Consider the following 57,671-nt stretch of genomic DNA (forward strand, 5'->3'; position numbering starts at 1 on the left):
CACAATGCGCTCTGCCGCAAATTCCGGACCGCGAGCGCGGAGGAGCGTTTGGGCGTATTGACCGCACACCCGGACCTTGCCGGAAAGCTGGCAGCGGCTGGACGCCTCACCGCAGAAAGCAGCAGCGAACAAGCAGGAGCGGGTTTGGACATGCTCACCGACGACGAGCGGGAGACCTTTACCAAGCTCAATTCCGACTACGTCGCCAAACACGGTTTCCCATTCATCATCGCTGTCCGTGATCACAGCAAGGCATCCATCCTGGCTGCCTTTCACGAGCGGATCGGCAATGACCGTGAAACGGAATTTGCTGAGGCTTGCCGACAGGTTGAGCGGATCGCGGAATTCCGCCTGATGGATGTTCTGCCATGACCCATGTTCTGACGCCCGCGCCACTGACAGCTGAGGCCTTTTCTGCCTATGGCGATGTGATCGAGGTTTCCGGTGAGCCGGACAAGATCATCAATCAAGGCATGTGCGGGCGTCATCATGATCTGGCAAAGGTTGATTTTGGCAACGGCCGCGCCGGGATCAGCCTCTTTGACGCAAAGGCTCGGACCTTTCCCTACACGGTCGACATGGTCGAGCGGCACCCGGACGGCAGTCAGGCATTTGTTCCACTGGACTGTGTTCCGATGCTGGTGATTGTCGCCGAAGACCAAGACGGCGCGCCGGTCAATTTGAAAGCCTTTGTCACCCAGCCGGGGCAATCCATCAACCTTCACCGAGGCACGTGGCACGGAGTCCTTGCCCCAATCGAAAAACCGGGCCGCTATATCGTCGTCGACCGGATCGGGGATGGCGCGAACCTGGAAGAACACTGGTTCGATACGCCCTGGATCGTTGAAGCGGTTTGACCTACCGGGCCGCCATGATGCGCGCCATGTCGATCATCCGGCAGGAAAAGCCCCATTCATTGTCGTACCAGCCGAAAATGCGGACCTGACGGTCCCCAACAGCAAGCGTTTCCGGCAGAGCAACAACCAGAGACTCCGGCCGGGCACGCATATCGGTCGAGACGACATGATCGTTCGTAAAACCGACGATTGAACTGCTGTCAAAGATCTTCTGGAGCTGCGCGTTGACGTCGTCTTCTGGCGGCTCTTTCAACGTGAGCGTAACGTCTATTGCCGAGACACTGATCGCGGGAACTCGCACGGCAGCCCCGCTGACTTTGCCGTCCAGCTGCGGCAGAACAACGCCCAAGAGCTTGGTCGCACTGGTGGTCGTCGGAACCATAGACACACCGCCTGCCCGGCTGCGCTCCAGCGGCCCACGCGGCGCATCCACCATCGGCTGACTGCCGGTGTAACAGTGCACCGTCGTCATGTGGCCGGTTTCGATGCCGATCGCATCATCAATTCCGCGCAAGAGCGGAGCCAAGGCGTTTGTTGTGCAAGACCCATTGGACACAATCGTGTGGCTGCCGAGCTGGTCTTCATTCGCCCCGAGCACCAGGGTCACATCTGCGGCAGCAGACGGCCCGGAGATAAGCACATTGCTGGCGCCGGCCTTGAGGCCCCGGGATGCAACATCTCTGGTATCCGCCCGCCCTGTGCATTCCAAAACCACATCCACACCTGACAGGTCGAACCCGGAAATATCCGGCGCACACGTGAACGGGATTTTACGCCCGTCCACGATCAGGCTGTCGTCCGTGCGCTCAACGGATCCCGGATAAGGACCAAAGACGCTGTCGTACTTGAAGAGGTACGCGCAGGTCTCGAGCGCGGCGATGTCATTGATCTGCACCACATCAATGGAGCGACCAGCTGGCAACCGCAGTATTTGGCGCAAGACAGTCCGGCCAATACGGCCGAACCCGTTGATGACGATCCGCATGTTACATGTCCGCTATGATGAAGAGCAGCCGGAACACCCGGCAAAGCCGGGGTTGTCACAGCCCGGCAGGTGAAGCTGGACCGCGGTCTTATTGTTATCAATCCATGGCTGCCTGTCTCGAAAAACATTGTCCTTAGAGACAATTATGGGAAAAGCGAGCCACTATCGCCCCTATTCCCATTCTGTCTGGCGAAGCTGCTTAGAGCGCCATGTGCCGATTGACGTCCTTGTAAAGAAGGTACCGGAACGGTCCCGGGCCGCCGGCATAACAGGCCTGAGGGCAAAAGGCCCGGAGCCACATATAGTCACCGGCCTCCACTTCGACCCAATCCTGATTAAGCCGGTAAACCGCCTTGCCTTCGAGCACATAAAGCCCGTGCTCCATCACATGGGTCTCGGCAAAGGGAATAACCGCCCCCGGCTGGAAGGTGACGATGTTGACATGCATGTCGTGCCGCAAGTCCTTGGGATCGACGAAGCGGGTCGTTGCCCACTTGCCGTCCGTGCCCGGCATTTCAATCGGCGCGACATCGTCTTCATGGGTCACAAAAGCCTCGGGAAAATCCAGACCTTCGACAGCTTCATAGGATTTGCGTACCCAGTGAAAGCGCACCGGATTGGTGCTTTCATTCTTGAAGGTCCAATCCGTCTCGGGCGGCAGGAAGGCATAACTCCCGGCGCGCAATTCATGGCGCGTTCCCTCGATAGTCAGAACGGCCTCGCCCTCCACAACAAAAAGAACACCTTCAGCATCGGGGTCCGTTTCCGGGCGCTCTGAACCGCCACCGGGTGAGACTTCCATGATGTACTGCGAAAAGGTCTCGGCAAACCCGGACAATGGGCGGGACAGGACCCAAAGACGCGTCTCATCCCAAAATGGCAGATAGCTGGTTACGATATCGCGCATGGTCCGGCGCGGAATGACGGCATAGGCGTCTGTAAAGACGGCCCTGTCAGTCAAGAGTGTTTCCTGCCCTGGATGTCCGCCTGTGGGCGCATAGTACGACTTCGGCACTGCCATTCTTCCCTTAAATTCAGTTGCAAACGGAAATATGGCCTTCAACTGCCTCATAAGCCAGAGGGGAAAGAGATCAGCAGTTTTCGATTTTTCAAGAAAATGGGATGATTACGCTTCGCAACAAGGATAATGCCTATTTTAGTTCCGCTTCGGGCGCCGTTTTCCAATCGGTCAAAGAGGTTCGTTGACGCGATACACCATGTTCCGTCTTGTTCCAACGGTAAGGTGCTGAGGCCAATTCCCAGACGGCTCTGTAAAAGGCGAGACCCGCAAACATCCAGTAGATCAAGACACCCGGTGCGTCGAGCAACCGGATGCCATGCCCGCGCCTGCGGGCACCTGTCCACAAAGCAAACAAAGCGCCGGCATAGCCGGCGGCCGCACCTGATACAAACATCACGGTCAGCACAATATTGCCGAAGAAATAAGTGTGGTCGTAATACCCAAGGAGAGATCCGGTCAGGAGAACCAAGAAAACCGGATGTAGTGCGATCAAGAGAAAAGTGCCGAGGAACAATGCCGCCAAAACGGCTGTTCTGACCGCTCCCAGATCGCTCAGTAACCGTCTCGGTGATCGGGCATGAACGAAAATTGTCTGCAGCCACCCTTTGTGCCAGCGGGCGCGCTGGGCGAGCCAAGCCCTCAAGGTAACCGGCGCTTCTTCCAATGTCTGACACGGCAAGACACCGAGCCGGAACCCCAGCCGTTCGAGCCGGACACCGAGATCAGCGTCTTCGGTAACATTGTACCGGTCCCACCCACCAACAGCATGCAATGCACTGATGCGGAAGTGGTTGGAGGTCCCACCCAGCGGAAACGGCCAACGATGCCTGAACAACCACGGCAACAACTGGTCAAACAGGCAGCCATATTCAAGCGCGAACTGGCGGGAGATGAAGGTCTCGTTGGCGTTATCGACAACCAATCGCGCCTGCAGGCAAGCGAGCTCGGCCGGTCCTCTAGCAAACAGGAAAGCAGCCTTCTTCAGCTGGTCAGGGTCTGGCCTGTCCTCCGCATCGAAGACAGTCACATAAGTTCCGGTGGCTGCTGCCAGACCGTAGTCCAACGCGCGTGGTTTCGTCCGGGGTGTCCCGTCCGGCACCACCAAGGCTTCGATGTGAGACGGCAGATCTTCAGGAAGGGCTGCAGCGGTTTCAAGGTCGTCCGTTTCCATCAGGAGGAGGATCTGAAGCCGGTCGCGCGGATAATTCAGCGCATTTAAGGCTCGTAGTAGATCCGGAACAACACCTGCTTCCCTATAGAGTGGAACAAGAACCGTATATCGCGGCCAAATGATCAGCCCGGAGCTTAAGGGTTCCGGCAAATGGTAGACCAAGTCTTCCTCTTGAGAAGACTGTGCGCAAACAAAGCGGATGATCCCGGCTCCCAAACAGGCCAGCGAAACGACGCCGGTTACGACAAACAACAAAGCCCCGGAAATCATCTGGCTGACACCCAGCACAAAGACAGCAAGAAAACACAGGATCAAAAGGACCGCCGGCAACCGGATATGCCGCGCTGAATAGGACGGAAACCGGATTTCCAATTCTCCGGCCGGTGAATTGGATACATGGGAAGCATATTCGATTGCGGTCGGGGTCGTGATCCGGATTTGCTTGGCAAGAATCGGGTGGCGTTCCAAATGGCGGCGGACCGCGAGAAACTGTCCGGGCTCTGGAGCGATCGCATAAAGCGCCTGGTTCCGGTAAAGCGACAACAGGGTCGGGCCGAACTCCGCCTCCCCTATGGCCAATGGCCGGTCATTCAAGGTGCGCAACCGAAACCCGTTTTCCGGCAAAAACGGTAGATTGCAGAGTTCTGCAAAGGCGCTGTAAAGACACTCCGTAGTGACAATGGCGTGGCGAAGCAGATACTCTTCGAACGGGACGTCATGAACTTGGGCCGCGTCATGAGCCGCTGTTAAAACCGATCGGGGAACGCCACGTGACAACAGTATTTCAAGAACACCCGGCAGACTGTCCTGCATTTCCGTTCCCCCCGCATACTCGATACACGCACTTCTGCCGTAGGGGATCATCAATAAACGAAGCTGAGTTGCTGCCCCCCGGCAAACGGGTATTTGGTGTTACTTTCGTGTTTTTAGTTGCATTACTATTAAATATAATCGCTATGGTTGCAACTTCTGATTTAGCTCGGGCAGATCAACCGGAAATCATCGTTCCAAATTTCTGGGATCACAAAGCTGTTTTTGACCGGCCGAACAACATCCCGGATACAATCCAGTTTCTTGCAACGGACAACTTCCCGCCCTTTGTGTTCCGCGATCCGCAAGGCCGCTTGACAGGGTTCAACATCGACTTGTCCCGTGCCCTATGCCAGGAGCTCGCAATCTCCTGTGCATTGAAAATAAAGGATTTTGAGGTTTTGATCCCGGCCTTGGAGGAGGAAGAGGGAGACGCAATCATCTCAGGCCTTTCCCGGTATTCACCGCGGGCCCGCGACCTGACATTCACCGACGATTACATGAAACTGCCGGCCCGTGTGATCGTTTCAAACTCAGCGGATAACGACTTCGGCGATGCTCCCGAACCCGGCCAAACAGTCGCGGTCCAAGCCGGAACCCGTTACGAAGCCTTTGCACGCAAGTTCTGGCCCAGCGCCGACATCCTGAACTTCCCGTCCACTGCAGAAGCGAGAGAAGCCGTGAAGAATGGGACGGCAGATGCTCATTTTGGTGACGGTCTCAGTCTCTCGTTCTGGCTGCGCAGCCCGGCAGCAGAAAACTGTTGCCGCTTTGCCGGTGGTCCCTGGTTGGAACCGGGTTACTTTGGGGAGGGTATGGCGATTGCTACGCGGAGCGGTGATACCGAGCGGGCCGCAGCATTGAACTATGCCCTAAGGCAGCTGCACCAAAAGGGCGTCTATCAGGAACTGTATCTGCGTTACTTTCCGCTCAGTTTCTACTGATTTTCAGGTGTCTCGGGACGCCGTCCGGACCTCAGAAACGGAATAGCCAGACTGAACGGCAAACTGTGCGCTTTCGGCGTGAGTTCGGGTCCAAGCCCGAGCTCCATGCCATCGTGCCCACGCTCAGGCTGCGGCACATAGGTTCCGAAAATCCGATCCCATACGGAAAGATTGAAGCCGTAGTTCGAATCCGTTTCGCGGCGCTCAACCGAATGATGTACCCGATGCATGTCTGGCGTCACGATCAACACTCTCAGGATCCGGTCGAGCCATCCCGGGAGGGAGGCATTTGCGTGATTGAAGAGTGCTGCGCCATTCAACACGATTTCAAAAACCAGCACCGCTTCCACCGGTCCGCCGAGCGCGACAATGACCGCACCTTTCCAGACAAACGAGAGAAGGATCTCAATCGGATGAAACCGAAGCGCGGTCGAAACATCGACCTCAGCATCTGCGTGGTGCATCCGGTGAATGCGCCAGAACAGCGGCACCTTGTGAGACGCCCAATGTTGAAACCAGACCGCAAGATCCAGAATAACGAAGGTCAGCAACCAGGCCGCAACGCCCGACCAGCCGAGCCAGCCGAACAGGCCCCAGCTATTGTCGAAGGCCAGCATCGCCAGGCCAACACCACCAATTGGAAAGATGAACCGAACCAATGCTGCATCAAGAACGACGAGCGCCCAATTGGTCGGCCAGCGTTTGCTCCGCCCGAGTGGTTGCTCCCGCTTTGGCAATGCGAATTCAACAGCCGCCATCAGGCCAAATATGCCCGCAAAACAGGCCAGCCGGATTGTGTTCGTATCCAGACCTTCCAGTAATCCAGCCGTCTCCACCTGCACCTCGCATCCCTGACTTGCTTTCCTCGCCGAGCATATGTAGTGCACGGACACGATTTCCAGCAATTCACATTCGCGCGGCACAGCAGACAAGACCATGACTGATTTTCTTTGGACCCGGCCGGACACAGACCCCATAGCAACACTACTCCTGGCACATGGGGCCGGCGCACCGATGGATTCCACGTTCATGGAGAAGCTTGCAAGTGCGCTCGCCGAAAACAGGATTGCGAGCGCACGGTTCGAATTTGCTTACATGGCTGGCCGCAGAACTGGCGGCTCCAAGAAACCACCGCCAAAGGCCGACAAACTGATCGGTGAGTTCCAGACTGCCCTGCAGAAGCTCATGCATGAGGCTGAAGGACAGCTTCTGGTAGGCGGGAAATCCATGGGCGGCCGGGTGGCTGCCATGTTGTCCGGTGGCGGTTCCCTGCCCGCCCGTGTCCAAGGTGTCTGTTGTTTCGGTTATCCGTTCCATCCTACCGGCAAGCCGGATGCCGAATGGCGGCTTTCCCCTCTTCAGGACGCCAAGCGCCCGGTACTAATTCTGCAAGGAGATCGCGATCCCTTTGGCAATCAGGCGGAGATTGATGCCATCACTTTGCCCGATGCTGTCGCGCTTAGATATCTGGAAGACGGCAACCACGACTTTGGTCCGCGCGGCAAATCGCCCGCAACGCTTGATGGCAACATCAACGCTGCCGCTCAAGCCGTTGCAGAGTTCGCAGCCGGGCTTTGACACTACTCGGCGGGAGTCAATCCACGTCCGGTCCCAGCAGATGGTGGCACAGGTCTCTGGCGCAGCTGAAAAAGACCGGCGATATCGTCGCCAATCTTCAGGAGAGCCGGCACCAGCACCAAAACCAGCGCTGTTGCCGTTGCCAAACCGAACACGATCGTGATGGCCATGGGTAGCAGGAACTGCGCCTGCAGGCTGGTCTCAAACATCAGCGGCAACAACCCGCCGATGGTGGTCATTGAGGTCAACAACACAGCGCGCAAGCGATCGCAGCTTGAACTGATTGCAGCTGAATCCAGGTCCTCGCCACTCTTGCGCCGTTCCTCGAAACGGGCGACCAAAATGATCGAGTTGTTGACCAGGATCCCGGCAAGTCCGAGCAAACCGATCATGCTGAGAATGGTGAGCTTAAAGCCCATCAGGTAGTGGCCGACAATTGCGCCGACGATGCCAAACGGTATGATCGACATGACAACGAGCGGCCGGGAATAACTGCCGAAAATCGCAGCAAGGATGATATAGATCCCTGCGATTGCCATGAGCACACCGGTCAGGAGCTCGGAGAACGCATTCGCCTGCTCCTCTGCCCTGCCCGCAAACGAATACTCCAGACCGTAGGTTCTTGCGAGATTGGGCAGGAAGGCTTCCTGAAGCTCGGCAATGATTTGGTTGTTCGACGTCACCGTGCTGTCGATGTCGGCGACCACGGAGACAACCGTCTTGCCATCCCGGCGCAGGATCACCGAGAAGCCTTGCGCATCGGTCAGGTTGACGACTTCTGTGAGCGGTACGAATTCACCGCCCGGTGTTCGCAAGGACAGCTGCCGCAGGGCCGCTGTACCGTCGACATCGATTTGCTGACGAACCCGAACGGTCACCTCTTCATCGCCTTCGGCAAACCTCCGGGCGATGTTGCCTTCGAATGCATTGCGGATTTGCCGCGCTGCACTTTCCACCGTGAACCCGAGCGCCCGTCCGCGTGGCGTCAGCTCAACCAGCAGCTCCGGCTTGCCATAGGGCAAATCATCCTCAACACCGCTGGTTCCCGGGAAGGCAGACAGTTCCTGCTGCAGCTCCCGTGCTGCCGCCTTCAGATCCTGAAGCGATGCTCCGGTCAGCCGGATATCTAGATCCCGCCCCGGGGGACCGCCGCGCCGTTCGGCGATCGCAACGCGGGAGATGCCTGGAATCTCCGGAACGGCTGCCCGCCACGCATTGACAATGGCCGGCGTCCTGACAGTCCGCTCCTCGGACCGGCTGAGCTGAACGGTGATGTTTGCGACATTGTCCCCACGGTTGTTGCCCGCAACACCAAGCGTTGCGTAGGTCGCAACGACAAGTCTCGAACCAGCGCCGCCGGTGAGCTCCGCTTCCGCTTCTTTCAGGGCGTCCTCAATCTTGATGATCCCAGCAATCGCCTGATCTTCCGGGATGCCAGCATGGAAAAAGATAGAGGCAGTCAGGTTTTCCGCTTCTGGCGAGGGAAAGAATGTAAAGCCCACACGGCCACCCCGGACGAGCCCCACAGCCAGCACCATGGCGGCGACCGCGACCGCGAAGGTGACATACCGCCAGTTCACCGCGACCTTCACAAAGGCATGGAAGGGATAATCGCGGACCCAGTTGAAGCCAACGTCAAACCCGCGGCGGAACCAGCTTGGCTGGCCGCTGCGGCGGGACCCAGCCCGTGATCGGCGCATGACACTCAGAAAAGCTTCAAATCCGACTGCAAGCGTAAAACAGACCGCGACAACAATCGCCTCGAACGGAACCAAACCGACGGTGTCCTTGAGGGCGCGCAAGGGATCATCGATCACATCCAGGAACGGGGGAACCGACATGTCCGGCTGGTTGACAAGCGCGCTCAGGAACAGCGCCGGCGCACCCGCAAGAAGAACGACACGCCACCAGTTCCAGCGCGGCCGGCTGCCGAGGGCATGCGACAGGTGACCCGGAAGGATCATGAAACATTCGATCAAGGATGCGATGACAACAGCGACCACAACGACGGGCAGCGTTCCCATGATTTGACCGAGCACATCACTGATCAGGAGGATCGGCACAAAGGCCGCGATTGTCGTCAGGCTTGCGGCAAAGATCGGCGCCAGCATCGTAGTTGCCCCGTTGACAGCCGCATCTTCAGGATTGTCACCCATGGCTTGCCGGGTCGCCGTATGCTCGCCGACCACAATCGCATCATCAACAATCACACCAAGCATCATGATAAGGGCGAACATGGAGATCATGTTGATGCTCTCGCCCATCAGCCACATGATCCCGAGCGTTGCCATCATGGCGACCGGAATGCCAGCTGCGACCCAAAGCGCGATCCGTGCGTTGAGGAACAAGAACAAAATCCCGACGACGAGCACGAGACCGGTGAGCCCGTTTTCGACAAGCAGATTGATGCGGCCCTTCACGGCGTCGGCCCGGACGTCGTATTTCAGGATTTCGAGTGACTGCGGCAGCTGAGGCGTGATTTCTGCCAAATAGTCATCGACGATCTGCGCCGCCTTCAATGTGTCTGTGGTCTCGGCTCGAAGAATGTCGAGTTCAATTGCGCGCGCGCCCTGAGAAAAACCCTGGTTTTCGCTTTCGTCAAAATCCCGGACGACCGTACCGATATCCTCAACCTTGGTCTTTTCGCCCGATGCAAAAGACTTCACCTCAACGCGGCCAACAGCCTCCGGAGACCGATCCTCAGATAAGGCCCTGATCTGCCGTTCGACACCTCCGTCGAGATTGCCGGCAGGCAAATCAACCGTGTTTCCGGCAATCTGGGTGGCCACATCCGAAACGGTCAGATCCAGCCGGCGGAGTTCGCGTTCCGGTATTTCAACGAGATACTCCGGCGACCGGTACCCCTTGAGCTCAACCTTGTCGATGCCACGGGCGAGCAGGTCATCGCGCATCTGCCGCGCAAAGACTTTCAGCGCCTGCTCCGGGAACGGACCACGAAGGGCAAGCGTTGCCACGCCGTCTGTAAAGTTTGCCGCCGATACGACGGGCGTTTCGGAATCCACGGGAAGCGTCGTGACCGCAGAGACGGCCTGTTCGACATCCGACAAAGCCTTTTGCATGTCGGTGCCTTCGAAGAACTCCATCCGCACCGAGGCGCTGCCTTCGCGGCCGTAGGACGTCAATTCCTTCATGCCATCAATGAACCGGAGTTCGGGCTCGATAACTTCAAGAATGTTGGACGACACGTCCTCCGCACTGGCTCCCGGCCAGGCAACCGAAACGGAGATGCTGTCGATCTTGACGGTTGGAAAGAACTGCGTATTTAGCTTCGCAAGGCCGTAGGCGCCAAAGAGCACCATGATCGCCATGATCAGGTTGGCTGCATTCGGGTGCCGGACAAGAACTTCCATGATGCCGCGGGGTTCCATAGGGCGTGCCATGTCGTCCCCCTTTTACTGCGCAACCGTAGCAGATTGATCTGCAGGCTCAGCAGCTTGGTTCGGCGCCGGTTGCTCAGCGTTCACATCGCTGACCAGCAGTCCTTCGCCAGCTTCCGGGATACGCGTCACCAACAAGGTTTCATCGGATTTCAGGTCACCGCGCACGAGTATGAAGCCGTCGTCAATTGCAAGTGCGTTCACTGATCTGGCCTGAAGGCGATTGTCTTCAACGACATAGACAGTCCCCTGGCCATAATAAGCTGTTTCCGGGATGCGAAAGCTGTCGGCATAGGTTCTGTCCGGAACCGCCACTTCAACGAAGGCACCCGGGCGCAGCGGAACAGCCGCTCCGGATGCATTAATGCGGGCTATCAGATCAACGCCGCCCCGGTCGCTTGCGACATCCGCTCCAATCCGTGTAACTGTCGCTGGATAAGTGACAGGCTGATCCCCGAGATTCCAGATCACGTCGACCGGGCGCCCGACAACTGTACCGCTGTCTTCGAGCAAGCGGCCGTACTGGTTGTCCGACAGGGTCAGCCGGACTTCGAATTCGCTGCTGTCATAGAGGGATACGATTGCATCATTTACGCTGATGAGGCGTCCCGGCTCGGCCGCTGACGAACGCACGATCGCATCGAATGGTGCCGTGAGGACGGTGTTCTCCAACTGGCGCTGAGCGTTTTCAAGGCGCCATTCCAGGCGCTCGACAGTCGCCTTTTGCTGAACGACCTTTGCCTCTTCCAAAGCCAACGTGTTTTCAGACCGTTCAACACTTTGCTGGCGCTGGGACACGATCAGCTTACGGTCGTCAACCGTTCGCTCTGTTGCCGCACCGCGTCCGAGAAGCTCCTCTGCCCGCTCCAGATCACGTTGCGCAAACTCCAGCTGTTCTCCGGCACGAACCAGATTGGCCTTTTCAAGCGCAACACGGCCCTCGTTTTCCACCAGTGCGGCTTGCGCTTCAGCAAGGTTGGCACGGGCTTCAGTCACGGCCCCTTCATAGTCGAAACGATCAATCACAACCAGGGTATCGCCGCGCTCGACTTTACCGCCCGCCTTCAAATCTGGATGAACTTCGACAATCTCGCCGCCGACCAGCGCCCGCAAATCGACTTCCCGGCCAGCCTGGGTCTGGCCGTAAACGGAGATCAACGGCGCATAATCGCCTTGTTGAACTGTGGTGGTTTCAACCGCATAACTTTTTTCCTGAACAGGCCGCTTCGGCACGTCCGGGCGGGTCGCGATGAGCTGATTCATGCCCTTGAAGGCACCGAAGAGAATGGCAAACGCCAAAGCCGTTTGAAGCAGCGCTTTCAGAACCAGCTTGGTGCGCTCCATCGGTGTCCGTGTTCGCGCTGCGGGCGGAAGGACTTCAGGACTTGGCGGCTTGCCGGTTTCCGGTTCAACGGACTGCAACATACTCAAGCTTTCTCACAGGTGCGAATGCGACGGCTCTAAACTATACGCGAACCGTGGGCATAAGATTACTTTGCACCGCAAAAAATCAAGGTTTTCAGCGCAGAAACGCGCCTTTGAGGCCGGAATTCGTGTATCCAAATGTATCAGCGGATACAGTCTGCAGGCCAGATGTCACCGGCCTGCAGTATGTTCTCAGCGGTCAAATTCGTATGTGGTGCTGCAGAATTCGCACGTCACAACGATCTTGCCATCAACTGTGACTTCTTCCACTTCGTCTGCGCTAAAGTTTGCCAAAACATTGGCAACTTTGTCGCGCGAGCAACGGCACTTGTCGGCAATCGGCTGGGCATCGAAAAGCCGGACCCCGCGCTCATGAAACAACCGGTAGAGCAGCGTTTCGACGCTGACTTCAGGATCGGTCAGCTCCACATCCTGGACCGTATCGACAAGTGCCTTGGCCTCGACCCAGGCATCATCTTCGTCAATTTCGTGACGCACGGTTCCCGCCGGCGCATCACCCGGATCGATGTCCGCCTGACGCATCCGTTCCGGCGCTTCAGGCAGGAACTGAATTAGTAAGCCACCGCCTGTCCAGGATTTGACCGGCGCATCTCCGTCCTGCCGGGTGTAGAGTTCACCGACAGCCAAACGGACTTCGGTCGGGATCTGCTCAGATCGCTCGAAGTACCGGCGCGCGACCTCTTCCAATGAGATACCATTCAGCTCGACCAAACCCTGGTAGCGCTGCATATGCTTGCCCTGATCGATGGTCATCGCCAGATGACCATGCCCGAGCAGGGCTTCTGGCGTGGCAGCACCGGCATCTATCAACCCGGCAACACGCTCTGCGTCGAACGTTGCGCAAGCACGGATTGCGTCCGGCGTTTCAAAATCGACGACCAGCATCGATACCGGACCCTGCGTCTGGGTCTGGAGTGTAAACCGCCCGTCGAACTTCAGAGAGGTTCCGAGCAGGCTTGTCAGGACAATGGCTTCCGCCAGAAGCCGGGATACCGGCTCCGGATAATCATGGCGTCCAAGAATTTTCTCAAGGATGGGGCCAAGCGCAACACTGCGCCCGCGGACATCCAGTCCTTCCACGGCAAAGGGCCGGACAGCGTCCAGCCCTGCGGGCTTGATGCCCAGTTCTTCCAAATTTAATGCCACTTTGGCTACGCCTTAAGCTGCGCCGAAACACCAGGCCAAAATGCCCTTTTGAGCATGGAGCCGGTTTTCGGCTTCGTCAAACACGACAGAGTTGGGACCGTCCATGACCTCGTTGGTGACTTCCTCGCCGCGGTGTGCCGGAAGGCAATGCATAAACAGTGCATCACCATTTGCCTCCGCCATCAGACGTTCATTTACCTGATAGGCACTCAGCAGGTTGTGACGGCTTTCGGCGTCGTCGTCGCCCATCGACACCCAGCAATCGGTGACGACACAGTCGGTCCCTTTGACAGCCTCATATGGGTCCTCGGTGACCAGAATGGAACCACCCTTGGCACGGGCGGTCTCAATCAGATCCTGCGGTGGGGCCAGTTCGGCCGGGGTAGCGATGCGCAGCTCAAAATCAAGACGCGGTGCGGCATGCACCCAGGACGCCAGAACATTGTTGCTGTCGCCGGTCCAGGCAATGCTGCGCCCGGATATGCCGCCACGATGCTCTTCGAAGGTCATGATGTCTGCCATGATCTGGCATGGATGCGAGATCTTGGTCAGGCCATTGATCACCGGAATGGTCGCGTTTTCAGCCAGTTCATTGAGGGCTTCGTGGTTCAGGATCCGGATCATGACGCCGTCGACGAACCGGGACAGCACCTTCGCCGTGTCAGCAATGGTCTCGCCCCGGCCCAGCTGCATCTCCGCACCGGTCAGCATCAACGTCTCACCGCCGAGTTCGCGCATTCCAACATCAAAGGAAATGCGGGTCCGTGTCGATGGCTGTTCGAAAATCATGGCGAGGACTTTGCCGGCGAGCGGCCCCTCACCCCGGCGAACGCCGTTGCGGGTTGCCTTGATCTTCTTTCCGGTTTCCAGAATAGCGCGCAGATCATCGCCCTCGAATTGGGTCAGATCCAGGAAGTTTTTGTACGCTCCGTTGGCGGTCATTCGGCCGCTCCTTCCAACAACTTTCTCTCAACGGCCACTGCGGCCTTCTCCAGCCGATCAACCGCATCGGAAATCTCTTCTTCCGAGATGGTCAGTGGCGGCAGGATCCGAACGACGTTGTCACCGGCCGGGACAGCAAGAATGCCCGCTTCGCGCGCGGCGGCGACATAGTCTCCCACCGGCGCGGTGCACTTGATGCCGAGCATCAGACCATTGCCCCGGACAGCCTCAAACACCTTCGGGTGGCTATCGACCAGCCCGGAAAGCTTTTGCTTGAAGGAGAGGCCCTTCTTTTGAACCTCTTCCAGAAAACCATCTGCAAGGATGACGTCCAAAACCGCATTGCCAACAGCCATGGCGAGCGGATTGCCACCGAAGGTCGTGCCGTGGGTTCCAGGAGCCAGCGCAGACGCAACTTCTTCGGTCGCAAGACAAGCGCCCATCGGGAACCCGCTGCCGATGCCCTTGGCGACGGCCATCAGATCCGGATCAACGCCAGTCCACTGATGCGCGAACATTTTTCCGGTCCGGCCGACACCCGTCTGGATTTCGTCAAAGATCAGCAGGGCTCCGGTTTCATCACAAAGCTTACGCAGAGCGCGCAGGAATTCGTAGTCGACTTCCCGAATGCCGCCCTCGCCTTGGATGGGTTCGATCGCGATCGCTGCGGTTTGCGGACCGACCATGGCTTTCAAGGCCTCCAAGTCCCCGCTGGGCACCTGATCGAAGCCCGGGGCCTTCGGTCCGAAACCTTCCAGATATTTCGCCTGGCCACCTGCTGCGATCGTGCCGAGTGTCCGGCCATGGAAAGCGCCTTCAAAGGTCACGATCTGATACCGGTCCTGCTCATTGCGGTCATAGTGATAACGCCGGGCACACTTGATCGCCGCTTCCATTGCTTCGGCGCCGGAATTCACGAACAGTACCTTGTCAGCAAATGTTGCATCGGTGAGGCGCTGCGCAAACCGCGCGCCATCCGGCATCTGGTGCAGATTGGAAATATGCCAGAGCTTGGCCGCCTGATCCTGAAGAGCCTGGACCAGATGCGGATGAGCATGTCCGAGCGAATTTACCGCGATCCCGGACCCGCAATCGAGAAATCGTCGGCCGTCACTCGTAACAAGCCAGACACCTTCCCCGTGATCGAATGACAGGTTCGATCTTGCGTAGTTTCCAAAAAGCGCGGACGCGGACATACCTCTTTAGTCTCCTTTGGCCGCCGGAAGCGCCACTGGTATCGGACCGTCGGAACTCCGGGGCATCGCCTTAATTACAGGCCAAAAACGCAATGTGCCGCCAAAGCGGCGGCACGTTGCAAGATCCTTATACACTGCCGAGGTCCCCGCCTGTCAATGGAAATGGCCATTGCCGGGGTTCGGGCTGTTTTATGTAAAAGTCTCAAGGACCTCGCATCTGTTGGGGAAAAGTCCGTTCATCCCCAACTCACTGCAGCCTGACGGTTGCTTCACAAATTAACGTTATTGTAACCTTTGACTAATCAGACACGACATCTCGTGCGGCGTATCAAATAGAGGCACAAGATATGCCATAATGGACTTGCGTTCGCGTGTCCAATAACGGGATTTTGGCCAGTCACTGGCCTTGGCAAGGGGTGCGGCAATGAGTTGGACGAACGAACGAGTTGAGCTTTTGAAGAAGCTCTGGAGCGATGGTTTGAGTGCAAGCCAGATTGCGGGTGAGCTTGGCGGTGTCACCCGGAACGCGGTGATTGGCAAGGTACACCGGCTTGGTCTTTCCGGCCGCGCAAAGTCTTCTTCTTCAAGCGCGAAACCGCGCCGTCCCCGCACAACGGCCAATCCGGCGTCTCAATCGGCACCGAAACGTCCGCAAACACAGCCGCAGACCCAAGGTTCCGCAGCGCTGAAGATGGAGCCGACGCCAGCCCCGGTCGCAGAGGTTCAACCCGTTGCAGAACCGATCGCTGACGTTGTTCCGATGTCCAAGCGGGCGACTATCCTGACGTTAACTGAGCGCACCTGTAAGTGGCCGATCGGCGATCCGGCGACAGAAGACTTCTACTTCTGCGGTCAGGTTTCCGAAGCCGGCGTTCCCTACTGCCCCTACCACTGCAAGATCGCTTACCAGCCGGTCGCAGACCGCCGCCGGAGCGCCAACAACAAGACCAGTGTTGCCCAGGCTTCCTGATCTCGAAATACCCAAGAAAAAGCCCGCCGATTTGGCGGGCTTTTTTGTTTGTCTTGAAAGTCTCGATCAGGCTGCCGTGAACTGGTCGTTGAAGGCATAACCAGCCCCGCGCACCGTGCGGATCGGGTCTTTCGCCTTGCCCTTGTTCAGCGCTTTGCGCAGCCGGCCTACGTGAACATCGACCGTGCGTTCATCCACATACACATCGTGCCCCCAAACACCATCCAAGAGCTGTTCGCGTGAAAAGACCCGGCCTGGTGCGGTCATCAGGAATTCCAGAAGGCGAAACTCTGTTGGCCCCAAATGGATTTCCTTGGTGCTGCGCCGGACGCGGTGTGTTTCCCGGTCAAGTTCGATGTCGCCGGAGCGCAGCATCGTGGACACCACCTCCGGGCTTGCCCGCCGCAAGATCGCGCGGACACGCGCCATCAGTTCGGGCACTGAGAACGGTTTGACCACGTAGTCGTCCGCTCCGGTCGACAGGCCTCTGATGCGCTCGGCTTCCTCGCCGCGCGCCGTGAGCATGATGACCGGCAAGCGCTCGGTGTCTTCGCGTGCCCGCAGGCGCCGGCACAGTTCGATTCCGGACAGTCCGGGCAACATCCAGTCCAGCAACAAAAGGTCCGGCTGGGTTTCCCGGAGGCGGATTTCCGCCTCGTCGCCGCGGACACAGGTCTCGACGGCGTATCCTTCAGCTTCCAGATTGTACCGCAACAGAAGGCTCAACGGTTCTTCGTCTTCGACGATGAGGACCTTCGGCATGAATTCTCGCTCCAATTCCCTCAGCCGGCACTAAAGCGCCGGCTTACAGTTCCTGCTTCACAACCCGCTCAGGCGGGCTCTGGCAACTCACATAGCGCCGGTTTCATCAACCTTGGTGCGGTCTTCCGGAAGCCGCTCGCCCGTCACCATGAAGAAGACGTTTTCGGCAATGTTGGTGGCATGATCGCCGATCCGCTCGATATTCTTCGCACAGAATAGAAGATGGACGCAGGAGGTGATCACCCGTGGATCTTCCATCATGTACGTCAGAAGTTCGCGGAACAGAGAGGTGTAGATCGCATCGACTTCGGCATCAGCTTCCTGCACGTGGCGCGCAGCCTCTGCATTGCGTCCGGTGTAGGCATCCAGAACCTTTTTCAGCTGCCCAAGGGCTAGCTCGGTCATGTGCTCCACGCCGATTGCCAACTTCTTGCTCTGAATGTCGTTGTCGATTGCGATTGCCCGCTTGGCAACGTTCTTTGCAAGATCGCCAACACGCTCCAGATCGTTCGCGATCCGGCTGGCGGCTGTGATTTCGCGCAGATCTTGCCCCATCGGCTGACGGCGCACGATCATTGCAATCAGGCCTTCCTCGACGTCCTGGTGCAGCGCATCAAGACGGCGATCCTGATCAATCACGCGGCGCGCCAAATCAGTGTCCCCGGACACGAGGGCGGAAACGGCTTCTGCAAATGCTTTTTCTGCAAGACCGCCCATTTCAGCGATCCGGCCGGCCATGACGTTCAATTCGTCATCATAAGCCGTGACTGTATGTTCAGACATCCTGTGTCCCTTCGAAAAAATGTGCGATCCGGTTAACCGAAGCGGCCGGTAATGTAGTCCTGCGTACGCTTGTCCACCGGGTTGGTGAAGATATCCTGTGTTGGACCTTCTTCAACCAGAATTCCCAAGTGGAAGAATGCAGTGCGCTGAGACACGCGAGCGGCCTGCTGCATGGAGTGCGTTACGATCACGATCGTGTAGTTCTCGCGCAACTCGTCGATCAGCTCCTCAACCTTGGCGGTCGCGATCGGATCGAGAGCGGAACACGGCTCATCCATCAGGATCACTTCCGGGCTAACGGCAATCGCGCGTGCAATACACAGGCGCTGCTGCTGACCACCGGACATGCCGGTCCCAGGTTCGTCGAGACGATCCTTGGCTTCTTCCCAAAGACCCGCCTTTTGCAGGCTGGAGGCCACGATGTCATCAAGCTCAGCCCGGTTCCGGGCCAGACCGTGAATGCGCGGGCCGTAGGCTACGTTGTCGTAGATCGATTTCGGGAACGGGTTCGGCTTCTGGAACACCATTCCGACCTTGGCGCGCAACTGCACCGGATCGACTTTCGGATCGTAGATGTCTTCGCCGTCGATCTGGATGGAGCCTTCGACCCGGCAGATATCGATCGTGTCGTTCATGCGGTTGATGGTCCGCAAGAATGTCGACTTGCCACACCCGGACGGGCCAATGAAGGCCGTGACCGAACGCGGCTGGATTTCAATATCCACGTCCTTGATCGCGTGCGTGTCGCCGTAATAGACCTGCACTTTGTTGGCTGAAATCTTGCTGTCGGTCATATCTGTCGCCTGTTCAATTTTCGGCATGTCATTCATGGGTACGCCTCCTTACCAGCGACGCTCAAACCTGCGGCGCAGGATAATCGCGAGGATGTTCATAGACAGAAGGAAGATCAGGAGGACGATGATACCGCCCCAGGCTTTCTCATAGAACGCGAAGTCCGAACGGGCCGCCCAGGTGTAGATCTGAGCAGGCATTGCGGAGTTCGGGTCCATAAATCCGGAAACGAAACCGTCCGGATATCCGCGGGCCACAAAGCCGACCATCCCGATGAGAAGCAGCGGTGCTGTTTCACCAAGAGCCTGAGCCAGACCGATGATGGTTCCGGTCAAGATGCCTGGCATCGCCAAGGGCAAAACATGATGGAACACGGCCTGCATTTTTGAGGCTCCAACGCCCAGGGCTGCGTCGCGGATGCTTGGCGGCACGGCCTTCAGCGAGGCGCGTGTGGAGATGATGATTGTGGGCAGCGTCATAAGTGTCAAAACAAGACCGCCAACGATCGGCGCCGATTGCGGCAAGTGCATGAACTGGATGAACACCGCAAGACCAAGAATACCGAAGACGATGGACGGAACGGCCGCAAGGTTCGAGATGTTCACCTCGATCAAATCAGTGAACTTGTTCTGCGGTGCAAACTCTTCAAGATAGATGGATGCAGCCACCCCAATCGGCAGGGACAGGAACAAGACCACCAGCATCATGAAGAACGATCCGACCACAGAGGCTCCGATGCCGGCACCGCCCGGATTGTCCACGCCGGAGTCTGCCCCGGTGATGAACGGCCAGTTGAAGACCGTCTGGATAATCCCGCTCTCGACCAGCACATCGACCAGATCCAGATCGGATTTCTGGAGGAACCGGCTGTCTGTGATGTTGTCCCGGGTCAGGCGGCCATTCATGTAACCATCAACACGGGAGGATGCCGCCAGTTCGAAGGCAACCGGCTGACCAAGCTGGTCCGGGTTCGCCCGGTAGAACTCGCGAATGGTGCTTCCCGGCTTGCCGACAATCCGCTCAATAGCAGCAATATCGAACGGAACCTGGATGTCCTTTTGCTCAAACTGCGCGCTCATCGCTTCAGTGAACACAGCCTCGTAAGCCCGTGTCTTGAAGAGCTGGCTTTCAGCATCGTCGAACTGTTCTTGGGTGACCGTAAACTCAACAGTCAGGACGGTCCGCGTAAAGGCTGGAATGCCTTCGCTAATGATTGAGTAGGCAAGGACGACCAAGAAAAACAGACCGGCTCCGATAGCGGCAATGCCGTAAGCCTGAAAGCGTTTCTCGGACGCATTGCGTTTCTTTGTCAGCTCGTCCGTCGCATACAGTGAGCGCGGCTGTGCTGACGTTTTTTCAGGCGCTTTTGCACCTTCTGGAGAAAGAGTTGCGTCGGTCATCAGTCATACTGCTCCCGGTATTTGCGCACGATGTAGAGCGCGACAATGTTCAAACCGAGCGTCACCACAAAGAGCGTCATGCCCAGCGCAAAGGCGACCAGCGCCACCGGGGATGCAAAGTCTGCATCGCCCGTCAGCTGGCTGACGATCTTCGCTGTCACTGTTGTCATTGCATCGAAAGGATTGAGGCTGAGGCGCGCTGCGGCACCCGCACCTAGCACCACGATCATCGTTTCACCGATGGCTCGGGAGGCTGCCAGCAGGATCGCACCAACGATACCCGGAAGGGCAGCCGGCAGAATGACCTGCTTGACGGTTTCGGACTTGGTCGCACCCAGGCCATAAGAGCCGTCACGCATGGCTTGCGGAACCGCGTTGATGATATCGTCAGAGAGCGAACTCACGAATGGGATCAGCATGATGCCCATCACGAGGCCGGCGGTCATCACTGCCGTACCGGACTGCATAATCCCGGCCCCGTCCGGCCCAAAGACCGAGACAAGAAGCGGGCCGACTGTCAGCAGCGCAAAGAGACCGTAAACGATGGTCGGAATGCCGGCGAGGATCTCAAGAAGCGGCTTGGCGACGGCGCGCACCTTCGGTCCGGCGTACTCTGAGAGGTATACCGCAGCAAACAGCCCGATCGGGACAGCCACGGCCAGGGCGACGAACGAGATGTAGAACGTGCCCCACAAGAGCGGGATAATACCGAGTTGTGAATTGCCACCGCGTCCTGAGAAAGTTGGTGACCACGTCAGGCCGAAGAAGAAGTCGAATGCAGGGTAGAGCCGAAAGAACTCAACCGTGTTGAACACCAGCGAAAACACGATCCCGGCAGTGGTCAGGATCGCGATTGATGCGGCCGAGATCAAAAGTGCCTTGATGCCCCGTTCAACCGTGTTCCTGGCGCGGAAGTCTGCCCGGGATTCATAAAGCCCCCATGCCGCCCCGGCCAAAGCCGCAAGGATGACGACAATCGACATCATGAAATTGCCGGTGGCGTTCAGAACCCGGTACTCTTGGGCTGCCCGGAGGATCGGCTGGGTGATCTGAGACGTGACGACCTGCCCCGCCTCTTTCAGCCGTGCCGTGACATCGTTGAAGTCGGCACGGGCATTGCGCGCGAAGTCTTCCGTAATCAGCCCTTGAGCAACGGCGTTGTCCAAACCGCGCGCAGCACGGCGCACTTCGGCAAGCACAAGCCCACGCGACGACCCTTCCGCGATCTCGCTGTCCGGGATCAAACCTGAAACACTGTTGTTAACGATCAAAGGCTGCGCCAGCAGCCATAGGACCAGAATGAGGAAGGCAGGAACCACCACCTTCATTGCGACGTTTGAGCCGTAATACGAAGGAAGCGAATGGAGCTTTATCTGCTCGCCCCCTGCGCTTGCTAAAGCTCGACCACGTCCGAGTACGTACCCCACCACCGCAATGGCGAGTACGATCAAGATGAGCCAGACCACAGGCATCTGCTTCCCCGGATTTTATATGAAATTTCCAAAAAGGAGAAAGGGGCGGCGGAATATGCCGCCCCTCATATTCGAACCTGAAGGCTCGATTACTTCATGGTTTCTTCAGCTTCGATGGAAGCCTGAGTAGCAGCCAGCTCCGGATCGGAAACCAGGCCGTACTGAGCCAGCGGGCCTTGCGGGCCAGCGATTTCGTCAGCTGTGAAGAACTGAGCGTACTCTTTCAGACCCGGGATAACGCCGATGTGTGCTTTCTTGACGTAGAAGAACAGCGGACGGGAAACCGGATACTCGCCAGTGGAGATGGTCTCTGTGGAAGGTGCGATGTCAGACATGGTCGCAACTTTCAGCTTGTCGGTGTTGTTCTCGTAGAACGCCAGACCGAAAACGCCAACGCCGTTCGGGTTGGAATCGATGCGAGCCAGAGTCTCGGTGTAGTCACCGTCGATATCAACGGACTTGCCGTCTGTACGAACTGCAAGACATGCGTCTTCAGCGTCGTCTTCGGACATGCCGCCGTCCATCATCGCCTTCATAGCGCCGGACTCTTCACAACCAACGAGGAGAACTTTCTCTTCGAAGACTTCACGAGTGCCGTGCTTGGTGCCCGGGATGAAAGCAGCGATTTCAACGTCCGGCAGGGAAGCGTCAACTTCGGACCACTTTGTGTACGGGTTGTCGACGATAGCGCCATCAACCAGTACTTTCGGAGCCAGAGCGTTGTGCCACTGAACCGGTGTGAAAGCGGTGAAAGCCGGGCCGTCTTTTTGGGATGCGAATACAATCCCGTCATAGCCAATGCGAACTTCCATGATGTCGGTTACGCCATTTTCTGCGCAAGCCTTGATCTCTTTTTCGCGGATTTTACGGGACGCGTTTGCAACGTCGATGGTGTTTTCGCCAACACCTTCACAGAAGCGCTTCAGGCCAGCAGAAGAACCGCCGGACTCAACAACCGGTGTCGGGAAGTCGGTGTTTTCACCGAAAACTTCAGCGACGATAGAAGCGTAAGGAAGAACGGTTGAAGAACCGGCAACCTGAACCTGGTCGCGAGCCTGAGCGGCGCCAACGAATGCAGTGGAAGCAACAGCAAGAGCAGTTGCGCTAACGAGGGTCGTAAATTTCACTTGACCACTCCCTTTGAATGTCAAGGTTTGCAAATCCACGCTGGACGCGATTTCGTCCAAGCGCTGCCCGGAACCTAGGCCCGATGGATGAGAGTTCTATGACAGATTTTTTTCAGTTTTATGACATTATAAGTATCTGTATATATTGATTAATTTTACAATTCTACATTTCTTTGTGTCATCCAGCGCTTCCGATTGACACATAATCCATGGCGTGACTAACACGCAGTAGAGAAGCTCTCAGGTCTCCTCACCTCGAACCCGCTTCTTTAGGTAGTAGAACACGTTCCAGCACGGTTCGCGTGATTAGCCAGCGAACTCGCCCCATAAGTTATTCTGACAATGAAGACTTTCGATCCAGCAACCGGATAAGTCGCAGTTGCTCGGCCCGGAAACAGACACTAGCCGGAAATGATCACCTTGAACGTGGCGCCCTTACCCGGCGCGCTCTCGACATCGAGCCGGGCGCGATGACGCGTGAGTATATGCTTGACGATCGCAAGGCCTAGTCCGGTGCCTTTCATGGCCCGGCTGGAATCAACATCAACACGGTAGAACCGTTCTGTAAGGCGCGGCAGGTGTTCCGGAGCAATCCCTTCTCCGTAGTCACGCACGGCAAGTTCCCACGCGATCTCGCCCTCGCCCATCTGTTTAGAGGTCAAGCTGACATCGACGACTTCGCCGGTGCTGCCGTATTTGAGCGCATTCTCGACCAGGTTTTCAGTCACCTGAATCAGTTCGTCCCGGTCACCCGAAATCATCACCGGCGTCTCGGGGAGATCCAGCCGGATCGTCATGTTCATGTCGCGCGCCAACGGCCCAAGAGCGTCATTTGTATGCCGGACGATTTCGCAAAGATCGACTGAAGTTTGCGGGCGAACATGGGCACGCAGTTCGATACGCGACAATGACAAGATGTCGTCGATCAACCGGCGCATCCGTCCGGCCTGATCCAACATGATCGATAAGAACCGGTCACGTGCCTCCGCGTCGTCGCGAGCTGGCCCTTGCAAGGTCTCGACAAAACCGGTCAGCGATGCGAGTGGGGTGCGCAGTTCATGGCTGGCATTGGCCACGAAATCGGTCCGCATACGTTCAAGGCGCCGATTTTCCGTTTGATCCTGGACCACGACAAGAACAAAAGCGGGCTTGCGGCTGCTCGCCTGTCCTTCTTGAGTACCCGGCTCGTGAATGGGCGCGATATAGGCCTCAAGCCAGGTTTCTGTTGGAACCTTCTCGATCCAATTGATGCGCTCTGCAGTGCCGTTTGAACAGGCGCGATCAAACGCTTCCAAAAGCGATGGAGCCCGCAAGGAAAACGACAGCGGATCTCCCGGTTTCGCGCCGGGGTAAATCTCCATCGCCCGTGCGTTGACATACCGAGTGATGCCACGCGCATCTGCAACGAAGCACGGCGTTGGCAACGCATCGACCGTGACCTTCATGTCCGTTCCAGGCCACATGCGCCGCATTCTGCGCTGCGCATTGATCTTAAGCCGTCGGCTGGCGGAGTTGCGGGGAATTGAGAGTGTTGCTGCCAAAGTGGCGGCAAAACAGAGGAACCCCACCCAAACCGGGATTTCATACACAACCACAAGACCAGTCAGAATGACCGCGCTGGCCAAGAGCGCCCACCGCGCATCCCTCAAGCGACGCCTTGGTGTTTCCACAGGCGAAATCTGAGGGCTGTCTTCAAAAGGCGGTTGAGACACGGTCATGGGCTTGCGGGTTTGAAACGAACTCTGGGTGTCCGCCGGTTATGGTTATTTCGACACCTCACCTTGCAGGTTAAAGTGTGAAGGCAGGAAACTTGCACTCCGCCTAGCACAGAATGCATGTCAGCTAAACGACAGAATGGCGGCTTCCTGACGCAGGCGCATCATTTCCACTTCAGCGTTTTTGCCGCCTCTAACATGTTCTTCAAAATTCGTGGCCAGCCGTTCGATTGCATCATGAGCTGCATATATTCGCCGCCCTCCTCGCCATGCCGCAGAAACTTGTTGTGTACGACCTCAACCCGCGTCACCTCTCCGGCCTCGCGAAAATTGAGCATGACCCGGCTAGCTGCAGCCGGATCGGCGATCAAACTGCCATCCTGCGCCACCTGCCAAGAAATCCGAATGTAGAGCGGTTCTTCTATGGAAAGGACGGTGCCCCAGATGCGCCGCTGCCCCTTGTCGTCGATCTGGTAACAGGCGCCGCCAGCAAAGGGCTCTATGCGGACATCAAGGTCACCGCTGGGGGCCTCACTCATTGGCGGGCACCACCAAAGCTCCGGATGGTCGACAACCAGCTTGAACGCATCAAGCCGCGCGAGCGGTATTACGCTCTCAAACCGGCATTCAAATTCCGATGCCACTTGGCTCGTCATGGCAGCGTTGTTTTCGACATCTTGTTTCATCGGGTTTGACAAGATCCCATGTTTTGGGCTCGATGCTTCATCATACGGGCGTTATCCGATTCAAACGTCAATTGCATGACGTCCGGTCCCATCCTTCAGGAACCATCTTAGCATGAAACATGACCGATCCTTCGATCCGCGCTATGGGGAACGCGTGGAGCTCCTGCCCGGCCTTTGCCGCGTGACAGCAAGAAACCCGGGCCCGTTCACTTTTCATGGCACGAACAGCTACATTCTGGGCCAGAAGCACCTGGTTGTTGTGGATCCGGGCCCGGCGGACGAAGAACATGTAAACACCTTGCTATCGCTGACGGATGGCGCACAGATCGAGGCTATCCTGGTCACGCACACACATGTGGACCACTCGCCCGCGGCCCGGATGCTTCAAGAACGCTCAGGCGCAAAGATCATCGGATGCGCGCCGCACCGTGCGGCCCGCCCCCTCATGGAAGGTGAAGTCAATCCACTGGATGCCAGCGGGGACAAAGACTACGTGCCGGATCAGGAGTATCAGGATGGCGATGTATTTGAAGCAGCAGGCATCAAGTTTGAAGCCATCGCCACACCAGGTCATACCGCCAATCACATGTGTTTTGCACTCTCCGGCGAAGACGTGCTGATCAGTGGAGACCATGTCATGGCTTGGTCTACGTCCATTGTGGCTGCCCCGGACGGTTCCATGCGCGACTACATGGCTTCCATCGACAAGCTGCTTGCGCGCTCCGAGACATCCTATCTGCCAGGGCATGGCGGTCTTGTTTCAAATGCGCCCCTCTATGTTGAGCAGCTGAAACAGCACAGATTGTCCCGCGAGGCCTCAATCCTGAATGAACTTGGCACGCAACCACGCAGCATTCCGGAGATCGTTGCCAAGCTTTACGCTGATGTGGATCCCAAACTACATGGTGCGGCAGGGCTGTCGGTGTTTGCGCACTTGGAGGATTTGACCGAACGCGGAAGGACAGTGGCTGATCCGAGCCTCGCGCTGGACGCGACGTTCCGGCTAACGGCGTAATCGATAGATATTATCCTTCGAGATCATCCAGCTCGAAGGCATCGGCAGAGAGCCCTTCATCATCTTCAAAGTAGGGCTTGAAACTCGGCAGCGGGATTGTTTCCCGGTCGCGCTCAAAAACTTCCAGAGGGGCGTCTTCCTGAAGGTCGGCCTCTTCAACCGCCAGACGCTCCAGATCGCCGTAGGTTTCAAGAAGGACCCGGTCGACTTCAGCCATGAGACCTCGAATGACATCCGCATTGCCTGAAAACTCACGTAAAGGCGACTGAGATCTGGAACGGACATCAAGGAGCGCACCGACCGGATCCGGGCGGACCCTTAGTGCAATATCATGCTTAAGGCCCAACAGCTGAGTGGTTTCCTCGGCCCATAACGCGGTTGGCGCATCCAAGAGGTCGGGCGGAAGTTCATCAACAACCCGCCAGTTCAGCTCATTAACCGCCTTCTTTGCAGCCGCGTGCAATTCGCCCGGAGTTATCCGGTAGCGCCGTGGAACAATGTCCGGGTAGAGCTCCAATTGAAGCTCCGCAGCTGACCTCTCAGTGCGCATGGCCTCCTGGTACTGGGTCCAGGCCGTGTTCCGGACATGCGACGCCATCCAGACCAACACAGCCTGGTCCGACTGCGGCAGAACCTCCACCAGCAGCGGAGGCTCGTCCGGGTCCGTAGTCACATCCGTGAGCTCCGGATCCACGATGAGAAGTCCCAAAACGGCTGCAGGTGCACACAGCGCAACGGCACCCAACATGACACCAAGTATGGAAGATCCGATACCGCCGCCGCCACGGCTCCAGATCCGGACAAATGCAATCAGCCCACACAGCATGGCCGTGACGGCCAAAACGGCTGCCACAGAGAGGGACAAAACGAATGTATCGGGTGTCAGAAGGTCAAAACGTTGCGTCACCAAGGTGACCAAAGCCAGCGCGAACCCAAGCGCCCCGAGAGTGCGGCTGGCTGGTGCAGCTTTTGATCTGTGAGCCGGGTATTGCTTCATGTGACCTTGCGTTCAGTTTCCAACCGCCTGTTTAGCATTCCTAACCATGTCGGCAAAGCTGGCATGTGTCTGATGTCCCTGGCAATACATCGGTCTCCGGCCTGAAATACTTCGCAACCAATACGCTCACCCGGTTCGTTAAGAAAGCCTTACCGCAACTGTTCACGTTTGAACCAAGTTGGTAACAACCTGACATCCTTTTTGAGTAGCCGAACACGGAACGTCGGGGCATCCTACGTTTATCCGGATAAGAAAAAGCGAAAAATGGACAAAATGTCATCTAAGCGCCTTATTCCGGCACCACATCACCGGTTGCGGATGGAAACACTCTTAAGCCGCATCGATCAAAAACTGAGACAGAAAGACGGAACGGAACAATGTCTGATCAAACTGCCCGCCCTGCACAAACTGCACAGGCTGGAGCAAAACTTGAAAGCCTCTACAAGCCAGTCGGCATCGCAGCCCTAAACGCTGCAGCATTGTGCTTGCGTCCGTTCTCGAAAAAGACCTCCGGAAAATAATCCGTCAGGCGTATTCGGAGGCGATCAGGCATCGCCTTCCGGTTCAAAAACAAACGACATACCGTCAAACCCTTTTGCATGCGCAGCAACAGCGCGTGCAACCCCCCAGCGTTTGGCTGATCCGTCAACACTGTTTGTTGGTCAGGGTATGTTATTGAAATAGCCGCAAAAGTGGTTGCGTGCGCCCAGTTATTTTGGGCAAGCTCCAGAGTGTCGATTGCATTGCAATCTGGGTGGAGCTTGTCTGAATGATCATTGCCTATTGCCCGTCAGTGAATGGCCTGGAACGTATCGAGCTTGCCGATGACGTAGCCCTGCCATCAACCTCCGTGTGGATTGACCTCATCAGTCCAACGCAAGAAGAGCGGACCAAGGCAGAGCGGTTGATGGGGGCCGAGATCCCAAACCGGGACGAAATCACCTCAATCGAAACGTCAGAACGCTTCTATCTGGAACCTGGCGCGGTCGTGATGACGGCACAAATGCCTGCTGTGTCTCATACCCTGGATCCGGTCCGGTCTTCCGTGACCTTTGTTCTGAATGCAAAACGCCTGGTGACCGTTAGATACGGTGAGCCGAAATCCCTGACACTTTTGGCCCGAAAAGTACAATCGGACGCGACGATCGCGCATCTTGGACCTGCGATCATGTTCGCGCTGTTGGACATCATCGTCGACCGCTGCGCCGACGAAATGGAAACCGCGTCTGCTTGTTATGACGACCTTGCGCTGAAAGTGTTCGGTGACGGCCTCAACACACGGAAAACCGCCAGCTACAGGGACGCGATCAGGGAACTGGGACGGATTGGCTTGAGAGTTGCCAAGATGCACGATGTGTGCGCCGGACTGGCAAGGATGGTGCTCTACATGACCACCCATGCCAAGCGCTTCAATCTCAGCGACGACCAACTGACCGATTGCAAGATGTATGGGCGGGACATCCATTCCATCAAGGAGCACGGTGATGCTCTCGACAACAAACTGACGTTTCTTTTGGATGCCACCGTTGGCCTGGTCTCCATGGAGCAAAACCAGATCGCGAAAATCTTTACGGTTCTTGGCCTGATTTTCTTGCCGCCGACACTGATTGCGTCGATCTACGGCATGAATTTCGTAAATATGCCGGAGCTCCAATGGCAAATGGGATTCCTGTTTGCCATTGGTCTAATGGTCATCTCCGTCGGAGTGACCTTCTTCCTGTTCCGCTGGCTCCGGCTGCTCTGAGCTGGTTTAGGGGTAAAGGCGCTCTTTACTCCACTGTTCAGACGGGCTGGACCTCGTAAACTTTACCCGGTCATGAAGCCTGAAGGGCCGGTCCGCCCAAAACTCAATCTCACTTGGGATCAAGCGCAGACCAGACCAATGTTCTGGGCGTGGAATTTCGCCAATGCCGAACTTCGCCGTGTATTTGGCAACTTCCTTTTCCAATGCAAACCGGCTCTCCAGCGGCCGAGATTGGCGGGAGGCCCAGGCACCGATACGGCTGCCGCGCGGCCTGGACTGATAATACTCATCCGCTTCTTCGGCGGACACCTGGACAATCTCGCCCCGGATTCGGATCTGCCGCCGCAGCGACTTCCAATGGAAGCACATGGCTGCCTTACCAGCCGACAACAGCTCACGGCCCTTGGCGCTTTCCAGGTTTGTGTAAAAAACAAACCCGGTTTCATCAAAACCCTTCAGGAGAACCATGCGTACATTTGGCAACCCGTCCGGATCAACCGTCGACAGCGCCAAAGCATTCGGATCGTTGGGTTCGGTCGTTTTGGCTTCCTCAAGCCATTCATCAAACAGCTCAAATGGTTTCTCTGCCTCAACAAAGTCACCTTTTGTTAACTCTTCATGGGGATTCTTGAGGTCTGTCATTGGTACCCTGTCGAAGGATTCGATGGCCGGAGGAACGGCAAGAAGATGCCGCCCTTGAGAAAGGCTATCAAGTGATGCGCCGTAAGCGTTCATATACTGCCAGACCCAACAAGATCCACCCCCTGAAAAGCCAATACGCAGTGGTGTGCGCACTTGTCATGGGATTGACCACATCGGGATGCAGCCAGGTTGGCATGCAGGTAGGCACCGATGACTTGAAAACACCGACCATTCTGACGGGATCCATTCCCTCAGCGGCAGATGAAGCCTACACAGATCTCAGCGTTGAGGACCGGCAATCCATTGCGAAGAACTTTGACACCCTTGACCAGGATCTGGCGAGCGGAGCGGGCCTGGGCGACTTGAAACTGCCGTGGCTGAACGGTATCAGCGGAAATTCTGGAACAATTTCCGAAATCAATTCGACTGCGTTTACGCAGACCGGGTGCCTTGGTTTCAAAACCACCGCCAACACCATCAGCGGCATCAAACTCTACTCCGGCACAGCTTGCCGGGACATTACGCAGAAGTTTGCCGTCACAGCGCTCACAGTCGCTGACGCTTGAACAACGGAAAATTCGCTGTAAAAGAACCGAGGGTCCACCGTCGGCGCTCTGGAATTTTTTCCTATCCGTTACGATATCTAAGGTAACGATGGTCGGACAACGATATGCAGGCAGTGCCTTGTGACAGGCATCAAGACCGGCACAAGCGGTCCAGACCGGCAATCTTGTGAACACTGGTGAGACGAATGCGGGATCCCTACAGCGTTCTCGGGGTGGCGAAATCCGCCAGCGAGGGCGACATCAAAAAGGCCTTTCGGCAATTGGCCAAAAAGTACCACCCGGATCAGAACAAGGACGATCCGGGGGCGCAGCAGCGCTTTTCCGAAGTAAACCAAGCCTATGAAATCATCGGCGACAAGGACAAGCGGGCCCAGTTTGATCGCGGCGAAATTGATGCCGAGGGCAAGCAGAAATTCCAGTCGCGTGGTTTTGACGGATTTTCCGGATTTGAAGACTTTGGTGCAGCCGGTGGCTCCCGTGGATTCCGCTCCTCCGGCGGAGCTGCAGGCGGCGGCGGGTTCGATGACATCCTGAATGACATTTTGGGTGGTTTTGGCGGCCGTGGTGGAGCGCGCGGAAGTGCGGGTCCAGGTGCCAGCGGGTTTGCAGGTGCAGGCGGCGCCAAGGCGCGCCGGTCCCCTCCCTCCAAAGGCGCGAATGCAGATCTGATAGCCGCCGTGTCGCTGGAGGATATTCTCAACTCCGGCAAGGCTCAGGTTACGCTCCCGAGCGGTAAAACCGTCAATGTCACACTTCCCAAAGGCGTCGTTGAGGGCGAAAAGATCCGGTTGAAAGGTCAGGGCCATCCGGGCGATCAAGGTGGTCCTGCAGGCGATGCCCTGATTGAGGTCCGCTTCAAGACGCACAAACTGTTCGACGTGAAAGACTCCGATCTTCATCTGGATTTGCCGATCACACTCTATGAGGCGATCCTCGGCGCAAAGATCCGGACACCGACCCTGACCGGCGCTGTCAATCTGACCATTCCGGAGAATACCTCCAGCGGCAAGACCATGCGTTTGAAGGGCAAAGGCTTGCCGACCAAAAACGGCGGTCATGGCGACCTCCTGGTCAAGATCCAGATTATGCTGCCGCCGCACGGGGATGATGAGCTGGACACTTTGATGAAGGCATGGCGGGAGATCACCCCATACCGGGTTCGCGGTCCCGAATTCGACTAGGACTTTAACCCAGAACAATGATGGCGGTGCCAGTCACCGCAAGGAATGCGCCCGCAATGGCCCTGGGGTCCGGGCGCATTTTTGTTTTCAGCCACAGGATCGGCAGCACAAACAGCGGGGATAGGGATCCCAGCACCGCCGCGATCCCTGCCTCCATGTGCGCAAAGGCATAAAGCAACAGAGACGAAGAAAATCCGTAGCCAATGACGCCTGGCAAGATCGTGCGCACAAGAAGATAAGCGTTAGGCTCGGATTTTGGCTTGAAGATCGCCGCTGGCCACAGGCTAATCAAAACAACAAGACCGGCTGCACCTGTAAGGCGAATGGCCGCCACGGCAATGGGCTCTGCACCTTGCTCAAGCATCGGCTTGACGGCAAGAAACCCACCTCCCTGAAGAGCGGCGGCTGCAATCCCCAATAGAACCACTGGGCCCAGGATTTTGCGAGCACCGGTTATCGGCACCTCATCCGCGTGACTGGCCTGGATCGCTAGAACAATGCCCGTGATAACTACGCCTGCACCTGTGATGTCCGAAAGAGACAGCGTTTCGCCGAGCCAAATGTAGGCCATCAACGCAACTAGAGGCGCCTTCGAGCACAAAAGCAGTTCCGTCAGACGCGGGCCTCCCCGTCGGAGACACTCGATCATGGCAAGGTTGCCGAGCAAGACACCGCCGACCACGCTCAAAGTGTATGCCGGGATGTCGATGGTGGCAGGGGCCGGCCAAAGGCCCAGCACTGATGACACCAAAGACATCATGGCCGCACACGCGATTAGCTGAATTCTCGTAAACTCAAAAGTACCCAGCTGACGGGCCGGCCACTGGGCCAAGACAATTCCAGATGCCCAACCAAATGACGCCGACAAAGCGGCGACTGCCGGCAGCAAGGTTATCATCACAAGACCTCATGCTATTCTTTTCATAGCAATAGTACGCTACAAAAAGAATAGCAAGGAGGCACTGTATTCGAACGCGTAGATGCGAAAGGCACCATTGGCGTGGGGCGCAGCGGCAATTAGTTGAGAGCCAATATCGCGTTAGAGGCCGTATATCAGCACAGCGGCGCTCAAAATGATCCAGGTAAGCGTAATCGACCAAAACAGAACGGGTGTTTCGCGTTTGCGAACCGGTTCGATGAGATGCGTTTCTCCGGTGCGAAGTGCCGGAATGGCCCAGGCAAGGAATATCAGCCCCCAGACCCAGGACTGGTCCAGCAAAAATGCCCCCCACAACACGGCGAGCGCGGCCGCAGGCTTCCAATAACGGAAAAGGGACTTGGACGCCGAGGCGTCCTCACTCGATGCACGAGCTTTGGGCACAGCCACGAAGAACGCCGCGCAATCCGGGTCCTGCACTAGGACCGCATCATCGTCCTCGTAAAGAACCGCTCCGCCCTTGGCCTCGACGGTCGCTTTGGCGCGATCTCGGTCGGCAACCGAAAAATGTATGCCCCAGAACTCGAAAGAGCCGCGGATCGCTTCTGGAGCTTGCACAAGATCTGCAACATGACGCCCATTGGAATTGAGGATCTGATAATGGCTGTAGGTTTCTCCAGCTCCCGATGACGGCTTGAAACGCCAGCCAAACAAGTGCTCGTAAAAGCTGATGACCCGGGCGGCGTCTGAAACATAAAGCGCATTCCAAATCATTGAGCCTTCAAGGGCATTATCCGAACGCACTGGCAGGCCGCTGTTCTCAATGACGGTAAAGCCAGCGCCGAGCGGATCCCGGATCAACGCGATGCGGGCACCGTCCTGAAATGGCACCGGACCCAGCTCAACCTTGCCGCCATTTTCTCGCGCTGAGGCCACCGCCGCATCAGCATCCCCAACCTCGATGTATCCCATCCAGAAGCTGGGGAGCTTCATCTCCTGGAATTTTCCGGGCATTTCGAAAATGCCAGCAGCTTCACCAGCCCTGCTTTTAGCTACGGCATAGTCGGAGCCATCTGGCAGCTGGTTGACCGAATAGTCCCAACCAAAAAGGTCTCGATAAAAAGGCCTGGTTGTCTCAGGGCGCAAGGTGGACAGGTCACACCAAACGAAGTCTCCGACCGCCATCAATCCTCCAACTCTCACTTAGCCCGAGATGGGCGTTGGTATCGCTGGATGCAATGGCAGTATTTATCCGGCTTTGGCTGCGCGCATCCGTTTCCGGAGATATTTGACAGCCGACCGGTAGTGGCTTGCACCGGCAGCTTCTGCAAAACGGCCAGCGGGCCATTTGCTCTGGCTCCCCTTCATCGGCGCGCCATAGAGCTCTTTGTCAGTCAGATTTTCGATAAGGGCCAGCAATTCAAAATGGTTGGTCTCAAGCAGTGTGCGGACAGAGACCCAAGAAAAGCCGGATTGACGCGCTCTCAAATCGGCATTGTAGCGCGGCGTTTCCGACCATTTGTAGCCTTTAGCGGGGATGTGGACCGGTGCGCCCGATTGACCATCCCGGTACCATTTCAAGAACAACTCGATCCAGTGCGCACGGTGTCCCACGATGTCCTTGGGGCTGATGCCGTCTTCATCCTTTTCCAGGCGTTGCATAGCCGGAAAGGCATCAAGCACATCCTTGAGTTTGCTCCATTCCTTTTCGGTGATCTGAAGAAGCTCTGATTTAGACCCTGCCGCCATCTTTGACCTGCGATACCAAACTGGATTTCCTCAAAAGCTTAGCGGTCCTGATATCCGTACCACCAGTAGGCTCCTTGCAAATAGAGCTTGCGCAACGAAGGCAGCGGGAAACGTTTGAACGGCTGTTGCAGAGCGGCAGGCAGGTCTTCAGGGCGCACGGTGCCTAATATCAGACCCGCGGCTTTTTCTCCGGACAAGGAGGCCATGGCAATTCCACTTCCATGCCAGCCCATTGCCGCATAAACACCGTCCATCCCAGGGATTTCACCGACAAACGGGGTCAGGTTGCGGGACAGGCAGACGCGGCCGTACCACTGATATTCACTCTCAACGTTCTCCCAGGCGGGAAACATCTGATCGAAATCCTGCCTTGCCCGCTTGTGCATGGCTTTGAGGGACGGTTCGGTCTCGAATATTCCGCCGCGTGTTCCAAACAGGAACCTGCGATCAGGCATCAGCCGGAAGTAATGCAGCAAAATACGGGAGTCTGACGCCATCGTCTGCGACGTCCAGCCTTGAGCGGACAACTCATCCTCGGACATTGGGCGCGTCACATGGATGGACGACATGACCGGGAGCGTTCGTCCGTGAAGCCATTTGGGCACGGTCTCCTTCGCATAACCGTTGCCGGCAAGCACGACACCTTTTGCGCGCACGAAGCCATGTTCGGTATCAAGCCGCCATCGATCCCCATCGCGGCTCATGCCATTCACCGGGGACTTGCCGTAGATCCGCCCACCCTTCCTGCGCACTTGATCTGCAAGGCCAAAGAGATAGGCCATCGGATTGAGCGCAAACCCGTAGGGGATGTGGAGACCGCCGTGAAAGCCGGGACCGCCGTAGCCTTCTTCGTCCAGCGCTGCTTTGTCCAGCACCCGTGACTTGATCCCGAAATTCTCCTTCAGGTAGGCCGCTTCAGCCCTCAAACCGTCCAGGTCTTTTGGCCTGTGCGCCAAGGTGATTTCGCCTTTGGAATGGCAGTCGGCGTCAATCCCCCAAGTTTTTATCCGCTGAGCGACCTGGTTGATGCCGGCGACTTGATAGGCAAGAAACTTGCGCGCTTCTTCCAAACCGAAACGCCGGACAAGCTGGTGCACACTCAGTTTTGTCCCGCCCAAACAGCAAAATCCACCGTTCCGGCCTGAGGCTCCGTAGCCGACATGCTCTGCTTCCAGAACGCAGACTGAAACACCAGCTGCTGCCAGCTTCATCGCAGCACTTAACCCGGCAAATCCGGCACCGATCACCGCAACATCAAACAGCGCATTGCCCATCAGCTGACGGTCCGTGCGCACTGCGGGCCTGCTCGCCTCCCAATAGCTTCCCGCCAGTTGCCGCTGATCTTGTGTCTTTTGAAGCATTTTAGATGCCGAGCCGATCCCTCAGTGAGAACCATGTCATAGCTAGGACGAGCAGCGGAGAACGCAATTTGTCGCCCCCCGGGAACGCCGGAATATCAAGCCGTTCAAAGACATCAAACCGGCCTGCGGTTCCAGCGATGGCTTCGGCCAGAAGCTGCCCTCCAAGCGTTGCCATTGCAACGCCATGTCCGGAATAGCCCGTCGCGGTCAGGATGTTGGGTTTGACGCGTGCGAAATAGGGCATCCGCTTTGGAGTGATCGCGAGAGTTCCACCCCAGCCATAGTCGATTTCGACGTCCGCCAGCTGCGGATAAATCTCAGTCATCGGCCTGCGGACAAACGACTTGATGTTCTCCGGGAAGCGATAGCCGTAGTTCTCGCCGCCGCCGAACAACAAACGCCGATCAGCAGACAGACGGAAGTAGTTGATCACGAACTTGCTGTCGGCGACTGCGACATTGTCGCGGATCAGGGTCCGCGCTTCGTCCTCGGAAAACGGCTTCGTCGCAACAATGAAGTTGTTGATCGGCATGACATGCGCAGCCGTTTCCCGGTTGAGTTTGCCGAGATAGCCATTGCAGGCAAGGATCAGGTGACGGGCTTTCACAGTGCCGGTGTCCGCTGTGACCTGCACACCGCCGGACACTTGCTCTTCTATGCCGGTCACCTTGGTTTCTTCAAAGATCTTTGCGCCCGCCTTATCTGCAGCGCGTGCCAAGCCCAGCGCATAGTTCAGCGGGTGGAGGTGTCCGGCGCCCATGTCCAGCGATCCGCCGAAATACTTCGGACTGCCGACCATGTCGCCGATCTCATCACCATCGACAAACCTGATTTGCTCGTAGCCATAGGTCAGCCGGAGGTGTTCGACGTGGTCGCGGCTGTCTTCCACGTAGGACTTGCGATGATCGGCGTGAAGAATTCCAGGCGTGTAGTCGCAGGCGATCTCGTGTTTCGCGATCAGGTCTTTGACAAGCGCTTTGGAATCCTCCGCCAGATCCCAAAGAAGTTTTGCATGAGACATGCCGTGACGGGTTTCCAGGACATCCTGTTCGACACGCTGACCGGATCCGACTTGTCCTCCGTTGCGGCCGGACGCGCCCCAACCGACGCGGTTGGCTTCAAGAAGAACAACGTCCAAGCCGCGCTCGGCGAGATGAAGTGCCGCGGAAAGCCCAGTATAACCGGCACCGACAATCACCACATCGGCAGCCCGTGGCCCATCTAACGGTGCATAGGTCGTCTGCCATCGTGCTGTTGCAGCATAGTAGGAGGGCGGGTGTTGGCCCGGTGTGTCATTGGCGGTCAGAAGGTCAAGCGAATTCAGCATGTCGCGGTGCCGGTAAACATGAATGGTATCATGATGCAGATGGCCTTTTCAGCATCGGCCAGCTTGATTACCCTGTTCTCTTGTGACCAATGTTGCAAGGCAAAAAGGCGAAGGCTGATGGAATTTCACATTGTTACGCAACATCTTGACACCTTACCTTAAGGAAGCCCCGAAGCCAGTCATCGCCACTGATGGCGAAGAAGAAAGGCAAATTTGTGTTTGGTGGATTTGAACATCCTTGGCTGGATCCTCTCTGGAGGCGGATCCTGATCGTCGGCTTTTGTGCAGCCTGGACGGGCGTAGAATATTACAATGACAACCAAACTTGGGCGATCATCGTAGGGGCGATTACGGCTTATGCGTTCTATGGGTATCTCATCGCCTACAAGGGCTCGACAACGAAACCGCCTGAAGATCAGGAATGACGGGAGATGCCACACGTGTTGAGCCCCTATTTGGCACTCCTTAAAGGCACAACCTTCGGCAGGGTCAAACCCGCTCTGGCGTGGGTGGGGCTTGGCCTCCTGATTGTCAGTCCTGCGCAGGCGCAACACTCCCCTCAAACGCAGGTTCGGGATGTTCTAAACAACCGCTGCGTGGTGTGTCACGGCTGCTATGATGCCCCCTGCCAACTCAAACTCTCCTCTCCGGATGGATGGGCCAGAGGAGCAAGCAAGCAAAAGGTCTACGAATCCTCCCGCCTCGACGATGCGCCAATGACGCGGTTGAGGATCGATGCGAAGACGGTTCCGGAATGGCGGCAAAAGGGATTCTTTCCGGTCACGGGAACATCAGAACAACCTTCGACGCTGTTACAATTGCTGCAGGCCGGGCGCGACAATCCGTTTAAACTGGGCGCGCCATTGCCAGACGAAGTTGAGCTCGGATTGAACCGGGACACGTCGTGCCCTGCGCCACATGAAACGGCAGACTATCTGAACGATCATCAGTTTGGCGGTATGCCTTACGGTATGGCTCCGCTTCCAGAAAGCGACTACCGGATTTTACTTGCCTGGGCCAAGGCCGGGGCGCCCGGCGCCGTGGAGCCCGTTGATCTCCCACCAGGTGTCTCGGCGCAGGTGGCTGAAATCGAAGGGTTCTTCAATCAAACGGCGCTGAAATCGAAACTCGTTGCCCGCTACATCTACGAACATCTGTTTCTGGCGCACCTGCACCTAGAAGGCGATCAGCCGGACCGCTTTTTCCGTTTGATCCGGTCCAGAACTGCACCGGGTGAACCGGCCGATGAAATTGCGTCACGCCGCCCCTTTGATGATCCAGGCGGCCGTTTCTTCTACCGTCTGGTCCCGTTGAACGAGACGATCCTGCACAAGCAGCACATCGTCTATGAAATCGGACGGGAGCGGCTTGCCCGCTACACCGAATTGTTCCTGAAACCCGACTGGTCGTTAGATGCCCTGCCAGCCTATTCCACGGCCGCCGGCGGCAATCCGCTCTCGACCTTCGCGGCAATCCCGGCCCGCAGCCGCTATCAATTCCTGCTCGACAACGCACTCTATTTTGTCCGCTCGTTCATCCGTGGACCGGTGTGTTATGGCCAGGTCGCGGTGAATGTGATCGAGGACCGCTTCTGGGTGTCGTTCCTCGATCCTGATGCCGACCTTTCTGTGACCGACCCTGATTATCTGCCACAGGCAACGCCCATTCTGGAACTGCCGGTCGCCGCCTCAGACAGCTCGATTTCGGGCCGGATGCGTAATTTTCTGACACTTGGCCCCATCAAGTATCAGGAGTTTCGGCAGGCCCGCTACAGGCATGCTGCCCGGACAACCGGCGGCTTAGATTATCAGGACATCTGGGACGGGGATGGCAACAACCATGATGCCCGGTTGACCGTCTACCGGAACTTCTCATCCGCATCTGTGGTGCGCGGCTTTGCGGGATCCATACCTGAAACCGCCTGGGTGATCGATTTCCCTCTGTTTGAACGGATCTACTACAATCTTGTCGCCGGGTTCGACGTCTTCGGAAATGTCGAACACCAGCTGACAACGCGTCTCTACATGGACAGCCTGCGCCGTGAGGGCGAACGCATGTTCCTCTCCTTTCTGCCTCCCAAAAGCCGGGACCCGCTCCACAGCTCCTGGTACCAGGGGACTCTCGTTTCCCTTGTCGACCGATGGAAAGAAGCGCCTCTCGATACCGAAACACCAACCGGCATAACTTTTCAGACCCAAACACCAAAGGCCGAATTTCTGAACGAACTCCTTCAGATTGAGCCAGGCCTCTGGCCGAAGGCCGACCCGATCAACCGCTGCGCCGGGGACGCTTGTGCTTCGCCTGAGACACCAGCCGGCCAGCTGCACCCGCTGACAGTGAAACCCGCGCCGTTTGCAAAGTTCATGCCCGACATCGCCGTGCTTGTTGTGGAGCGCGCGGAGAACGACGAGATCTACACGCTGGTGCACGACATGGCACACAGCAACGTTGCCTTCGTCTTCAACGAGGATTTGCGCCGCAAGCCGGAAGATGACGCATTGACGATTGTTCCGGGCCAGTTCAGCAGCTACCCGAACTTTATCTTCCAAGTGAAAGAGGCTGCGCTGCCCGAGTTTGTCGAGGCATTGAGCGCTGTTCGCAGTCAGACAGAGTTTCAGCGCCTGGTAGAGGCCTTCGGCATCCGGCGGACACATGCAGAGTTCTGGATGGTTTTTGATCAGATTCAAGCTGCCTTGGACGCACAAGATGCTGTTGAAGCTGGTCTTCTAGATCTCAATCGCTATACCGACCCGAAAGTGACAGATCCGATCGAGCGCCTCTTCAGTTTCACCTTCAATTTTGACTAGAGCCCCGGGCTCTAGGACCGCATTTCCCGGATCAGCCAGTCGCAAAAGGCCTGGGCCTCAGGGCTTAGGGCTTGGCGGGGTCCGGACGTCACCAAATAATAGCTGTGCCGGCTTGTAATGACCTTGTCCGTCGAACGAATGAGCCGCCCACTTTCCAGATAGGGTTTGGCGAGCGTTTCCAAAACGAGTGCATGGCCATGACCAAGGGCCGCCAGCTCGAGGGCGGACAGAGTTTGGTCCACCTGCAGCCCCGACCGCCCCGGAACTGCATGGCCATAAAGACGGAAAAAGCTCTCCCATGTATCAAGAACGCCCATGATGTCGAGCCGGACAGCCTGACTGAGCTGTTCCACGTCGCTCTTCGTGCTGTCCAACGCAAGATCAGGATGGCAAACGGCGATCACCGGGTCGTTGACCAGGAACTCAACAGCGCCGTCACTCCAGGTTCCATCGCCAAACCGCACATCAATCTCAAAAAGATCCGGATTGAGGGTCTCCGCCCAGGCGGCGGAGATCATTTGAACGTCAATACCGGGGTTCTCCGCCTGAAAAGCCGCAAGCCTAGGGATCATCCAGAGGTGCCCGAAACTGGACAGGCAGCGGAACCGGACCGGCTTGCGCTCCCGCCCGCCAAAGACCGAGACAGTCGCAATCGAGAGATCGGCAAATGCTTTTTCCACCGACGGCAGATAGGTCTGCCCGAGCCGGGTTAGCTTCAACTCCCGGTGCAGGCGATCAAACAATGGATATCCGAGCTGCTGCTCCAGCTGGCGCACCTGATAGCTAACAGCGGCCGGCGTAATCAGGAGTTCTTCGGCGGCACGCGTGAAATTTCCCAGCCGGGCCGCTGCTTCGAACGCTCTCAACCACGGCAAGGGCGGAAGGTTATAGGCCATCCAAGGTTCTCAGCCGCTGGATTGTGTTGAAGATCGATCCATTTCTCATTGTGCGCCCGTTGCCTCTTTCAAATTTTTTCAATGTTATACCAAATGATTTTTCGCTTCAGGCTTTTTGCAAACTCATGGACAGTTACTGGAGCGATCGAATGACCGGAGCAGATCCGACCTTGCAAACTGCCGATTACATCATTGTGGGCGCCGGTTCGGCGGGCTGCATTTTGGCCGAACGTTTGAGTGCGGATCCAGGGACCACGGTGCTACTTCTGGAAGCGGGAGGGGCCGACGATTCACCGTGGGTTTCACTGCCACTTGGCTACGGCAAGCTCTACGCCGATCCAAAACGCACCTGGCAATTTATGACCGAAGCTGACAGCGGACTGAATGGCCGGTCGCTCTATTGGCCACGCGGCAAAATGCTCGGGGGTTCAGGGTCTATCAATGCCATGGTGTATTGCCGAGGCTTGCCGCAAGACTACGACGACTGGGAAGGCTCAGGCGCAAATGGGTGGTCATGGTCCGCGGTGCGTGAAACCTTCGAGCGCCTGGAAACAAAGACCGGTGCGGATGGAAGTAAAAGCGGAAACGGGCCAATCAATGTCCAGGACATTTCCCGCGAGATCCACACGCTGAACCGTCATTTCTTTGCTGCGATCACTGAAACCGGCCTGCCTTTGTCGGAAGATTTCAATGGCGATCAGCCCGAAGGGGCCGGGATCTACCACATCAACACGAAAGCTGGACTTCGGTGCTCTTCGTCGCGCGCCTTTTTGCACCCCGCCCTCAAACGCCCAAATCTGACAGTGCGCACAGCCGCACAGGCAAAACGCATCCTCTTTGAGGGACAGCGCGCAACCGGCGTTCAATTGGTATCCGGCGAAGTTTTGACCGCCCGCCGGGAAGTTATCTTGTCTGCCGGTGCGATTGCCTCACCTCAACTGCTTCAGCTCTCTGGTGTTGGACCCGGGCAGCTTCTGCAATCGTTTGGCCTTCCGGTCGTCCAAGCCAACGACAATGTGGGCGGAAACCTGCAGGATCATTTGGCTGCGAATTACACGTTTCAAGCCCATGAACCTACGCTGAATGCGGTTCTGCGGCCACTGATCGGCCAAATGCGCGCAGCGTTCCAATATGCCCTGTCGCGCAAAGGCCCCTTGGCCCTGTCGGTCAACCAATGCGGTGGCTTTTTGCGCTCGCGCAAGGAGCTCACCCAGCCGGATCAGCAAATCTATTTCAATCCGATCAGTTATCAGATGAAATCCTCCGGCGGTTCCTCCCGCTTTACCCTTGATCCCTTCAACGGCTTCATCATCTGCGCCCAGCCGGCCCGTCCGACCAGCCGGGGCCGGATCGATATCAAGAGCGCAGACTGTTCTGTCGCGCCATCCATTCAGCCGAACTCCCTGTCGACGGACGAAGATCGGAACACGGTTATCTCCGGCGGCCGGCTTTGTCAGAAGATCATGGCGAGCAAGGCCTTACAGGCGATCGTCGCCCGGCCTACCGGACCAGACCTTTTGAAGCTGGACGATCAAGGCCTCCTGGACGATTTCCGGTCCCGTGCCGGGACGGTCTATCATCCTGTTTCAACGTGCCGGATGGGTGCAAGTGCCGAAACGTCGGTTGTCGACAACCGTTTGAAAGTTCACGGTATAGAGCGCCTCCGTGTGGTAGACGCGTCGACGTTCCCGAACATTACCTCAGGCAACACCAACGCCCCCACCATGATGCTTGCCCTGAAGGGCGCTGATATAATTCTGGAAGATCACAAAAGAGCCTCCGCATGACTGTTCAAGACCTTGCCGCCAACTACCTTTCCACCGGACGCATTGATGGCCTCCCGGATGGCCATTTCATTGGCGGGCGGTTCACTTCCGCCTCTGACCGGAAGATGGAAAGTTTCGATCCGGCCCGTGCCGAGGCCTTTGCCGAGTTTTCGCTCGGCACCGAGGCCGATATGGACACGGCAATCGAGGCGGCCGAAAAAGCTGCCAAAGACTGGGCCCGTGCTCTGCCGTCCGAGCGCTGCCGCGTTCTGAACAACGTCGCCCGTGTCTTTCGCGAAAACGCAGATCGCCTCGCGGTCCTGGAAGTCCTCGACAGCGGCAAGACGCTGGCAGAGGCCCAAGGCGATGTTCAAAGTTCTGCGCGGCTGTTTGAATATTATGCGGGCGCTGCCGACAAGCTGGACGGCCGGTCGGTGAACCTTGGCCCGGACTTGACCGCCTTTACGGTTCGCGAGCCGGTGGGTGTCACCGGCCACATCATTCCCTGGAACTATCCAACGTCCACGTTTGCGCGTGGCGTTGCCCCTGCCCTTGCCGCGGGCTGTTCTGTTGTTGCCAAGCCCGCAGAGACGACACCATTCACCGCACTTGTGATGGCTGAGCTCCTGGGCGAGGCCGGTGTGCCGGACGGACTGGTCAACGTGGTGACCGGCCTTGGGAGCGATGTTGGTGCCAAACTTGCCCGGGATCCCCGGATCAAGCAACTGACCTTTACGGGCTCCGTCACCACCGGCGTCAATGTCGCGCAAATGGCGGCCCCGAATGTCACCCGGCTTACGCTGGAACTCGGCGGAAAGTCCCCGCTGGTGGCCTTTGAAGATGCGGACCCTGAAAAGGTCGCAGATGGCGCCTATTGGGCGATTTTTTCCAACTCCGGTCAGATCTGCTCAGCAGGCTCCCGGCTCATTCTGCACAAGTCCTTGCGTGATGAAGTCCTCGCTATCCTTACGGAACGCGCAGGCAACCTCAAAGTGGGTCATGGCCTGAAGAACCCGGATATGGGGGCAATCAATTCTGATCTGCACCTTGGCCGGATCAAGGCCCATGTCGATGCCGCCAAGGCGCGCGGGGCCAACATCCTGACCGGCGGCGATGTCACCACCGATCCGGAAACCGGCAAGGGCTGGTTTTTTCAGCCGACCATCATCGCGGATTTGCGGGCCAACGACCCGGCCGTTCAGGACGAAATCTTTGGCCCCGTCCTGTCAGTGCAGAATTTCGAAACCGAAGACGAAGCCGTCGAGCTGGCGAACGGCACGGAGTTCGGCTTGATGGCAAGTGTCTACACACGCGACACCGGACGCGCGATGCGGGTTGCCCATGCGCTCGAAAGCGGTCAGGTTTCGGTCAACGAGTATTGGGCGGGCGGTCTGGAACTCCCCTTTGGCGGCAATAAGAAATCCGGCTATGGCCGCGAAAAGGGCTGGGAAGGCCTTGACGCCTACACCAAGGTCAAAGCCATCACGATCAGCAACGCCAGCTAAAGCGGTTCGACATGAAACTTAGCGATATCGAGACCTTCGTCGTTGGCAACCCGCCGCCCCGCCACGGAGGGCGGTACTTCATCTTCGTCAAGCTGGTGACCGAGTGCGGTATCATCGGCTATGGCGAGATCTACAATGCCACCTTCGGGCCGAACCTGGTGGCACAGATGGCGGTCGATGTCTTTGAACGCCAATTCGCCGGCGAAGACCCGCACCATATCGAGAAGCTGTGGCACAAGACCTATGGCGCCGGATATACACAGCGTCCGGATGTAACTGTCATGGGCGTGCTTTCGGGTCTGGAAATGGCCTGCTGGGACATCATCGGCAAGGCGGCGGGCAAACCCGCCAATGAGCTGCTCGGCGGCAAGGTGCACGAGCGGCTGCGTTCCTACACGTATCTTTATCCAGCCGATGGCGATGTTTATCCGGACCCGGATAAACCCAACGTCTATAACGACGCGGATATGGCCGCTGAAGCAGCGGCTAAGGCCGTCGACCAAGGCTTTACAGCGGTTAAATTCGACCCGGCCGGCGCCTACACCATCTATGACGGTCACCAACCGAGCCTTGAGGATCTGGAGCGCTCCGAGGCGTTCTGCAAACAGATCCGCGCAGCGGTCGGCACAAAAGCCGATCTATTGTTCGGCACCCATGGCCAGTTCACGGTGTCTGGTGCCAAGCGCCTCGCCCGGCGGCTGGAAGCGTACGACCCGCTCTGGTTCGAAGAGCCGATCCCGCCTGAAAAGCCGGAGGATATGGCGCAAGTGGCCCGCTTCACCTCCATTCCGGTAGCAACCGGCGAGCGGCTTTGCACAAAGTACGAATTCTCGCGTGTTCTGGAGACGGGAGCCGCCAGCATTTTGCAGATGAACCTTGGCCGGGTCGGTGGACTGCTGGAGGCCAAGAAGATCGCGGCGATGGCGGAATGCCATTCGGCGCAAGTCGCTCCGCACCTTTATTGCGGGCCTTTGGTGGCGCTCGCCAATATCCAGCTTGCGACCTGCAGCCCGAATTTCCTGGTGCTGGAATCAATCCGCACCTTTGACGGGTTCTTCGCAGATCTTCTCAACACACCGATCCGGTGGGAGAACGGCTACATCATCCCGTCAGAGGAACCGGGCCTTGGGCATGACCTCAACGAAGATGTTGCCCGCGCCAATCCCTACACCGGCACCGAGCTCCATTTGGGTTTTCAGAAAACGCCAGCACTACCGCTTTAGGAAATACCATAGGGCTGGTCAGTTTGTGGCTGCATCAAGCGCATCGTGCCTGGCCCGGACATCTTCGGGCCAGCTTGCCTTGATGAAAGACAACACAGCAATGATCTCATCGTCCGTTAGCACGCCCTCATAAGCGGGCATCGCTGACTGGTAGTTTTCAAGATTTGCAGCCTCGGCAACGCCGTACTTGGTCATGACGAACAACAGTTTCGAGGAATGGTGCCAAGTGTGACCAGAGACGTCATGAGGCGGCGCCGGCAGGAGGCCATCCGCTTTTGGCGTTTGCCAATCCGCCTCCCCTTCCAGATTCGCCCCGTGGCAAGCCGCGCAGGTCTCGTCGTAGATGTCCTTCCCGCGCGCAACCACGTCGGCATTTTCAGGCTTAAGCAAACCGGTGTTTTCGTTGCCTGGAATCACAAACAGAGCGGCGGCGCCGAGGCCCGCAATCAGAGCCCCGGCAATCGCCAGATAATGTAATGGTTTCCCCACGACCTAGATAACGACGATCTGGGACCCCACCGGCACACGGCCATAAAGGTCGATGATGTCCTGGTTCATCACACGGACACAGCCGCTGGAAACAGCGGACCCAATCGTCCAATATTCGGCTGTGCCGTGGATCCGGTAGAGCGTGTCGACGTTGCCCTGATAAATATAGAGCGCACGCGCACCCAGCGGGTTTTCCAGACCCGGATCCATGCCGCCGTTCTTCCAGCTCCACTGCTCAAGCTCCGGCTCGCGCTGGATCATTTCCTCCGGCGGGACCCATCTTGGCCATGGCGCTTTTCGGGCAATTCGGGCGCGGCCCGACCATTCGAATCCGGCTCGGCCAAGACCAACACCGTAGCGCATGGCCATGCCGTTTTCCTGGACCAGATAGAGATAATAGTTGGAGGTATCGACGATCAGCGTGCCGACACGCTCGGGCGTGTTATACCGCACTTGCTTGCGGTAATAACGCTCCGGAACCTTGTTCAGATTGATCGCCGGGATCGGAAACCGTTCTTCCGGCATCGCCCGGTACATGGATAGATACGGTGAGACCGGCGGCGCAGCCGGCTGTGTCGTCGTCGACACGCAGCCGGAAACGGCGAGCCCGGTCAGGCTCGCCGAACCGGCAAGAAAGAATCTTCTTGTCAGCAAAGACACGTTACTTAACCTCGCCCATTTTCATATAAACGCGTGGTGTTGCACCAGGTTCCATCGGCAAGGCGTGGACCAGATATTGAGCCGCGGGATCGTAATCCATTCCGAGTGACCCCATCGGCATCCCGGCAACTGCCAGCCCGCGAATGTCGGGGCGCTCACTCATCAGTTTATCCATCGCTTGCAAAGGGACATGACCCTCCAGCACGTACTTGCGCTCATCGCCAAGCACAGCCGTGTGGCAGGCCTGCAAATCGCTCGGAACGCCCGCCTGCTTCTTGATGGAGGTCAGATCTTCCATGTCGCGGATCTCGACCTTGTAGCCGGCCTTGGCAACCTCTTCCGCCCAGATGTGGCAGCACCCACACCAAGGGGTCTTGAAGACTGTGACCGTGCGTTCCTCATCCGCCATCGCCGGAGCGGCCAACAGCGCTGCCGCAAGGGCGCCCGCGCGGACCAGTTTGTGATTAAGCATTGGATTTGTCTCCGTGTATGCGGTTGTCACCGCTTCTTTGGTGGACACATCCCCCCATGAAGCGATGCATGATCAAATGCATCGCCGAACAACCGGCAAGAGGCAAAACGGGCCAGAAGCGATCGGCAAACGACGCACTGGCTGGCGCACTTGCAAGAACAATAGCCATTCCCGCGGCCATCATGAGGCAGCACGCCAGCATGAAGAGCGAACGAGGATTTGCACTCTGCCGCAGCCGATCAAAAGCGAACCGGCTGCGCAGCGGCGAAACGTTATGTGAGGTGAGCATCTTGCTCCCTTTCTGTCTGAGTAACTTGGGCCGGCAAGCGCCGGCAGATGTCCCGGAAAGTCCGGTCTCAGACAGATTGGGGCGGGTGATCAGCGACGGCGGGCGCTGCCATCGTGAGCGTCTTCCCAGTGTTTTCGTGAACCCGGACGGAGCCGGGTACCACCAAGCCGGGCGGCATGGGCAAGACGGAGGCGCAGTCACTTGAGCATTTGCTGCCGGCATGCGGCGCAGCGTCGCTAACTTCCTGGCCACAGCAGGCCATGACTTCCTTCAAGTCCGCCGTTTGCGCAGGCAGATCGACGTTGTTCATGTCCTCAAGCACGGCCGCTACAGAAACCGATCCCACTTGGCCTTTCCAATCGGACACGTTGAATGCCGCCGCCGGCACACCATGCACCGCAGTGAAAAGAATCAGCAAAAGGACCGTCAGAAACGAACGCATGAGACCGCCCTATCCCAGTTGTTTCTGAAAAGCCAGTCCCTGCTGGATGAAAATCACTCACTTCATCGAGAGCGGGCAGGCACAGCTGTGACAAGAACCATTTCGATGGGCCCCGGCCGGTTCTCAAGCAACTCTGGCGGGCAGAAGCTGGAGAGCAGGTTTTACAGCTGGCTTTGACATGGCAGATTTGGTTTCTGTTTCTGAAGCCTCTTGCGGCTGCTTGGCGCCGCTGTTGATGCGATGGCGGACCTCGGAAACCGGCATGGGTTTTCCAAAATAAAAGCCTTGAACCTCTTTACAGCCGTGATGCTTCAAAAGCCGCAAATGCTCCTCGGTTTCGGCGCCTTCGGCAAGCACCGGGATATTCAGGCTTTCACTCAAGATGATGGTTGCCCGCACAATTGCTTCGGATTGCGCATTCGTGCCTAGGTCCTTGATGAATTCCCGGTCGATCTTGATCTTGTCGAACGGGAAGGCTTGCAAGGTGGCCAGAGAGGAGTAACCCGTCCCGAAGTCATCCATTGCAATGCGGACGCCCAGCCGTTTCAGTTGCTGGATCACCTGCAGCGCGTGGTTCGTATCTTCAATAATACCGGTTTCCGTGATTTCCAGTTCCAGGCGAGACGGATCCAGACCGCTTTCCTTCAAGGCATTCGCGACCACATCCGGGAAATTCGCGTCAGACAGCTGGATCGGGGCAACATTCACAGCAATCCGGATTGGCTTGGACCAGCTAGCTGCTTCCTTGCAGGCTGTCCGGACGATCCATGCTCCAATTTCCAGGATCTGGCCGGTTTCCTCAGCTATCGGAATGAAGGCGAACGGGGGAACCAATCCACGTACCGGATGATTCCAGCGCAGGAGCACTTCGGTCCCCGTCACGTCATGGGTCTGGACATCATTTTGCAATTGATAGTGTAGAACGAACTCATTGTTCCGCAGTGCCTTGCGCAAATCGATCGCAAGCGCACTTTGGTCTTTTACCTTGTCGTCTTTTGCCGGGTCATAACACTGAGCTGCGTTTCCACCTTCAGAGCGGGCCCGGTGCATGGCGCGTTCGGCGGCGGAAAACAGCTCCTCGGCATTTTGCGCATGTTCCGGAAACAGTGCATAGCCAACTGCGCTGTCTACATGAACAGCGTCGTCACCTGCGCCGAAGGGCATGGCAACGATTTTCTGAATGCGCTTGCACAGATCAAGCAAATAGCCGCGATAATAAACCGGCTTGCCGACAATAACGAATTCGTCACCGGCAACACGGGCGACATATTCATCCTGATCCAAATGGGTCGACAGATTACGGGCAATGTGGCGGAGAAGCGCATCTCCGGTCGTGTGGCCCAAAGCTTCGTTGACCGCCTTGAACCGCGACAGGTTGCAGGTCACAACAACAACGCGTGCATTGTCGAGGGCAACACGTGATATCAAGCCGTCCGTAAAGAGCTCGACCCCCTTGCGGTTCGGCAGACCTGTTAACGGGTCCTGGTGCGCGATCTGCGTGATTTGATTGTTCGTCACTTCAGCATTGGCCGTGTCGATCGAGTAGGTGATCATCGCGCTTAACAATAGGACGCTCATCGTGAAAGCGACACCCATCCCAACCAACTGATTAGAGACAAGGTCAAGCCCCTCCGCATCCAGCCGGAGCGGAAGTATGTTCATCCCGGCCATCGCGGTAAAATGCATGCTGCCGACAGCAAGAATGAAGGCCAGCGCCGCACCATACTTGCAATAACGCGTTACAGGCCGCGCGATCCGGCTGGTGGAGATCATGCCGAAGACAGCTGCCAACACGACGGAAACGACCACAAACAGCGTATCAAGTTGGGAAACCCCGGAGACACGCATGGCGTGGATACCGGTGAAATGCATGGCTGCGATCGACAGTCCAAATACGGCACCGCCAACCTCGATCAAGGCAGATCGCTGTGTCAGGCTACCCAACCAAAGGCCAAACGTGGTTCCAAGGATCGCGATAACAAGAGATGCCGCTGTGAGCGTCACATCATAACCGAGGATCAACGGGCTTTCGTACGCCAGCATGGAGACGAAGTGTGTGCTCCAGATGGTTCCGCCTGCAATCATGCCAGACAGAAACAACCACATGTATTTCAAGCTGCCTTGCGTTCTGCGGACCCGCGCGTAGAGGCGCATCGTCAGGACAGCCCCCACGACAAGGATTGCAACAGCAAGCCCGAGCGAAAAGGGGTCATGGTCAAAGGCGATGCAAGACAAGACAGTTAGCATTTAGATCTCCAAGTCCGGATATCCTATCGGGAACCAAAGATCTCTGTGTAAATGTACGTATCAGACTGAAAGTTTGAATAACAACTTCTTAAAGCCACTACTGCATTGATCTAATTGTTTTTTCTTTCATCAACACGATAGAGTAAAACAGTTTCCACTGCTCAGAAAAGGTGAGGCGTTAACGATTGACAGGCCGGATGTTCTGCCGGTTCGCTTAAATTTAATTCAATATCCAAAATAAAACCCCCGCCCGGCATTCGGGCGAGGGTTTCTGATCTTCAGAGTTGCCGGTCAATCAAGCGGCCGCTTTGGCCTTAAACTCGATCCGGCGGCGATGCAGGACCGGCTCCGTATAGCCGTTTGGCTGCTTCGTACCTTCCAGAACAAGCTCGAGTGCTGCCTGGAACGCAACGGACCCGTCAAAGTCATCCGCCATTGGCCGGTACAGCGGGTCGCCTGCGTTCTGGGCGTCCACTACCTTGGCCATCTTCTTCATCGTCTCAACGACTTGCGCTTCGGAACACACGCCATGACGCAACCAGTTGGCAATGTGCTGCGAGGAGATCCGCAGTGTCGCGCGATCTTCCATCAAACCAACATTGTTGATGTCCGGCACCTTGGAACAGCCAACGCCCTGTTCGACCCAGCGGACCACGTACCCAAGAATGCCTTGAGCGTTGTTGTCGAGTTCGGCCTGAATGTCCTCCGACGCCCAATTCGGACGTTCGGCAACCGGGATTGACAGGATGTCGTCCAGTTTCGCGGCATCGCGCGATTTCAGCTCAGCCTGACGGCCTGCAACGGATACCTTGTAGTAGTGCAGCGCATGAAGCGTCGCAGCCGTCGGAGACGGAACCCACGCAGTGTTTGCGCCCGACATCGGGTGGCCGATCTTCTGATCCAGCATGGCATTCATGAGATCAGGCATCGCCCACATGCCCTTGCCGATCTGAGCATGTCCCGGAAGACCGCAGGCAAGGCCAACATCAACGTTGTTGTTTTCATAGGCGCCGATCCAGGTCGACGCTTTCATGTCGCCTTTGCGGATCATCGGACCTGCTTCCATGGAGGTGTGCATTTCATCACCGGTCCTGTCCAGGAAGCCGGTGTTGATGAAGAACACGCGGTCCTTTGCCTGACGGATGCACTCCTTGAGATTCACCGTGGTGCGGCGCTCCTCATCCATGATGCCCATTTTCATCGTGTTGCGCGCCATGCCCAGCGCGTCTTCAACACGATTGAAGATTTCGCAGGCGAAAGCCACTTCTTCCGGGCCGTGCATCTTCGGCTTTACGATGTAGATGGAGCCCGCGCGGCTGTTGGTGTTCCGGCCGTTCGGTCCAACATCATGCAGGCCGATCAGTGCGGTGATCATGCCATCCAGAAGCCCCTCTGGAACTTCGTTGCCATCCTTGTCCAGAACCGCGTCGATGGTCATCAGGTGGCCCACATTGCGCACCAACAACAAGGACCGACCATGAAGGGACAGAGCGGTGCCGTCGGGAGCGGTGTACTGACGATCCCCATTCATGCGGCGGGTGACGGTCTCGCCGCCCTTTTGGAAGGTTTCTTCCAGATCGCCTTTCATCAGTCCAAGCCAGTTGGTGTAAACGACCACCTTGTCTTCAGCATCGACGGCCGCAACGGAGTCTTCGCAATCCATGATGGTCGACATGGCCGATTCCAGAACGACATCCGAAATGTGCGCCTTGTCGGTCTTCCCGATCGGGTGCTGACCGTCAACGTTGATCTCAAGATGCAGACCGTTCTTGACGAGCAAGACCTTGTACGGGGATGCAACATCGCCGGAATAACCTGTGAATTGAGACGGATCCTGCAAGCCGATCGCTCCACTGTCCGTCGCGGCCGATAGAGTGCCGTTTTCAATCGAAAGGCCGGTAATGTCCGCCCAACTACCTGCAGCCAGCGGAGCTGCATCATCGAGAACCTTGCGGGCGTAGGCGATCACCTCAGCGCCGCGCGCCTCGTCATAGCCGCCAGCTTGCGGCTTGGAGCCCATGGCATCGGTGCCGTAAAGCGCGTCATAAAGCGATCCCCACCGGGCATTGGCGGCGTTCAGCGCATACCGTGCGTTCATCACCGGAACCACAAGCTGCGGGCCTGCAACAGATCCGATTTCGGGATCAATGTTCTGGGTGCCGACCTCGAACGCTTCGCCTTCCGGAACGAGATAGCCGATTTCTTCAAGGAACGTTTTGTAAGTCGCCATCTCTGGCGTGCCGGGGTTGGCCCGATGCCAAGCATCCAGCTTTTCCTGGAGCGCGTCGCGTTTGGCCAGCAGGTCGCGGTTTTTCGGGGCAAGGTCATCAACAAGCGCTGACAGGCTTTTCCAGAAATGCTCCTGATCAACACCGGTGTCAGGCAAGGCCTTGTCGTTCACAAACTCAAAGAGTTCTTTCGCCACTTGCAATCCGTGGGCGTCGACCCGTTCTGTCATAATTTTCTCCAAACGCTTTTGCGGCATTATGTTGATCTTTGTGGGTGTTTTAGCTGTCAAACGCTCCGGGTCAATTGCCAGCGAGCCTTCATGACTTTTTCCTTTTCCGAAATAATCCGTACCATCATCGCTGCAGAACGAACAATTCGGCGTCTCCAAGGCCTTTCCGAAACGCCAACAATCCGCTACCGCTCTAGACCAACGCCCCTCCCCGGCTGCCAAATTGGCAGGAAAGAAGACACCTTATGAGTTCGTTTGCCGGACGTATCGGAACCATGGCTTACGGCAATGCCATCCTGTTGTTGATGGCAACCACGCTTCTGTGGGGCGGCAACACTGTGGCCGGACGGCTTGCTGCGGGGGAGGTTTCCCCGATGGTCGTGGTCTTTCTGCGCTGGATCATTGTTGCGGGCCTGCTTGTTCCCTTTTTATGGCCGCGGATCCGGTCCGAATGGCCAGTCATGCGCGGCTCGTTCCTGCGCATGGTGCTGATGGCCGCCTTCGGCTTTGTGGGTTTCAACACGCTGTTTTACATCGCAGCGACAGAGACAACGGCGGTCAATCTCGGGATTATCCAGGGATCCATGCCGATCCTGGTCCTCATTGGGTCTGTTATCGCATTCGGCTCCAAAGTACGGCTGCTTCAGGTCGTCGGTATTTTGGCGACATTGCTGGGCGTGACCTTGATTGCGGCACAAGGAAGTCTCGACGTTCTCTTGAGCCTTGCGGTCAATCCCGGCGACGGTGTCATGCTGATCGCCTGCGTGCTCTATTCAGGCTACACGCTGGCGCTGCGCAACCGGCCACAGGTTTCGGGGCTGGTCTTTTTTGCCGTTTTGTCCGCCATCTCGGTGTTCGCCTCCCTTCCCGGTCTTGCCTACGAGATGGCGACGGACACGGCTCTCTGGCCCGACATGAAAGGCTGGCTGATTGTGCTCTACATAGCGCTCGGCCCTTCCTGCCTCAGCCAGATCTTTTTCATGCGCGGCGTTGAACTGATCGGCCCGGCCCGAGCCGGCGTCTTCATCAACCTGGTCCCGATCTTTGCAGCCGTCCTTGCTGTCAGCATCCTCGGCGAGCCGTTCAAATGGCATCACGGGCTGGCCTTGTTGCTGGTTTTGGGCGGGATCTGGTTGTCTGAACGCAAGGCAGGCAGTTGATGTGGCGGCGGAGTATTTGCAGCTGGTGACTTTAGCGAGTTTGAATTTGCCATAATCAGAGGGCACATTGGCGTCATGGAAACACCAATGATTACGGGCGCCTTTGCGCTTTTGTTGCTGACAATAGCCCTGCTGCAACCGCTGGCCCGCCGGTTCGGTGTGGCGCCCAGTGTGCTGCTTGCCATGGTCGGCACCCTGATCGGGATCATTGCCACATATCTTCTTTATACGCCGCGTACCGACGCCTTTAACACCATTGCAAATGTCTTTGTGAATCCGCCTCTGGATTCAGAGATGATCCTATACATTTTTCTACCGCTGCTCCTGTTTCAGACCTCATTGACCCTCGACGTGCGGCGTTTGTTTGAGGACTGGGCGCCGGTTCTGGTCATGGCGGTTGTTGCTGTTTTCGTGGCAACAGCCTTTATCGGCGCTGCGCTCTACCCGTTGGCCGGCGTGCCGTTGGTGGCCTGCCTGTTGCTTGGTGCAATTGTAGCAACCACTGATCCGGTTGCCGTCGTGGCGATTTTCCGCGACATCGGAGCACCAGCCCGCCTTGGGCGCATCGTTGAGGGTGAAAGCCTCTTGAACGATGCGGCCGCTATCGTGATCTTCGTTCTGCTTCTTGGCATCCTAACTGGAGATCAGGCTCTCACTGGCAGCGAAGTGGCCATTGCCTTTGCCCGGTCGTTTGTCGGGGGCGTCATTGTGGGCGCGGTTCTAGCGCGCATTGCCGTCAGTTTCCTGCATTTGATGCGCGACCTTCCGCTCGCCCAAGTAACCCTCAGCCTTGCTCTTCCCTATGGCATCTATGTGCTCAGTGATCAGTTTGCCGACGTGTCCGCGGTTGTTGCCGTTGTGGCTGCCGGAATCATCTTCAATCTCTACGGTCCGGCCCGGATCCAGCCGGCAAACTGGAACTTTCTGCATTCGGTCTGGGACCAGATGTCCTTCTGGGCCGCATCGCTCATCTTTCTGCTCGCCGCAATTCTTATCCCGCGGCTGGTCGACGGGTTTGCCCCACTCGACATTCTGCTGCTTTTGATCGTGATCGTGGCAGCCCTCGCGGCCCGTGCTGTCGTGATTTACGGATTGCTGCCCGTCCTAAGCTTTATGAAAGCCGGAGAGGCAGTGAATGACAAATACAAGGCTGTGATGCTGTGGGGCGGCATGCGCGGCGCAGTGACACTCACCCTGGCCCTCAGTGTATCCGAGCACGCGGCATTGTCGCCCGAGATCTCAACGTTTGTCACAAAGCTCACCACCGGCTTCGTGCTTTTCACCTTGCTGGTGTATGGAACGAGCCTGAAGCCGCTGATCAAACTCCTCGGGCTCGACCAGCTAAACGCACGGGACGAAGCCCTCCGAACTCAGTATCTGGCCCTCACGCTGTCCGACATCCGGTCCGAGCTTGGGGAGGCTGCCAAAGCCTATCATGTGGCACCGCATGTCGCCTCCGTTGTTCTCGACGACTATGAAAAACGCGCCGCCTCTGCCGCTGCAGAGACCAACATGCTGGAAGAGTTAAAAGACAAGGACCGGGTCAATATTGGCCTGATTGCGCTCGCGGACCGGGAACAACAACTCGTCCTGGAACACTTCCACCACAAAACAATCTCCGGACGCGCGGTCGCTGGTTTTCTCGCCATTACAGGCCGGACAAGTGATCTTGCTCGCAGTGAAGGACGGAGCGGCTATCGTCAGGCGAGCCGCGAACCTCTGAAGTTCGGGTTCGGTTTCCGCTTCGCACAGACTTTGCAACGCCGGTTCAAGATCAACCGGCCTCTGGCACGCCAACTCGCGGCAAGGTTCGAATTCTTACTCGTTTACCGGATCCTCGAAGACGAACTGCTCGTTTTCAATGAACGCCGTATCCGCCCGCTCTTGGGCGAGCGCGTCGCTGACATTTTGAAAGAGACCCTGAGCAACCGGCAAGCTGAGACCATCCAGGCTATTGAGGCTTTGCGTTTGCAGTACCCGGATTATGCCGATGCGCTTGAGAACAAATTCTTGCGCATGAGCGGTGTTCGTCTTGAAGAGACCGCATACGACGAAGCCCGGGATCAGATGTTGGTGGGCACCGAATTGCATCAGGACCTCCTCAGAGACGTGGAGAAGGTCCGGCGCGCTTGCGACTTCCGGCCGAAGCTGGACCTCGGGATGAAGACCAAAGAGCTGGTCCAAGCCCATCCCTTGTTTGAGGGACTGCCAAAAAAACAGCAGAAGGCCATCATGAAAATGATGCGCCCGCAATTCGCGACACCGGGGGAAACCTTGATCCGGACGGGCGAACGCGGCGATGCCGCCTACTTCATCGCATCCGGTGCGGTCGAGGTTCGTACACCAATTACCACCATCCGCCTCGGCCGCGGTGATGTGTTCGGGGAAATCTCTCTCATGACCGGCGGGCGGCGCAGCGCCGATGTTGTTGCGATTGGTTATTGCCATCTGCTGAGCCTGCGGGCGCAAGACTTCCGGTTGCTGATGGATAAATATCCAGATCTGAAGGCCCATGTGGAAAGCCTGTCAGCCCAGCGCTTGAAGATGAACTCGAAGGCCCAGGAAGCCGAAACCGAAGATCCGGTCGTTCCCCAGTTCAAGGAAAATTCCGACACTGCAGAGGAGTTGGGGTCCGAACACAAGACAGAACCAACTGAGGACAGCAAGACGCCTTCAAAAGAGGCAGACGATCCTCCGGAGGCCACTCCCAACAGAACTCCAGAAGTGGCGACTTGAGAGCGCAGGCCGGTTCTTTGGTTGGCAGAGAGCAAAGGCCGGGCAAAAAAATGGACCGGCGATTAGGGGCCGGTCCGGTCTGAGGTGCGAGCATCGCTTGCTCGAGGGGAGGTTCATCACATCCAAAATCTGATTTACATAGTAAGTCATGCGAACGGTTTTTTGCCAGCCCTTTGTTCAAGTAAACGCACCTATGGTGTTGATAAGTTTTAGATGAAGATCTGTTTTTAGAAGGTGGGTGTATGAAATTTTTAACTTCCATTGACCGTTCATTTGCATTATTACCTACGGCATTCCACGCAAAATGAAGACACTACACAGATTAACTTTAGGTGATCCTAAGTTAATGCGGAACATCAACAACCTGATCTGACTTATTGATTTTGGTGGAGTTTAGGGCGCAGACAAAAACACCGCGCTTAACACGCGTGTTCCAAGAATTACCCTCACACCTAATGTCCGACGATGGCGAGCTTAACTGCGCGGAGCCGCTGCCCGTCTCAAGCGGTCATTAATCGCCTCGCCAAGGCCAGTATTGGGGATATCTTGCACCTGAATCGTCTTTGCACCGGACGAATCAAGGGTCCGCATGGCCTGAAACAACTGCGCAGCGGCCTCTACGAGATCCCCGGACGGACTAAGATTCGCCTCCGCCAAGGCTGATTCTCGCCCTTCAATCGGATCCACACCAAACGACAACAAGGCCTCGTTTGGCGCAACGGCTCGTGCATGAAGACGCATCTGTGCATTTGGTGCGTAGTGGGAGGTGAGCATTCCGGGCGCCGCGGGAGCCTCCGGTTGTTTGTTTGAAGCTGGTGTCCGGACTTTTGTCTGCAGCAAACTCTCAATTTCTTCGCGCGCCAGACCACCGGGGCGCAACAACGTCACGTACTCGTCCGTTAAACCAATGATTGTCGATTCAATACCAACCTCACACGGTCCGGCATCAATGACAAAATCGAGCGTGTCCCCGAGATCGGCAATGACATCCTCTGCCCGGGTAGGGCTGATTTTGCCGGACCGGTTGGCGCTTGGGGCTGCCAGCGGCCGACCCGTTTTTTCCGAAAGATATCGCATGATCGGCCCGGACGGGACCCGGAGCGCGACCGTGGTCAGACCTGCCGTCGCCAGATCCGAAATTTCTGAGGCCTCAGTCTTCGGCACAACAAGGGTCAGCGGGCCCGGCCAAAATGCCTCCGCCAGTTTCAGGGCGCGGTCATCAAAGACACCATGATGGCGAGCGGCCTCCAGGTTGGGCAGATGCGAAATGAGCGGGTTGAAACTCGGCCGGCCTTTGGCCTGGAAAATCCGCGCGCAGGCAGTCCCGCTCGTCGCATCGGCCGCCAGGCCGTAAACGGTTTCCGTCGGCACGGCAACCAGACCGCCGTCAATCAGACTGCGGCAGACGGCATCGGCTTCCGGGTGCCATTGCCAGTCATTTGAGCTCAGATTGACGTTCCAGCGCTGCATTCATCTCGTTCCGTTGCTTGCCATTCTGAAAGACTGACCAAAAAGATAAGGACATGCCGCAGCGAAATGGGTTGACGTTTACGTCAACACGGCTACTGTTTGCGTCAATCGGCTGCCAGTAGCGCCTTTTGCGGGCAACCCCGTGTTCCGTCAAGCTTTGGACGGCTGAAAGAAGAAATTTGGCCAAGATAGGCCACCGGTTCTTGGGAGGACCAATCATGTATCGTGCACCGGTCGACGAGATCGCCTTCACCCTCAAACACGTCTGCGGCCTGTCAGACTTGCAGGAGGGCGGACAGCATGCCGAACTCGGCGATGATCTGGTGGATGCCATTTTGAACGAAGCCGGCCGCTTCGCCGCCGAAGAAATTGCCCCGCTCAACAGCGTCGC

The 57,671-nt window shown here is 57.1% G+C and carries 50 protein-coding genes (2 of these 50 running past the window's edge); 18 read left to right on the plus strand and 32 right to left on the minus strand.

Annotated features, from left to right (window positions below; translation table 11 throughout):
- On the plus strand, positions 1-372 hold the final stretch of the coding sequence (puuE, locus tag ACVDG4_RS09260) for an allantoinase PuuE (RefSeq protein ID WP_447234835.1). 1,044 nt of this gene lie to the left of the window's left edge; the window shows 372 of its 1,416 coding nt (coding positions 1,045-1,416); the start codon falls outside the window, past its left edge; its stop codon occupies positions 370-372.
- Entirely contained in the window at positions 369-857 is a 489-nt protein-coding gene (locus ACVDG4_RS09265) for an ureidoglycolate lyase (RefSeq protein ID WP_447234836.1), read from the plus strand. Before puuE ends, ACVDG4_RS09265 begins: the two co-directional genes overlap by 4 nt.
- A 1-nt stretch (position 858) precedes the next feature.
- On the opposite strand, the gene ACVDG4_RS09270 is transcribed toward ACVDG4_RS09265, so the two are convergent.
- The 3 genes from ACVDG4_RS09270 to ACVDG4_RS09280 form a co-directional block, all read right to left on the minus strand.
- A complete protein-coding gene (locus tag ACVDG4_RS09270) occupies positions 859-1,842 on the minus strand; it encodes a type I glyceraldehyde-3-phosphate dehydrogenase (RefSeq protein ID WP_447234837.1) in 984 nt (327 codons plus the stop codon).
- A 199-nt stretch (positions 1,843-2,041) separates the two neighbouring features.
- Positions 2,042-2,863, minus strand: coding sequence for a bifunctional allantoicase/(S)-ureidoglycine aminohydrolase (locus ACVDG4_RS09275; RefSeq protein WP_447234838.1), 822 nt, complete (start codon positions 2,861-2,863; stop codon positions 2,042-2,044).
- Positions 2,864-2,993: 130 nt separating this feature from the next.
- Positions 2,994-4,847: a glycosyltransferase family 2 protein gene (locus ACVDG4_RS09280; RefSeq protein WP_447234839.1), complete on the minus strand. Its 1,854-nt coding sequence runs from the start codon at positions 4,845-4,847 to the stop codon at positions 2,994-2,996.
- A 143-nt stretch (positions 4,848-4,990) separates the two neighbouring features.
- On the opposite strand from ACVDG4_RS09280, the gene ACVDG4_RS09285 reads away from it, so the two are divergent.
- Positions 4,991-5,788 (plus strand): transporter substrate-binding domain-containing protein, encoded by a 798-nt coding sequence (locus ACVDG4_RS09285; protein WP_447234840.1) that lies wholly within the window; start codon positions 4,991-4,993, stop codon positions 5,786-5,788.
- On the opposite strand, the gene ACVDG4_RS09290 is transcribed toward ACVDG4_RS09285, so the two are convergent.
- Entirely contained in the window at positions 5,782-6,546 is a 765-nt protein-coding gene (locus tag ACVDG4_RS09290) for a sterol desaturase family protein (RefSeq protein WP_409692066.1), read from the minus strand. The two genes, ACVDG4_RS09285 and ACVDG4_RS09290, sit on opposite strands and share 7 nt — an antisense overlap.
- Before the next feature lie 178 nt (positions 6,547-6,724).
- Between ACVDG4_RS09290 and ACVDG4_RS09295 the strand changes: the two genes are divergently transcribed.
- Positions 6,725-7,366 carry an alpha/beta family hydrolase gene (locus ACVDG4_RS09295; protein WP_447234841.1) on the plus strand — a complete coding sequence of 214 codons (642 nt, stop codon included), beginning with the start codon at positions 6,725-6,727 and terminating at the stop codon, positions 7,364-7,366.
- Between the two features lie 2 nt (positions 7,367-7,368).
- On the opposite strand, the gene ACVDG4_RS09300 is transcribed toward ACVDG4_RS09295, so the two are convergent.
- From ACVDG4_RS09300 to ACVDG4_RS09320, 5 genes are all read right to left on the minus strand, one after another.
- Complete coding sequence (locus ACVDG4_RS09300) at positions 7,369-10,767, minus strand: efflux RND transporter permease subunit (protein WP_447234842.1); 3,399 nt, start codon at positions 10,765-10,767, stop codon at positions 7,369-7,371.
- Between the two features lie 12 nt (positions 10,768-10,779).
- Positions 10,780-12,189, minus strand: coding sequence for an efflux RND transporter periplasmic adaptor subunit (locus ACVDG4_RS09305; protein ID WP_447234843.1), 1,410 nt, complete (start codon positions 12,187-12,189; stop codon positions 10,780-10,782).
- A 192-nt stretch (positions 12,190-12,381) separates the two neighbouring features.
- Positions 12,382-13,356: an Hsp33 family molecular chaperone gene (locus tag ACVDG4_RS09310; RefSeq protein WP_420338572.1), complete on the minus strand. Its 975-nt coding sequence runs from the start codon at positions 13,354-13,356 to the stop codon at positions 12,382-12,384.
- A gap of 12 nt (positions 13,357-13,368) precedes the next feature.
- The gene (gene argF / locus ACVDG4_RS09315; RefSeq protein WP_447234844.1) at positions 13,369-14,298 is read right to left on the minus strand and encodes an ornithine carbamoyltransferase; all 930 of its coding nucleotides are present in this window, start codon (positions 14,296-14,298) and stop codon (positions 13,369-13,371) included.
- Positions 14,295-15,494, minus strand: a complete 1,200-nt coding sequence (locus tag ACVDG4_RS09320; protein WP_447234845.1) for an aspartate aminotransferase family protein — start codon at positions 15,492-15,494, stop codon at positions 14,295-14,297. Before ACVDG4_RS09320 ends, argF begins: the two co-directional genes overlap by 4 nt.
- A gap of 424 nt (positions 15,495-15,918) precedes the next feature.
- Here ACVDG4_RS09320 and ACVDG4_RS09325 point away from each other — a divergent pair, with 424 nt between their 5' ends.
- The gene (locus ACVDG4_RS09325) at positions 15,919-16,464 is read left to right on the plus strand and encodes a GcrA family cell cycle regulator (protein WP_447234846.1); all 546 of its coding nucleotides are present in this window, start codon (positions 15,919-15,921) and stop codon (positions 16,462-16,464) included.
- Between the two features lie 66 nt (positions 16,465-16,530).
- Here ACVDG4_RS09325 and phoB read toward each other — a convergent pair whose 3' ends face one another.
- The 8 genes from phoB to ACVDG4_RS09365 all read right to left on the minus strand — a co-directional run bounded on the left by phoB (position 16,531) and on the right by ACVDG4_RS09365 (position 25,201).
- The gene (phoB, locus tag ACVDG4_RS09330) at positions 16,531-17,226 is read right to left on the minus strand and encodes a phosphate regulon transcriptional regulator PhoB (RefSeq protein WP_040451610.1); all 696 of its coding nucleotides are present in this window, start codon (positions 17,224-17,226) and stop codon (positions 16,531-16,533) included.
- An 87-nt stretch (positions 17,227-17,313) separates the two neighbouring features.
- Positions 17,314-18,009, minus strand: coding sequence for a phosphate signaling complex protein PhoU (phoU, locus tag ACVDG4_RS09335; RefSeq protein WP_133948073.1), 696 nt, complete (start codon positions 18,007-18,009; stop codon positions 17,314-17,316).
- Between the two features lie 32 nt (positions 18,010-18,041).
- Complete coding sequence (pstB, locus tag ACVDG4_RS09340; RefSeq protein ID WP_286189813.1) at positions 18,042-18,830, minus strand: phosphate ABC transporter ATP-binding protein PstB; 789 nt, start codon at positions 18,828-18,830, stop codon at positions 18,042-18,044.
- A gap of 21 nt (positions 18,831-18,851) precedes the next feature.
- Positions 18,852-20,201: a phosphate ABC transporter permease PstA gene (gene pstA, locus ACVDG4_RS09345; protein ID WP_306149515.1), complete on the minus strand. Its 1,350-nt coding sequence runs from the start codon at positions 20,199-20,201 to the stop codon at positions 18,852-18,854.
- On the minus strand, positions 20,201-21,673 hold the full coding sequence (pstC, locus tag ACVDG4_RS09350) for a phosphate ABC transporter permease subunit PstC (protein WP_409689524.1): 1,473 nt from the start codon (positions 21,671-21,673) through the stop codon (positions 20,201-20,203). The genes pstA and pstC overlap by 1 nt, the downstream gene beginning before the upstream one ends.
- A gap of 89 nt (positions 21,674-21,762) precedes the next feature.
- Positions 21,763-22,800, minus strand: a complete 1,038-nt coding sequence (locus ACVDG4_RS09355; RefSeq protein WP_133948080.1) for a substrate-binding domain-containing protein — start codon at positions 22,798-22,800, stop codon at positions 21,763-21,765.
- A 401-nt stretch (positions 22,801-23,201) separates the two neighbouring features.
- Positions 23,202-24,425 (minus strand): ATP-binding protein, encoded by a 1,224-nt coding sequence (locus ACVDG4_RS09360; RefSeq protein WP_447234847.1) that lies wholly within the window; start codon positions 24,423-24,425, stop codon positions 23,202-23,204.
- Positions 24,426-24,679: 254 nt separating this feature from the next.
- The gene (locus tag ACVDG4_RS09365; protein ID WP_447234848.1) at positions 24,680-25,201 is read right to left on the minus strand and encodes an SRPBCC family protein; all 522 of its coding nucleotides are present in this window, start codon (positions 25,199-25,201) and stop codon (positions 24,680-24,682) included.
- Between the two features lie 112 nt (positions 25,202-25,313).
- On the opposite strand from ACVDG4_RS09365, the gene ACVDG4_RS09370 reads away from it, so the two are divergent.
- On the plus strand, positions 25,314-26,216 hold the full coding sequence (locus tag ACVDG4_RS09370) for an MBL fold metallo-hydrolase (RefSeq protein ID WP_447234849.1): 903 nt from the start codon (positions 25,314-25,316) through the stop codon (positions 26,214-26,216).
- Positions 26,217-26,226: 10 nt separating this feature from the next.
- Here the strand turns inward: ACVDG4_RS09370 and ACVDG4_RS09375 are convergent, their stop codons facing one another.
- Entirely contained in the window at positions 26,227-27,213 is a 987-nt protein-coding gene (locus tag ACVDG4_RS09375) for a DUF1499 domain-containing protein (protein WP_447234850.1), read from the minus strand.
- A gap of 377 nt (positions 27,214-27,590) precedes the next feature.
- On the opposite strand from ACVDG4_RS09375, the gene ACVDG4_RS09380 reads away from it, so the two are divergent.
- Positions 27,591-27,734 (plus strand): hypothetical protein, encoded by a 144-nt coding sequence (locus ACVDG4_RS09380; RefSeq protein WP_409689513.1) that lies wholly within the window; start codon positions 27,591-27,593, stop codon positions 27,732-27,734.
- Positions 27,735-27,982: 248 nt separating this feature from the next.
- Positions 27,983-28,957 carry a CorA family divalent cation transporter gene (locus tag ACVDG4_RS09385; RefSeq protein ID WP_447234851.1) on the plus strand — a complete coding sequence of 325 codons (975 nt, stop codon included), beginning with the start codon at positions 27,983-27,985 and terminating at the stop codon, positions 28,955-28,957.
- A 6-nt stretch (positions 28,958-28,963) separates the two neighbouring features.
- On the opposite strand, the gene pdxH is transcribed toward ACVDG4_RS09385, so the two are convergent.
- Positions 28,964-29,599, minus strand: coding sequence for a pyridoxamine 5'-phosphate oxidase (gene pdxH / locus ACVDG4_RS09390; RefSeq protein ID WP_306149520.1), 636 nt, complete (start codon positions 29,597-29,599; stop codon positions 28,964-28,966).
- 158 nt (positions 29,600-29,757) lie between these two features.
- Here pdxH and ACVDG4_RS09395 point away from each other — a divergent pair, with 158 nt between their 5' ends.
- Together ACVDG4_RS09395 and ACVDG4_RS09400 are read left to right on the plus strand one after the other, a co-directional pair.
- Positions 29,758-30,165, plus strand: coding sequence for an RT0821/Lpp0805 family surface protein (locus ACVDG4_RS09395; protein ID WP_447234852.1), 408 nt, complete (start codon positions 29,758-29,760; stop codon positions 30,163-30,165).
- Between the two features lie 185 nt (positions 30,166-30,350).
- Positions 30,351-31,346, plus strand: coding sequence for a DnaJ C-terminal domain-containing protein (locus ACVDG4_RS09400; RefSeq protein ID WP_447234853.1), 996 nt, complete (start codon positions 30,351-30,353; stop codon positions 31,344-31,346).
- Between the two features lie 4 nt (positions 31,347-31,350).
- Here ACVDG4_RS09400 and ACVDG4_RS09405 read toward each other — a convergent pair whose 3' ends face one another.
- The 5 genes from ACVDG4_RS09405 to ACVDG4_RS09425 all read right to left on the minus strand — a co-directional run bounded on the left by ACVDG4_RS09405 (position 31,351) and on the right by ACVDG4_RS09425 (position 36,660).
- A complete protein-coding gene (locus tag ACVDG4_RS09405; protein ID WP_447234854.1) occupies positions 31,351-32,244 on the minus strand; it encodes a DMT family transporter in 894 nt (297 codons plus the stop codon).
- 141 nt (positions 32,245-32,385) lie between these two features.
- Positions 32,386-33,408 carry a VOC family protein gene (locus ACVDG4_RS09410; protein ID WP_447234855.1) on the minus strand — a complete coding sequence of 341 codons (1,023 nt, stop codon included), beginning with the start codon at positions 33,406-33,408 and terminating at the stop codon, positions 32,386-32,388.
- A gap of 63 nt (positions 33,409-33,471) precedes the next feature.
- Complete coding sequence (locus tag ACVDG4_RS09415; protein WP_447234856.1) at positions 33,472-33,972, minus strand: ClbS/DfsB family four-helix bundle protein; 501 nt, start codon at positions 33,970-33,972, stop codon at positions 33,472-33,474.
- A 38-nt stretch (positions 33,973-34,010) separates the two neighbouring features.
- Complete coding sequence (locus ACVDG4_RS09420; protein ID WP_447234857.1) at positions 34,011-35,333, minus strand: NAD(P)/FAD-dependent oxidoreductase; 1,323 nt, start codon at positions 35,331-35,333, stop codon at positions 34,011-34,013.
- A gap of 1 nt (position 35,334) precedes the next feature.
- Positions 35,335-36,660: an NAD(P)/FAD-dependent oxidoreductase gene (locus tag ACVDG4_RS09425; protein WP_447234858.1), complete on the minus strand. Its 1,326-nt coding sequence runs from the start codon at positions 36,658-36,660 to the stop codon at positions 35,335-35,337.
- A gap of 191 nt (positions 36,661-36,851) precedes the next feature.
- On the opposite strand from ACVDG4_RS09425, the gene ACVDG4_RS09430 reads away from it, so the two are divergent.
- Both ACVDG4_RS09430 and ACVDG4_RS09435 read left to right on the plus strand, forming a co-directional pair.
- A complete protein-coding gene (locus tag ACVDG4_RS09430; RefSeq protein ID WP_209172849.1) occupies positions 36,852-37,085 on the plus strand; it encodes a hypothetical protein in 234 nt (77 codons plus the stop codon).
- Positions 37,086-37,091: 6 nt separating this feature from the next.
- On the plus strand, positions 37,092-39,467 hold the full coding sequence (locus tag ACVDG4_RS09435; protein ID WP_447234859.1) for a fatty acid cis/trans isomerase: 2,376 nt from the start codon (positions 37,092-37,094) through the stop codon (positions 39,465-39,467).
- An 11-nt stretch (positions 39,468-39,478) separates the two neighbouring features.
- Here ACVDG4_RS09435 and ACVDG4_RS09440 read toward each other — a convergent pair whose 3' ends face one another.
- A complete protein-coding gene (locus ACVDG4_RS09440; RefSeq protein ID WP_447234860.1) occupies positions 39,479-40,363 on the minus strand; it encodes a LysR substrate-binding domain-containing protein in 885 nt (294 codons plus the stop codon).
- Between the two features lie 149 nt (positions 40,364-40,512).
- Here ACVDG4_RS09440 and ACVDG4_RS09445 point away from each other — a divergent pair, with 149 nt between their 5' ends.
- Genes ACVDG4_RS09445 through ACVDG4_RS09455 form a run of 3 tightly spaced genes read left to right on the plus strand, consistent with a single transcriptional unit; the run spans position 40,513 to position 44,857 of the window.
- On the plus strand, positions 40,513-42,150 hold the full coding sequence (locus tag ACVDG4_RS09445; RefSeq protein ID WP_447234861.1) for a GMC family oxidoreductase: 1,638 nt from the start codon (positions 40,513-40,515) through the stop codon (positions 42,148-42,150).
- Positions 42,147-43,634: an aldehyde dehydrogenase family protein gene (locus tag ACVDG4_RS09450; protein ID WP_447234862.1), complete on the plus strand. Its 1,488-nt coding sequence runs from the start codon at positions 42,147-42,149 to the stop codon at positions 43,632-43,634. The genes ACVDG4_RS09445 and ACVDG4_RS09450 overlap by 4 nt, the downstream gene beginning before the upstream one ends.
- Positions 43,635-43,645: 11 nt before the next feature.
- Complete coding sequence (locus ACVDG4_RS09455) at positions 43,646-44,857, plus strand: mandelate racemase/muconate lactonizing enzyme family protein (RefSeq protein WP_447234863.1); 1,212 nt, start codon at positions 43,646-43,648, stop codon at positions 44,855-44,857.
- Positions 44,858-44,875: 18 nt separating this feature from the next.
- Here the strand turns inward: ACVDG4_RS09455 and ACVDG4_RS09460 are convergent, their stop codons facing one another.
- From ACVDG4_RS09460 to ACVDG4_RS09485, 6 genes are all read right to left on the minus strand, one after another.
- A complete protein-coding gene (locus tag ACVDG4_RS09460; RefSeq protein WP_447234864.1) occupies positions 44,876-45,346 on the minus strand; it encodes a c-type cytochrome in 471 nt (156 codons plus the stop codon).
- Positions 45,347-45,349: 3 nt separating this feature from the next.
- A complete protein-coding gene (locus ACVDG4_RS09465; RefSeq protein ID WP_447234865.1) occupies positions 45,350-46,006 on the minus strand; it encodes a L,D-transpeptidase in 657 nt (218 codons plus the stop codon).
- 1 nt (position 46,007) lies between these two features.
- Positions 46,008-46,478, minus strand: coding sequence for a DUF411 domain-containing protein (locus tag ACVDG4_RS09470; protein WP_447234866.1), 471 nt, complete (start codon positions 46,476-46,478; stop codon positions 46,008-46,010).
- Positions 46,479-46,834: 356 nt separating this feature from the next.
- A complete protein-coding gene (locus ACVDG4_RS09475) occupies positions 46,835-47,209 on the minus strand; it encodes a hypothetical protein (protein ID WP_447234867.1) in 375 nt (124 codons plus the stop codon).
- A gap of 123 nt (positions 47,210-47,332) precedes the next feature.
- Positions 47,333-49,456, minus strand: a complete 2,124-nt coding sequence (locus tag ACVDG4_RS09480; RefSeq protein WP_447234868.1) for a putative bifunctional diguanylate cyclase/phosphodiesterase — start codon at positions 49,454-49,456, stop codon at positions 47,333-47,335.
- A gap of 295 nt (positions 49,457-49,751) precedes the next feature.
- The gene (locus ACVDG4_RS09485; RefSeq protein ID WP_447234869.1) at positions 49,752-51,914 is read right to left on the minus strand and encodes a malate synthase G; all 2,163 of its coding nucleotides are present in this window, start codon (positions 51,912-51,914) and stop codon (positions 49,752-49,754) included.
- A gap of 245 nt (positions 51,915-52,159) precedes the next feature.
- On the opposite strand from ACVDG4_RS09485, the gene ACVDG4_RS09490 reads away from it, so the two are divergent.
- Both ACVDG4_RS09490 and ACVDG4_RS09495 read left to right on the plus strand, forming a co-directional pair.
- Positions 52,160-53,074 (plus strand): DMT family transporter, encoded by a 915-nt coding sequence (locus tag ACVDG4_RS09490; protein ID WP_306149538.1) that lies wholly within the window; start codon positions 52,160-52,162, stop codon positions 53,072-53,074.
- A gap of 87 nt (positions 53,075-53,161) precedes the next feature.
- A complete protein-coding gene (locus ACVDG4_RS09495; RefSeq protein WP_447234870.1) occupies positions 53,162-55,810 on the plus strand; it encodes a cation:proton antiporter in 2,649 nt (882 codons plus the stop codon).
- Positions 55,811-56,284: 474 nt separating this feature from the next.
- On the opposite strand, the gene ACVDG4_RS09500 is transcribed toward ACVDG4_RS09495, so the two are convergent.
- Positions 56,285-57,280: an L-threonylcarbamoyladenylate synthase gene (locus ACVDG4_RS09500; protein WP_447234871.1), complete on the minus strand. Its 996-nt coding sequence runs from the start codon at positions 57,278-57,280 to the stop codon at positions 56,285-56,287.
- A gap of 218 nt (positions 57,281-57,498) precedes the next feature.
- Here ACVDG4_RS09500 and ACVDG4_RS09505 point away from each other — a divergent pair, with 218 nt between their 5' ends.
- Positions 57,499-57,671, plus strand: partial view of an acyl-CoA dehydrogenase family protein gene (locus tag ACVDG4_RS09505; protein ID WP_447234872.1) — the 5' portion only. Its footprint extends 1,609 nt past the window's final position; 173 of the gene's 1,782 nt are visible here — the first part of the coding sequence; the start codon lies at positions 57,499-57,501; the stop codon falls past the right edge of the window.

This window comes from Roseibium sp. MB-4 (assembly GCF_053005265.1).

What these genes read in the sequence shown, in the direction of transcription:
- ACVDG4_RS09480 (WP_447234868.1), bottom strand. Translation starts at nt 49,456, where the DNA reads ATGCTAACTGTCTTGTCTTGCATCGCCTTTGACCATGACCCCTTTTCG.
- argF (WP_447234844.1), bottom strand. Translation starts at nt 14,298, where the DNA reads ATGACCGCCAACGGAGCGTACAAAAACTTCCTGGATCTGACCCAATTC.
- ACVDG4_RS09470 (WP_447234866.1), bottom strand. Translation starts at nt 46,478, where the DNA reads ATGCTTAATCACAAACTGGTCCGCGCGGGCGCCCTTGCGGCAGCGCTG.
- ACVDG4_RS09450 (WP_447234862.1), top strand. Translation starts at nt 42,147, where the DNA reads ATGACTGTTCAAGACCTTGCCGCCAACTACCTTTCCACCGGACGCATT.
- pstC (WP_409689524.1), bottom strand. Translation starts at nt 21,673, where the DNA reads ATGCCTGTGGTCTGGCTCATCTTGATCGTACTCGCCATTGCGGTGGTG.
- pstB (WP_286189813.1), bottom strand. Translation starts at nt 18,830, where the DNA reads ATGCCGAAAATTGAACAGGCGACAGATATGACCGACAGCAAGATTTCA.
- ACVDG4_RS09295 (WP_447234841.1), top strand. Translation starts at nt 6,725, where the DNA reads ATGACTGATTTTCTTTGGACCCGGCCGGACACAGACCCCATAGCAACA.
- ACVDG4_RS09400 (WP_447234853.1), top strand. Translation starts at nt 30,351, where the DNA reads ATGCGGGATCCCTACAGCGTTCTCGGGGTGGCGAAATCCGCCAGCGAG.
- ACVDG4_RS09490 (WP_306149538.1), top strand. Translation starts at nt 52,160, where the DNA reads ATGAGTTCGTTTGCCGGACGTATCGGAACCATGGCTTACGGCAATGCC.
- pstA (WP_306149515.1), bottom strand. Translation starts at nt 20,201, where the DNA reads ATGACCGACGCAACTCTTTCTCCAGAAGGTGCAAAAGCGCCTGAAAAA.
- ACVDG4_RS09455 (WP_447234863.1), top strand. Translation starts at nt 43,646, where the DNA reads ATGAAACTTAGCGATATCGAGACCTTCGTCGTTGGCAACCCGCCGCCC.
- ACVDG4_RS09290 (WP_409692066.1), bottom strand. Translation starts at nt 6,546, where the DNA reads ATGGCGGCTGTTGAATTCGCATTGCCAAAGCGGGAGCAACCACTCGGG.
- phoB (WP_040451610.1), bottom strand. Translation starts at nt 17,226, where the DNA reads ATGCCGAAGGTCCTCATCGTCGAAGACGAAGAACCGTTGAGCCTTCTG.
- ACVDG4_RS09440 (WP_447234860.1), bottom strand. Translation starts at nt 40,363, where the DNA reads ATGGCCTATAACCTTCCGCCCTTGCCGTGGTTGAGAGCGTTCGAAGCA.
- ACVDG4_RS09305 (WP_447234843.1), bottom strand. Translation starts at nt 12,189, where the DNA reads ATGTTGCAGTCCGTTGAACCGGAAACCGGCAAGCCGCCAAGTCCTGAA.
- phoU (WP_133948073.1), bottom strand. Translation starts at nt 18,009, where the DNA reads ATGTCTGAACATACAGTCACGGCTTATGATGACGAATTGAACGTCATG.
- ACVDG4_RS09270 (WP_447234837.1), bottom strand. Translation starts at nt 1,842, where the DNA reads ATGCGGATCGTCATCAACGGGTTCGGCCGTATTGGCCGGACTGTCTTG.
- ACVDG4_RS09410 (WP_447234855.1), bottom strand. Translation starts at nt 33,408, where the DNA reads ATGGCGGTCGGAGACTTCGTTTGGTGTGACCTGTCCACCTTGCGCCCT.
- ACVDG4_RS09320 (WP_447234845.1), bottom strand. Translation starts at nt 15,494, where the DNA reads ATGTCCGCGTCCGCGCTTTTTGGAAACTACGCAAGATCGAACCTGTCA.
- ACVDG4_RS09385 (WP_447234851.1), top strand. Translation starts at nt 27,983, where the DNA reads ATGATCATTGCCTATTGCCCGTCAGTGAATGGCCTGGAACGTATCGAG.
- ACVDG4_RS09425 (WP_447234858.1), bottom strand. Translation starts at nt 36,660, where the DNA reads ATGCTGAATTCGCTTGACCTTCTGACCGCCAATGACACACCGGGCCAA.
- ACVDG4_RS09300 (WP_447234842.1), bottom strand. Translation starts at nt 10,767, where the DNA reads ATGGCACGCCCTATGGAACCCCGCGGCATCATGGAAGTTCTTGTCCGG.
- ACVDG4_RS09500 (WP_447234871.1), bottom strand. Translation starts at nt 57,280, where the DNA reads ATGCAGCGCTGGAACGTCAATCTGAGCTCAAATGACTGGCAATGGCAC.
- ACVDG4_RS09475 (WP_447234867.1), bottom strand. Translation starts at nt 47,209, where the DNA reads ATGCGTTCGTTTCTGACGGTCCTTTTGCTGATTCTTTTCACTGCGGTG.
- pdxH (WP_306149520.1), bottom strand. Translation starts at nt 29,599, where the DNA reads ATGACAGACCTCAAGAATCCCCATGAAGAGTTAACAAAAGGTGACTTT.
- ACVDG4_RS09485 (WP_447234869.1), bottom strand. Translation starts at nt 51,914, where the DNA reads ATGACAGAACGGGTCGACGCCCACGGATTGCAAGTGGCGAAAGAACTC.
- ACVDG4_RS09395 (WP_447234852.1), top strand. Translation starts at nt 29,758, where the DNA reads ATGGGATTGACCACATCGGGATGCAGCCAGGTTGGCATGCAGGTAGGC.
- ACVDG4_RS09370 (WP_447234849.1), top strand. Translation starts at nt 25,314, where the DNA reads ATGAAACATGACCGATCCTTCGATCCGCGCTATGGGGAACGCGTGGAG.
- ACVDG4_RS09420 (WP_447234857.1), bottom strand. Translation starts at nt 35,333, where the DNA reads ATGCTTCAAAAGACACAAGATCAGCGGCAACTGGCGGGAAGCTATTGG.
- ACVDG4_RS09325 (WP_447234846.1), top strand. Translation starts at nt 15,919, where the DNA reads ATGAGTTGGACGAACGAACGAGTTGAGCTTTTGAAGAAGCTCTGGAGC.
- ACVDG4_RS09405 (WP_447234854.1), bottom strand. Translation starts at nt 32,244, where the DNA reads ATGATAACCTTGCTGCCGGCAGTCGCCGCTTTGTCGGCGTCATTTGGT.
- ACVDG4_RS09375 (WP_447234850.1), bottom strand. Translation starts at nt 27,213, where the DNA reads ATGAAGCAATACCCGGCTCACAGATCAAAAGCTGCACCAGCCAGCCGC.
- ACVDG4_RS09415 (WP_447234856.1), bottom strand. Translation starts at nt 33,972, where the DNA reads ATGGCGGCAGGGTCTAAATCAGAGCTTCTTCAGATCACCGAAAAGGAA.
- ACVDG4_RS09365 (WP_447234848.1), bottom strand. Translation starts at nt 25,201, where the DNA reads ATGAAACAAGATGTCGAAAACAACGCTGCCATGACGAGCCAAGTGGCA.
- ACVDG4_RS09380 (WP_409689513.1), top strand. Translation starts at nt 27,591, where the DNA reads ATGTCTGATCAAACTGCCCGCCCTGCACAAACTGCACAGGCTGGAGCA.
- ACVDG4_RS09280 (WP_447234839.1), bottom strand. Translation starts at nt 4,847, where the DNA reads ATGCAGGACAGTCTGCCGGGTGTTCTTGAAATACTGTTGTCACGTGGC.
- ACVDG4_RS09495 (WP_447234870.1), top strand. Translation starts at nt 53,162, where the DNA reads ATGATTACGGGCGCCTTTGCGCTTTTGTTGCTGACAATAGCCCTGCTG.
- ACVDG4_RS09445 (WP_447234861.1), top strand. Translation starts at nt 40,513, where the DNA reads ATGACCGGAGCAGATCCGACCTTGCAAACTGCCGATTACATCATTGTG.
- ACVDG4_RS09435 (WP_447234859.1), top strand. Translation starts at nt 37,092, where the DNA reads ATGCCACACGTGTTGAGCCCCTATTTGGCACTCCTTAAAGGCACAACC.
- ACVDG4_RS09285 (WP_447234840.1), top strand. Translation starts at nt 4,991, where the DNA reads ATGGTTGCAACTTCTGATTTAGCTCGGGCAGATCAACCGGAAATCATC.
- ACVDG4_RS09265 (WP_447234836.1), top strand. Translation starts at nt 369, where the DNA reads ATGACCCATGTTCTGACGCCCGCGCCACTGACAGCTGAGGCCTTTTCT.
- ACVDG4_RS09430 (WP_209172849.1), top strand. Translation starts at nt 36,852, where the DNA reads ATGGCGAAGAAGAAAGGCAAATTTGTGTTTGGTGGATTTGAACATCCT.
- ACVDG4_RS09275 (WP_447234838.1), bottom strand. Translation starts at nt 2,863, where the DNA reads ATGGCAGTGCCGAAGTCGTACTATGCGCCCACAGGCGGACATCCAGGG.